The sequence below is a fragment of the Pectobacterium betavasculorum genome (assembly GCF_000749845.1).
GTDB classification, from domain to species: domain Bacteria; phylum Pseudomonadota; class Gammaproteobacteria; order Enterobacterales; family Enterobacteriaceae; genus Pectobacterium; species Pectobacterium betavasculorum.
The window spans coordinates 288,358-346,028 of the sequence record NZ_JQHM01000003.1; the positions used below are offsets into that span (position 1 = coordinate 288,358).

Annotated in this window: 53 protein-coding genes, 1 pseudogene and 3 CRISPR repeat arrays (1 of these 57 running past the window's edge); of the genes and pseudogenes, 28 read left to right on the plus strand and 26 right to left on the minus strand. The window is 50.3% G+C overall.

Going from position 1 to position 57,671, the window contains the following annotated elements; translation table 11 throughout:
* Window positions 1–352 precede the first annotated feature (352 nt).
* Both KP22_RS11335 and KP22_RS11340 read left to right on the plus strand, forming a co-directional pair.
* Complete coding sequence (locus tag KP22_RS11335) at window positions 353–1,618, plus strand: MFS transporter (protein ID WP_039324323.1); 1,266 nt, start codon at window positions 353–355, stop codon at window positions 1,616–1,618.
* Window position 1,619: 1 nt separating this feature from the next.
* Entirely contained in the window at window positions 1,620–3,053 is a 1,434-nt protein-coding gene (locus KP22_RS11340) for a glycoside hydrolase family 32 protein (protein ID WP_156103751.1), read from the plus strand.
* A 143-nt stretch (window positions 3,054–3,196) separates the two neighbouring features.
* Here KP22_RS11340 and KP22_RS11345 read toward each other — a convergent pair whose 3' ends face one another.
* Window positions 3,197–4,192 (minus strand): LacI family DNA-binding transcriptional regulator, encoded by a 996-nt coding sequence (locus KP22_RS11345; RefSeq protein ID WP_039324325.1) that lies wholly within the window; start codon window positions 4,190–4,192, stop codon window positions 3,197–3,199.
* 143 nt (window positions 4,193–4,335) lie between these two features.
* On the minus strand, window positions 4,336–4,899 hold the full coding sequence (gene ssb1, locus KP22_RS11350) for a single-stranded DNA-binding protein SSB1 (protein WP_039305950.1): 564 nt from the start codon (window positions 4,897–4,899) through the stop codon (window positions 4,336–4,338).
* Window positions 4,900–5,218: 319 nt separating this feature from the next.
* Here ssb1 and uvrA point away from each other — a divergent pair, with 319 nt between their 5' ends.
* The 4 genes from uvrA (at window position 5,219) to KP22_RS11370 (ending at window position 9,904) form a co-directional block, all read left to right on the plus strand.
* Complete coding sequence (gene uvrA, locus KP22_RS11355; protein WP_039324328.1) at window positions 5,219–8,053, plus strand: excinuclease ABC subunit UvrA; 2,835 nt, start codon at window positions 5,219–5,221, stop codon at window positions 8,051–8,053.
* A 17-nt stretch (window positions 8,054–8,070) separates the two neighbouring features.
* The gene (locus KP22_RS11360) at window positions 8,071–8,490 is read left to right on the plus strand and encodes a secondary thiamine-phosphate synthase enzyme YjbQ (protein WP_039305957.1); all 420 of its coding nucleotides are present in this window, start codon (window positions 8,071–8,073) and stop codon (window positions 8,488–8,490) included.
* Between the two features lie 98 nt (window positions 8,491–8,588).
* Window positions 8,589–8,976: direct repeats of the CRISPR family, unit length 28 nt; unit sequence TTTCTAAGCTGCCTATGCGGCAGTGAAC.
* A gap of 287 nt (window positions 8,977–9,263) precedes the next feature.
* Window positions 9,264–9,491 carry a type II toxin-antitoxin system VapB family antitoxin gene (gene vapB / locus KP22_RS11365; protein WP_011095187.1) on the plus strand — a complete coding sequence of 76 codons (228 nt, stop codon included), beginning with the start codon at window positions 9,264–9,266 and terminating at the stop codon, window positions 9,489–9,491.
* An 11-nt stretch (window positions 9,492–9,502) separates the two neighbouring features.
* Window positions 9,503–9,904, plus strand: a complete 402-nt coding sequence (locus tag KP22_RS11370; protein WP_425311584.1) for a type II toxin-antitoxin system VapC family toxin — start codon at window positions 9,503–9,505, stop codon at window positions 9,902–9,904.
* Between the two features lie 321 nt (window positions 9,905–10,225).
* Here KP22_RS11370 and cas6f read toward each other — a convergent pair whose 3' ends face one another.
* The 6 genes from cas6f to cas1f form a co-directional block, all read right to left on the minus strand.
* Window positions 10,226–10,780, minus strand: coding sequence for a type I-F CRISPR-associated endoribonuclease Cas6/Csy4 (gene cas6f / locus KP22_RS11375; protein WP_039324333.1), 555 nt, complete (start codon window positions 10,778–10,780; stop codon window positions 10,226–10,228).
* A gap of 9 nt (window positions 10,781–10,789) precedes the next feature.
* A complete protein-coding gene (gene csy3, locus KP22_RS11380; protein WP_039305966.1) occupies window positions 10,790–11,803 on the minus strand; it encodes a type I-F CRISPR-associated protein Csy3 in 1,014 nt (337 codons plus the stop codon).
* A gap of 13 nt (window positions 11,804–11,816) precedes the next feature.
* Window positions 11,817–12,749, minus strand: a complete 933-nt coding sequence (csy2, locus tag KP22_RS11385; protein WP_039324335.1) for a type I-F CRISPR-associated protein Csy2 — start codon at window positions 12,747–12,749, stop codon at window positions 11,817–11,819.
* Window positions 12,746–14,080, minus strand: coding sequence for a type I-F CRISPR-associated protein Csy1 (gene csy1, locus KP22_RS11390; protein ID WP_039324337.1), 1,335 nt, complete (start codon window positions 14,078–14,080; stop codon window positions 12,746–12,748). Before csy1 ends, csy2 begins: the two co-directional genes overlap by 4 nt.
* Before the next feature lie 412 nt (window positions 14,081–14,492).
* On the minus strand, window positions 14,493–17,795 hold the full coding sequence (gene cas3f, locus KP22_RS11395) for a type I-F CRISPR-associated helicase Cas3f (RefSeq protein ID WP_039324340.1): 3,303 nt from the start codon (window positions 17,793–17,795) through the stop codon (window positions 14,493–14,495).
* Complete coding sequence (gene cas1f, locus KP22_RS11400) at window positions 17,792–18,772, minus strand: type I-F CRISPR-associated endonuclease Cas1f (RefSeq protein WP_039305976.1); 981 nt, start codon at window positions 18,770–18,772, stop codon at window positions 17,792–17,794. The genes cas3f and cas1f overlap by 4 nt, the downstream gene beginning before the upstream one ends.
* Window positions 18,773–19,067: 295 nt before the next feature.
* Window positions 19,068–20,415: direct repeats of the CRISPR family, unit length 28 nt; unit sequence GTTCACTGCCGCACAGGCAGCTTAGAAA.
* A 311-nt stretch (window positions 20,416–20,726) separates the two neighbouring features.
* On the opposite strand from cas1f, the gene KP22_RS21710 reads away from it, so the two are divergent.
* The 3 genes from KP22_RS21710 to KP22_RS23040 all read left to right on the plus strand — a co-directional run bounded on the left by KP22_RS21710 (window position 20,727) and on the right by KP22_RS23040 (window position 22,417).
* A complete protein-coding gene (locus tag KP22_RS21710) occupies window positions 20,727–21,584 on the plus strand; it encodes a hypothetical protein (RefSeq protein WP_081926238.1) in 858 nt (285 codons plus the stop codon).
* Window positions 21,577–21,981 (plus strand): DUF1240 domain-containing protein, encoded by a 405-nt coding sequence (locus KP22_RS21715; protein WP_072012574.1) that lies wholly within the window; start codon window positions 21,577–21,579, stop codon window positions 21,979–21,981. The genes KP22_RS21710 and KP22_RS21715 overlap by 8 nt, the downstream gene beginning before the upstream one ends.
* Window positions 21,982–22,171: 190 nt before the next feature.
* Complete coding sequence (locus KP22_RS23040) at window positions 22,172–22,417, plus strand: DUF1240 domain-containing protein (RefSeq protein ID WP_425311582.1); 246 nt, start codon at window positions 22,172–22,174, stop codon at window positions 22,415–22,417.
* A gap of 48 nt (window positions 22,418–22,465) precedes the next feature.
* Here KP22_RS23040 and KP22_RS11410 read toward each other — a convergent pair whose 3' ends face one another.
* Window positions 22,466–22,840 (minus strand): Hcp family type VI secretion system effector, encoded by a 375-nt coding sequence (locus tag KP22_RS11410; RefSeq protein ID WP_231566913.1) that lies wholly within the window; start codon window positions 22,838–22,840, stop codon window positions 22,466–22,468.
* Window positions 22,841–22,962: 122 nt separating this feature from the next.
* Window positions 22,963–23,070 (minus strand): annotated as a pseudogene (locus tag KP22_RS22400) (type VI secretion system tube protein Hcp); the annotation flags it as partial.
* Between the two features lie 336 nt (window positions 23,071–23,406).
* Between KP22_RS22400 and KP22_RS11415 the strand changes: the two are divergent.
* Window positions 23,407–25,047, plus strand: a complete 1,641-nt coding sequence (locus KP22_RS11415) for an ABC1 kinase family protein (RefSeq protein WP_039324343.1) — start codon at window positions 23,407–23,409, stop codon at window positions 25,045–25,047.
* 20 nt (window positions 25,048–25,067) lie between these two features.
* Here KP22_RS11415 and KP22_RS11420 read toward each other — a convergent pair whose 3' ends face one another.
* The 7 genes from KP22_RS11420 to dnaB all read right to left on the minus strand — a co-directional run bounded on the left by KP22_RS11420 (window position 25,068) and on the right by dnaB (window position 32,463).
* Window positions 25,068–25,568 carry a M48 family metallopeptidase gene (locus tag KP22_RS11420; protein ID WP_039306455.1) on the minus strand — a complete coding sequence of 167 codons (501 nt, stop codon included), beginning with the start codon at window positions 25,566–25,568 and terminating at the stop codon, window positions 25,068–25,070.
* Between the two features lie 184 nt (window positions 25,569–25,752).
* Window positions 25,753–26,946 (minus strand): amino acid aminotransferase, encoded by a 1,194-nt coding sequence (locus tag KP22_RS11425; protein WP_039324345.1) that lies wholly within the window; start codon window positions 26,944–26,946, stop codon window positions 25,753–25,755.
* 64 nt (window positions 26,947–27,010) lie between these two features.
* Complete coding sequence (locus tag KP22_RS11430; RefSeq protein WP_039306462.1) at window positions 27,011–27,625, minus strand: YitT family protein; 615 nt, start codon at window positions 27,623–27,625, stop codon at window positions 27,011–27,013.
* Window positions 27,626–27,876: 251 nt separating this feature from the next.
* The gene (locus KP22_RS11435; RefSeq protein ID WP_039306464.1) at window positions 27,877–28,356 is read right to left on the minus strand and encodes an Lrp/AsnC family transcriptional regulator; all 480 of its coding nucleotides are present in this window, start codon (window positions 28,354–28,356) and stop codon (window positions 27,877–27,879) included.
* 102 nt (window positions 28,357–28,458) lie between these two features.
* A CRISPR array of direct repeats spans window positions 28,459–29,086; the repeat unit is 28 nt; unit sequence TTTCTAAGCTGCCTATGCGGCAGTGAAC.
* Window positions 29,087–29,271: 185 nt separating this feature from the next.
* On the minus strand, window positions 29,272–29,940 hold the full coding sequence (locus tag KP22_RS11440) for a hypothetical protein (RefSeq protein WP_039324347.1): 669 nt from the start codon (window positions 29,938–29,940) through the stop codon (window positions 29,272–29,274).
* Window positions 29,933–31,015, minus strand: coding sequence for an alanine racemase (alr, locus tag KP22_RS11445; protein ID WP_039306469.1), 1,083 nt, complete (start codon window positions 31,013–31,015; stop codon window positions 29,933–29,935). The genes KP22_RS11440 and alr overlap by 8 nt, the downstream gene beginning before the upstream one ends.
* 41 nt (window positions 31,016–31,056) lie before the next feature.
* Entirely contained in the window at window positions 31,057–32,463 is a 1,407-nt protein-coding gene (gene dnaB / locus KP22_RS11450; RefSeq protein ID WP_039306476.1) for a replicative DNA helicase, read from the minus strand.
* A gap of 127 nt (window positions 32,464–32,590) precedes the next feature.
* On the opposite strand from dnaB, the gene KP22_RS11455 reads away from it, so the two are divergent.
* The 3 genes from KP22_RS11455 (at window position 32,591) to KP22_RS22405 (ending at window position 35,661) form a co-directional block, all read left to right on the plus strand.
* A complete protein-coding gene (locus tag KP22_RS11455; protein WP_039324350.1) occupies window positions 32,591–33,577 on the plus strand; it encodes a quinone oxidoreductase in 987 nt (328 codons plus the stop codon).
* 319 nt (window positions 33,578–33,896) lie between these two features.
* A complete protein-coding gene (locus KP22_RS11460; RefSeq protein WP_039324353.1) occupies window positions 33,897–35,285 on the plus strand; it encodes a cytochrome P450 in 1,389 nt (462 codons plus the stop codon).
* A 130-nt stretch (window positions 35,286–35,415) separates the two neighbouring features.
* The gene (locus KP22_RS22405; protein WP_156103756.1) at window positions 35,416–35,661 is read left to right on the plus strand and encodes a hypothetical protein; all 246 of its coding nucleotides are present in this window, start codon (window positions 35,416–35,418) and stop codon (window positions 35,659–35,661) included.
* An 86-nt stretch (window positions 35,662–35,747) separates the two neighbouring features.
* On the opposite strand, the gene pspG is transcribed toward KP22_RS22405, so the two are convergent.
* Window positions 35,748–36,020, minus strand: coding sequence for an envelope stress response protein PspG (gene pspG, locus KP22_RS11465; protein ID WP_039306488.1), 273 nt, complete (start codon window positions 36,018–36,020; stop codon window positions 35,748–35,750).
* A gap of 166 nt (window positions 36,021–36,186) precedes the next feature.
* Window positions 36,187–37,209, minus strand: a complete 1,023-nt coding sequence (gene dusA, locus KP22_RS11470) for a tRNA dihydrouridine(20/20a) synthase DusA (RefSeq protein ID WP_039324355.1) — start codon at window positions 37,207–37,209, stop codon at window positions 36,187–36,189.
* 257 nt (window positions 37,210–37,466) lie between these two features.
* On the opposite strand from dusA, the gene KP22_RS22755 reads away from it, so the two are divergent.
* The 4 genes from KP22_RS22755 (at window position 37,467) to KP22_RS11485 (ending at window position 40,238) form a co-directional block, all read left to right on the plus strand.
* Window positions 37,467–39,362 carry an S-type pyocin domain-containing protein gene (locus KP22_RS22755; protein WP_244880028.1) on the plus strand — a complete coding sequence of 632 codons (1,896 nt, stop codon included), beginning with the start codon at window positions 37,467–37,469 and terminating at the stop codon, window positions 39,360–39,362.
* On the plus strand, window positions 39,355–39,612 hold the full coding sequence (locus KP22_RS11480) for a hypothetical protein (RefSeq protein ID WP_039324358.1): 258 nt from the start codon (window positions 39,355–39,357) through the stop codon (window positions 39,610–39,612). The genes KP22_RS22755 and KP22_RS11480 overlap by 8 nt, the downstream gene beginning before the upstream one ends.
* 255 nt (window positions 39,613–39,867) lie before the next feature.
* Window positions 39,868–39,975 (plus strand): hypothetical protein, encoded by a 108-nt coding sequence (locus tag KP22_RS22945; RefSeq protein WP_342342026.1) that lies wholly within the window; start codon window positions 39,868–39,870, stop codon window positions 39,973–39,975.
* Complete coding sequence (locus tag KP22_RS11485) at window positions 39,975–40,238, plus strand: bacteriocin immunity protein (RefSeq protein WP_039324359.1); 264 nt, start codon at window positions 39,975–39,977, stop codon at window positions 40,236–40,238. The genes KP22_RS22945 and KP22_RS11485 overlap by 1 nt, the downstream gene beginning before the upstream one ends.
* Window positions 40,239–40,802: 564 nt before the next feature.
* On the opposite strand, the gene KP22_RS11490 is transcribed toward KP22_RS11485, so the two are convergent.
* Together KP22_RS11490 and KP22_RS11495 are read right to left on the minus strand one after the other, a co-directional pair.
* Complete coding sequence (locus KP22_RS11490) at window positions 40,803–41,459, minus strand: DsbA family protein (RefSeq protein WP_039324362.1); 657 nt, start codon at window positions 41,457–41,459, stop codon at window positions 40,803–40,805.
* Window positions 41,447–42,328, minus strand: coding sequence for an MBL fold metallo-hydrolase (locus tag KP22_RS11495; RefSeq protein ID WP_039324364.1), 882 nt, complete (start codon window positions 42,326–42,328; stop codon window positions 41,447–41,449). The genes KP22_RS11490 and KP22_RS11495 overlap by 13 nt, the downstream gene beginning before the upstream one ends.
* A gap of 107 nt (window positions 42,329–42,435) precedes the next feature.
* Here KP22_RS11495 and KP22_RS11500 point away from each other — a divergent pair, with 107 nt between their 5' ends.
* Complete coding sequence (locus KP22_RS11500) at window positions 42,436–43,344, plus strand: LysR family transcriptional regulator (RefSeq protein WP_039324366.1); 909 nt, start codon at window positions 42,436–42,438, stop codon at window positions 43,342–43,344.
* 32 nt (window positions 43,345–43,376) lie between these two features.
* On the opposite strand, the gene KP22_RS11505 is transcribed toward KP22_RS11500, so the two are convergent.
* Window positions 43,377–44,300 (minus strand): LysR family transcriptional regulator, encoded by a 924-nt coding sequence (locus KP22_RS11505; RefSeq protein ID WP_156107277.1) that lies wholly within the window; start codon window positions 44,298–44,300, stop codon window positions 43,377–43,379.
* A gap of 120 nt (window positions 44,301–44,420) precedes the next feature.
* On the opposite strand from KP22_RS11505, the gene lysA reads away from it, so the two are divergent.
* On the plus strand, window positions 44,421–45,683 hold the full coding sequence (lysA, locus tag KP22_RS11510) for a diaminopimelate decarboxylase (protein ID WP_039324371.1): 1,263 nt from the start codon (window positions 44,421–44,423) through the stop codon (window positions 45,681–45,683).
* A 70-nt stretch (window positions 45,684–45,753) separates the two neighbouring features.
* On the opposite strand, the gene KP22_RS11515 is transcribed toward lysA, so the two are convergent.
* Both KP22_RS11515 and KP22_RS11520 read right to left on the minus strand, forming a co-directional pair.
* Window positions 45,754–46,800 carry a LacI family DNA-binding transcriptional regulator gene (locus tag KP22_RS11515; RefSeq protein ID WP_039324373.1) on the minus strand — a complete coding sequence of 349 codons (1,047 nt, stop codon included), beginning with the start codon at window positions 46,798–46,800 and terminating at the stop codon, window positions 45,754–45,756.
* Window positions 46,801–46,933: 133 nt separating this feature from the next.
* A complete protein-coding gene (locus tag KP22_RS11520; RefSeq protein WP_039306514.1) occupies window positions 46,934–47,278 on the minus strand; it encodes a PTS lactose/cellobiose transporter subunit IIA in 345 nt (114 codons plus the stop codon).
* Window positions 47,279–47,564: 286 nt separating this feature from the next.
* On the opposite strand from KP22_RS11520, the gene KP22_RS11525 reads away from it, so the two are divergent.
* From KP22_RS11525 to KP22_RS11555, 8 genes are all read left to right on the plus strand, one after another.
* Window positions 47,565–48,902, plus strand: a complete 1,338-nt coding sequence (locus KP22_RS11525) for a PTS sugar transporter subunit IIC (protein WP_039306516.1) — start codon at window positions 47,565–47,567, stop codon at window positions 48,900–48,902.
* Between the two features lie 24 nt (window positions 48,903–48,926).
* Window positions 48,927–50,363 (plus strand): glycoside hydrolase family 1 protein, encoded by a 1,437-nt coding sequence (locus tag KP22_RS11530; RefSeq protein ID WP_039324375.1) that lies wholly within the window; start codon window positions 48,927–48,929, stop codon window positions 50,361–50,363.
* Window positions 50,364–50,392: 29 nt separating this feature from the next.
* Entirely contained in the window at window positions 50,393–50,710 is a 318-nt protein-coding gene (locus KP22_RS11535) for a PTS sugar transporter subunit IIB (RefSeq protein WP_039306520.1), read from the plus strand.
* Between the two features lie 135 nt (window positions 50,711–50,845).
* Entirely contained in the window at window positions 50,846–51,613 is a 768-nt protein-coding gene (locus tag KP22_RS11540) for an FCD domain-containing protein (protein WP_039296655.1), read from the plus strand.
* A 2-nt stretch (window positions 51,614–51,615) separates the two neighbouring features.
* Complete coding sequence (locus KP22_RS22760) at window positions 51,616–51,759, plus strand: hypothetical protein (protein ID WP_231566885.1); 144 nt, start codon at window positions 51,616–51,618, stop codon at window positions 51,757–51,759.
* A 392-nt stretch (window positions 51,760–52,151) separates the two neighbouring features.
* Window positions 52,152–54,353: a bifunctional acyl-ACP--phospholipid O-acyltransferase/long-chain-fatty-acid--ACP ligase gene (gene aas, locus KP22_RS11545; RefSeq protein ID WP_039324377.1), complete on the plus strand. Its 2,202-nt coding sequence runs from the start codon at window positions 52,152–52,154 to the stop codon at window positions 54,351–54,353.
* Window positions 54,350–55,573 carry a lysophospholipid transporter LplT gene (gene lplT / locus KP22_RS11550; RefSeq protein ID WP_039324380.1) on the plus strand — a complete coding sequence of 408 codons (1,224 nt, stop codon included), beginning with the start codon at window positions 54,350–54,352 and terminating at the stop codon, window positions 55,571–55,573. The genes aas and lplT overlap by 4 nt, the downstream gene beginning before the upstream one ends.
* A gap of 11 nt (window positions 55,574–55,584) precedes the next feature.
* Window positions 55,585–56,040 carry a GNAT family N-acetyltransferase gene (locus tag KP22_RS11555; RefSeq protein ID WP_039293499.1) on the plus strand — a complete coding sequence of 152 codons (456 nt, stop codon included), beginning with the start codon at window positions 55,585–55,587 and terminating at the stop codon, window positions 56,038–56,040.
* A gap of 89 nt (window positions 56,041–56,129) precedes the next feature.
* Here the strand turns inward: KP22_RS11555 and KP22_RS11560 are convergent, their stop codons facing one another.
* Window positions 56,130–56,258, minus strand: a complete 129-nt coding sequence (locus tag KP22_RS11560) for an entericidin A/B family lipoprotein (protein ID WP_081923409.1) — start codon at window positions 56,256–56,258, stop codon at window positions 56,130–56,132.
* 361 nt (window positions 56,259–56,619) lie between these two features.
* On the opposite strand from KP22_RS11560, the gene KP22_RS11565 reads away from it, so the two are divergent.
* A complete protein-coding gene (locus KP22_RS11565; RefSeq protein ID WP_011095138.1) occupies window positions 56,620–57,006 on the plus strand; it encodes a hypothetical protein in 387 nt (128 codons plus the stop codon).
* Between the two features lie 433 nt (window positions 57,007–57,439).
* On the opposite strand, the gene KP22_RS11570 is transcribed toward KP22_RS11565, so the two are convergent.
* Window positions 57,440–57,671, minus strand: the final stretch of a protein-coding gene (locus KP22_RS11570; protein WP_039324382.1) for an MFS transporter. Its footprint extends 977 nt past the window's final position; the window shows 232 of its 1,209 coding nt (coding positions 978–1,209); its start codon lies off the right edge, out of view — the gene reads right to left on this strand; it ends in the stop codon at window positions 57,440–57,442.

A 57,671-nucleotide genomic window follows, 5' to 3' on the forward strand; every position in this document is an offset into this window, starting at 1 on the left:
ACTCTCATATTGTCGCGGATATTTTGTTGTTACGGATTGGTGCTAAACATCAGGCTGATATTTATCGTAATAAGATAGCAATGAAATAGATGGATATACCCCGCCACTTATTGAGAGAGTGGCAGACCAATTTTTTCACTCTTCTGGACTGCGGCTGGTGTTAGTAAAGAAGACGCTGTGTTTTTGTTCCGGTACCTAGCGTTGACGTGAGTAAAAATTGCCAATTAGGTCACAAAATTTTTAAGTTAACGTTAACATTTGTGATTATCATCTCATGTTGACACAAGAATGATTTAAATGATGAATTGTTAACGTTAACAATGGCGGTGAACTTCTTGCGGAATAGACCAACATGAATAAATACGCGCATACACCAGCACAATCTGCCAGGCAAAATTACTTAAAATTAAGTGGGTTACTATTTGCCTTCTTTTGGACATGGTCTTCAGCTTTTTCACTGATCTCGCTGTGGCTTAACCAGAAGGTTGGCCTGAGAGGAGCCGATACGGGGATCATTTTTTCAATCATCAGCCTTACCGCGTTTTTCGCTCAGCCAATTTATGGCTTTATTCAGGATAAACTGGGGCTGCGCAAAAACCTGTTATGGTGCATTGGCGTATTGCTGCTGTTGAGCGGACCCTGGTTTATTTTTGTCGGAACACCGCTTTTACGCTGGAATATGTATCTCGGTGCATTCAGCGTCGGCGTTTATGTTGGTGCCACGTTTTTCGCTGGGATCGGGGTTCTGGAATCTTATACCGAACGTGTCAGCCGCATTACGGGATTTGAGTACGGAAAAGCCCGTATGTGGGGATCGCTTGGTTGGGCAGGGGCAACGTTCTTCGCAGGAATGTTATTTAACATCGATCCTAACCTGAATTTCTGGATGGCCTGTGTCTCAGCCAGTGTGTTCTTGGTGTTGCTATGGCGTCTTAATGATATTAAGCCGCATGCGATGGGAGAGCTGGAATACGGTAAGAGTAATGCGCTAACCGTAGCGGATGCTATTGGATTGCTGCGCTTGCCACGCTTCTGGTCTCTGGTGGTGTTTGTTTGCGGTGTGAGCGTCTATAACGTTTACGATCAACAGTTCCCCGTCTATTTTGCCTCGTTGTTTAGCGACCCTGCGCACGGCAACGAAATGTTCGGATTCCTCAATTCGTTTCAGGTGTTTTTGGAGGCCGGTGGCATGTTTTTAGCGCCGTTTCTGGTTAACCGTATCGGTGCCAAACGCGGCTTGTTATTAAGCGGCCTTATCATGACGTTTAGGATATTCGGATCGGGGATGGCGGAAGGGACACTCGCCATCTCGTTGTTAAAATTACTCCATGCCGTCGAACTGCCGATCCTGCTCATCGCCATGTTCAAATACATTACCTCGCAGTTCGACAAACGTCTGTCGGCCACGCTCTATCTGGTCGGATTCCAGTTTGTTACCTCATTTTGTGCCGCTATTCTTTCCCCTATTGTGGGATATGGCTATGACGCACTGGGCTTTGCTGACACCTACATGATACTGGCGGTTGCCGTATTCATTCTGACACTGGTGTCTGGTGTGTTACTCAGCGCAGAGAATGATGAACCCGTTTCCGAAAACATGAATACAGCACCACGGTGAAATGATGAAATCACGTTTGATAAAGGCAGAATCTGCACGGGACGCGTTGTTAGCGCAACGCGGCAATACGTTTTACCCACATTACCATTTAGCGCCGCCAGCGGGATGGATGAACGACCCCAATGGCCTGATCTATTTCAATGGCGTCTACCACGCTTTCTATCAACATCATCCCATGAGTGAACATTGGGGACCGATGCATTGGGGGCATGCGACAAGCCCGGATATGGTGCGCTGGCAGCATGAGCCTATCGCATTGGCGCCAGGGGAGGAATATGACCGCGATGGCTGCTTCTCTGGCAGTGCGGTAGAGGATGATGGCGTGCTATCGCTGATTTACACCGGACATGTCTGGTTATCAGGAGAAGGGGACGATAGTGCCATCCGTGAAGTGCAGTGTCTGGCAATCAGTCATGATGGTATTCATTTTGAAAAACGGGGCGTCATCCTGACACCGCCAGAAGGCATTATGCATTTTCGCGATCCGAAGGTCTGGAGTGAGGACGGCTGTTGGTGGATGGTGGTCGGTGCACGGGACAAAAACGATACAGGGCAGGTATTACTGTACCGCGGCTCGTCGTTATCAGAATGGTGTTTTGAACGGGTACTGGCTCATGCCGATGCACAGGAAGGGTATATGTGGGAGTGCCCGGACTTTTTTCCATTAGGTGAACACCACTACCTCATGTTTTCTCCCCAGGGGATGAAAGCAGAAGGCTATGCCTATCGTAATCGCTTTCAAAGCGGCGTCTTGCAGGGGAACTGGCAGCCGGAAACTGTGTTTAAACGGACGGGCGCTTTCGAAGAGCTGGATCATGGGCACGATTTTTATGCGCCACAGTCATTTTTAGCGGCGGACGGCAGACGCGTCATTTTAGGGTGGATGGACATGTGGGAATCGTCGATGCCGTCCAAACAGGAAGGGTGGGCCGGAGCGTTTACCCTGCCGCGTGAACTCGTTGAATGTCATGGAAAGTTATATCAGCGGCCGGTTCGTGAACTGGAAAGCCTGCGCCAGCAACAGCAGATTATTGAGCCAGTGAACGTTAAAGATGCCTATCTCATTTCGCCTCGTGCAGACGCGATTGAACTGGAAATCCGTTGGGATATGGCACGCAGTCAGGCAGAGCAGTATGGCGTCAGGTTGGGAGAGGGGCTGCAACTGTATGTGGATAATCAGGCTAAGCGGCTGGTGTTATGGCGTCGCTATCTACATGAAGGAATAGACGGCTATCGGAGTATCGCGTTACCGCAGTGTGAACAGGTAAAAATTCGGATGTTTATCGATCGTTCTTCGGTTGAGGTCTTTGTGAACGATGGCGAAGCCTGTATGACGAGTCGAATTTATCCCCAGCCGGAGCAGCGTGCGTTGACGCTTTATTCCAGTCAGGGAGAGGCGGTTATGCTTGGCGGTTCGCTTTGGCGTCTTGAATAATCTCCTGTTTCAATCGCAATTGAGTATTCATTGCGATTGAGCATTTATCACGTATTGAAAAGGTCAGTGCATTTACACGCGAAGACTTAGCGGTGTCCCCTGAGTCTTCGTCAAACGTAAAAGTGAATCTCGCAGCACTCGTATTATGTCGATGAGCGGATCAATAGGGGACAAGGGAGCTGCTGACAACCGCCGTTTTCGCGGTTTTCAATAATGTGGAGCGTTGCCTGACGACCAATCTCATCGTGAGGTAATTGTATGGTCGAAAGGGGAGGGAGGAATAAATTTCCCATTCCTACCTGATTATCAAACCCTAATACGGCAACCTGTTCAGGAATAGCAATGCCGCGTGCAAGCAAGACCTGATAAGCAATAAAGGCGATCCGATCGTTACCGCAGATAAGTACATCAAAATCAGGATGATTATCTTGTAGTTTGGTTGCCAGTAATTCTGCCAAATCGGTGTAGTGCTCATCACCCAGCATCATATGGTGCTGCGAGGCATCTGATAATGAACGTCCCGCCGTTTGCCAGGCCTGCTCAAACCCGTTGCGGCGGTCGCGGCTTGCCACTTCTGCGTCAGGGAGCCAAAAGCAGAGCGGTTTTTGGTAACCACGGTCAATCAGATAGCGTGTTGCCTGATACTGTGCGTCAAAATTGTTGGGAATGTACGCGGGAAGCGACTTATCGTCTGACTGGCAGTTCGCTAAAATAACATTTTCCCCTTTAAGCGCATCTGGCAGCGTGATGTGGCGGAGCCCCATAGTGGTATAGATAATTCCGTCTGGTCGCTGTGCTAACAACTGCCGTACCGCGCGCGCGCTGTCTTGTTCTGAAAAGATATTAATAAGAAAACTATTCCAACCTTTTTCCCGCGCAGTTTGTTCTATTGCCAATAAAATTTCGACGGAGAAGGGCGTCGTCGCGGTATCTCTTGCCAGAATCGCAATGGTTGATGCGTTGTTACGCTGGGTACGTATTTTTCGTGCGGAATGGTCGGGGATGTAGTTAAGCGTCTGCACCGCCTGCATGACACGCTTTCTGGTTTCAGGGCGAACGGTATCGGGATGGTTGATGACGCGTGATACCGTCATCATTGATACACCCGCTAACTGCGCAACATCCTTCAGGGAAACCATACTTTTTCCATTATCATGAAGATGATGACCCTTTATCGTAAAAGGGTGATGAATCGGTGCTTCAATCGCTTATGGTTACCACAAAAGCATGTGGTAACCATTGGTTTGTGGTGAAATTCTTTACACTTTACAACGAGTAACTGTTAGAACGGAATATCGTCGTCGAAATCCATTGGCGGTTCGTTGCTTTGTGCCGGGGCATTATTTTGTGAGGAAGGCGAGTTCTGTGCTGGGCGCTGCTGAGCTTGCGCCCCGCCGCTGAACTGGTTGCCACCCTGCGGTTGCTGAGGTTGACCCCAGCCGCCTTGTTGCTGGCCGCCACCTGCATTGCCACCGCCTGCTGGTGCGCCGCCGCCTTGGCGTCCACCTAGCATCTGCATGGTGCCGCCGACGTTAACGACCACTTCGGTGGTGTAACGCTCTACGCCAGACTGATCGGTCCATTTACGGGTTTGCAGTGCGCCTTCGATGTAGACCTGAGAGCCTTTACGCAGGTATTCGCCCGCGACTTCTGCCAGCTTACCGAACAGAACCACACGGTGCCATTCGGTCTTCTCTTTCTGCTCACCGGTTTGCTTGTCACGCCAGCTTTCAGACGTAGCCAGCGTGATGTTGGCAACTGCACCACCATTCGGCATATAGCGGACTTCCGGGTCTTGACCCAGATTTCCGACAAGAATCACTTTATTAACGCCTCTGCTGGCCATGCTCGTGTCTCCTGATGAATCAATTTATGTAAGTCTAAACGATCAATTTTATCATGATACACATTTGTAGCATACCTGCGAAATGGCTTCAGAAATGAAAGTCAGATTTGCAGTGTTTGCAAAGTAAACGGGTTTAATACTGGATATCCATTCAGTTTTTTTTATGGCAAGCTATCCCTGCTTGCCACCCTACGGGTCGTCGCAAGCGACGTTAAAAAACGCGTCCGGCGTTTTTTTTGTGTCATAATTGTTTGTTTCGTACCGGTTCTCTCCGTTCAGGAGACGATGACAAACCGTTTTTATTCCGGGAAGTGTGTGAATGGATAAGATCGAAGTTCGTGGTGCTCGTACCCATAATCTCAAGAATATCAATCTGGTAATCCCCCGCGACAAGCTGATCGTCATCACTGGTCTGTCTGGTTCGGGTAAGTCATCGTTGGCGTTTGACACGTTGTATGCCGAAGGGCAGCGACGCTATGTGGAATCACTTTCCGCCTACGCCCGTCAGTTCTTGTCTCTGATGGAAAAACCGGATGTCGATCATATAGAAGGGCTGTCGCCCGCGATCTCTATCGAGCAGAAATCCACTTCACACAACCCACGCTCTACGGTTGGGACGATTACCGAAATTCATGACTACCTGCGTCTGCTGTTTGCTCGTGTGGGTGAGCCGCGCTGCCCAGAGCATGATGTGCCGCTGGATGCGCAGACGGTCAGCCAGATGGTGGACAACGTGCTGGCGCAGCCGGAAGGTAAACGCCTGATGCTGCTGGCACCGATTGTAAAAGATCGCAAAGGCGAGCACAGCAAAACGCTGGAAAACCTGGCGTCACAGGGCTATATCCGTGCCCGTATCGACGGCGAAGTGTGCGATCTGTCCGATCCGCCGAAGTTGGAATTACAGAAAAAACACACCATTGAAGTTGTCGTCGATCGCTTTAAAGTGCGAGAAGACTTGGCGCAGCGACTGGCGGAATCGTTTGAAACCGCGTTGGATCTGTCCGGTGGCAGCGTGGTGGTCGCCGATATGGACGATCCAACGCAGCCTGAGCTGTTGTTCTCGGCGAACTTTGCCTGCCCGGTGTGTGGCTACAGCATGCACGAACTGGAACCACGTATGTTCTCGTTCAACAACCCAGCGGGGGCGTGCCCAAGCTGTGATGGTCTGGGTGTGCAACAGTTCTTTGATCCGTCCCGCGTGGTGCAAAATGCCGAGCTGTCGCTGGCGGGCGGCGCGATTCGCGGCTGGGATCGCCGCAATTTCTACTATTTCCAGATGCTGCGCTCACTGGCGGAGCACTACAAATTTGACGTCGATGCGCCGTTTGAGGGACTGAGCGCCGCGGTACAGAAAGTGATTCTGTACGGCTCCGGTAAAGAGAACGTCGAATTCAAATACATCAACGATCGCGGCGATACCTCCGTGCGCCGTCATCCGTTCGAAGGCGTGCTGCACAACATGGAGCGTCGCTATAAAGAGACGGAATCCACGGCGGTGCGCGAAGAATTGGCAAAATTCATCAGCAACCGTTCCTGTGCCAGCTGCGGCGGGACGCGTCTGCGTGAAGAAGCGCGTAACGTGTTCGTTGAGCAGACGACGCTGCCGCAGATTTCCGATATGAGCATCGGCCATGCGATGACGTTTTTCAAGAACATGAAGCTCAGCGGGCAGCGCGCTCAAATCGCCGAGAAAGTGCTGAAAGAGATTGGCGATCGGCTGAAGTTTCTGGTGAATGTTGGGCTGAACTATTTGTCGCTCTCCCGTTCGGCGGAAACGCTGTCCGGCGGTGAGGCGCAGCGTATTCGGCTGGCAAGCCAGATCGGCGCTGGGCTGGTTGGCGTCATGTACGTACTGGATGAGCCGTCTATCGGCCTGCACCAGCGCGACAATGAGCGCCTGTTGGAAACGTTGGTTCATCTGCGCGATCTGGGCAATACCGTTATTGTGGTGGAACACGATGAAGACGCGATTCGTGCTGCCGATCATGTGATTGATATCGGCCCCGGCGCAGGTGTACACGGTGGACAGATTGTCGCCGAAGGCACGATGGACGAGATTATGGCGGTGCCAGGCTCGCTGACGGGGCAGTTCCTTAGCGGCAAACGCAAGATTGAAATACCGAAGCAGCGCGTACCTGCGGATCCAACCAAAGTGCTGAAACTGATTGGCGCTAAGGGCAACAACCTGAAAGATGTCACGCTGACGCTGCCGGTTGGCCTGTTTACCTGCATCACCGGCGTGTCGGGGTCGGGTAAATCTACACTCATCAACGATACCTTGTTCCCACTGGCGCAGCGCCAGTTGAACGGCGCAACGCTGGCAGAACCTGCCGCTTACCGTGAAATTCAGGGACTGGAGCATTTCGACAAAGTGATCGATATCGATCAAAGCCCGATCGGTCGTACGCCGCGCTCTAACCCTGCAACCTACACTGGCATTTTCACGCCGATTCGTGAGCTGTTTGCTGGTGTACCTGAATCTCGTACCCGTGGTTATAATCCTGGCCGTTTCAGTTTTAACGTACGCGGTGGGCGCTGCGAAGCCTGCCAGGGTGACGGCGTGATCAAGGTAGAAATGCACTTCCTGCCGGATGTCTATGTGCCGTGTGACCAGTGCAAAGGCAAGCGCTATAACCGCGAAACGCTGGAAATTAAATACAAAGGCAAAGGCATCCATGAAGTGCTGGATATGACCATCGAAGAAGCGCGTGAGTTCTTTGATGCGATTCCGGCGCTGGCGCGAAAACTGCAAACGCTGATCGATGTCGGCCTGTCCTATATTCGCCTTGGGCAGTCGGCAACCACGCTGTCCGGCGGGGAAGCGCAGCGTGTGAAACTGGCGCGTGAACTGTCAAAACGTGGAACCGGGCAGACGCTGTATATTCTCGACGAACCCACGACCGGTTTGCACTTTGCCGATATTGAGCAGCTTCTTACCGTTCTGCATCAGCTGCGCGATCAGGGTAATACCATCGTGGTGATTGAACACAATCTGGATGTAATTAAAACGGCGGACTGGATTGTCGATTTAGGGCCGGAAGGCGGCAGCGGCGGCGGCGAAATTCTGGTTTCCGGCACGCCGGAAACCGTGGCGGACTGCGAGCAGTCCCACACTGCGCGTTTCCTGCGACCTATTCTGGCACGTGAAGTCTGATAGCGAGAGGCCAAATCATGTGGACGCAATATGAAATCCGCCTGAAGCCGAAAGCCAGAGGCTTTCATCTGGTGACCGACGAGATACTGGCGCAGGTTGTTGCACTGCGCCAGATAAAAGTCGGGCTGATGCATGTGTTCATCAAACATACCTCGGCGGCGCTAACGATTAACGAGAATGCCGACCCCACGGTGCGGCAGGATTTCGAGAGCTTTTTTAATCGTTTAGTACCTGAAGATGAACCGTACTACCGCCATACTTATGAAGGCAGTGACGACATGCCCGCCCACCTGAAAGGCAGCCTGCTAGGAAACAGCCTGACAATTCCCATTACCAACGGACGCCTGAACATCGGCACTTGGCAGGGTATTTACCTGTGCGAACACCGCAACCACGGCGGCAGCCGCTCGCTGATTGTTACGCTGAATGGGGAATAGCCCTCAAGAATGCGTCGCGCCAGCGACGCATTCCGATAGAACCAAGCTGCCTGCACGGCAGTGAACATTTTCGCAATCACTCCACTAATCGGTTTGTTTTTCTAAGCTGCCTATGCGGCAGTGAACAAAGGCGCAGGTGTCGCTGGCGCGGATCGCATTTTCTAAGCTGCCTATGCGGCAGTGAACGAGAAGTATGGGCGCACTCGCGGCGGCACTAATTTCTAAGCTGCCTATGCGGCAGTGAACAATTAACGCTTGAGAAGAAGTTCCCCGAAGAATTTCTAAGCTGCCTATGCGGCAGTGAACAATAGCGTGTAGTTTGTAATAATCCGCCGCCGTTTCTAAGCTGCCTATGCGGCAGTGAACAATATTTGCGTTAGAACTAAAATGTGGTTACCTTTCTAAGCTGCCTATGCGGCAGTGAACAAAAAGCCCTTTCTAGCGACCGACCATATAGATTTCTAAGCTGCCTATGCGGCAGTGAACCGTTCCTATTTTACGGTAGTTACCTAATTTTAAAAGAAAATAAACCATTTTCTCCGAAAAACCCTTTTTATCGTAGCGCTTAATCGATATTAAAAATCAATGAGTTACAAGTGTTCATGGAAAAAGGGTGCCAATCCTGTGGCAACGATTTTATCTATTATCGGTAGACCTATGTTAAGTGCATACATATGCTGCGGATATACAAGAGAACGATTCAAATCTATACTTAGCCTATGTTTTAGTCAGGCTAGCGGCTGGCTGAATTCTGTATTAAGAGGAGGTGCATTATGCGTATTGTTTCGGTATTTAAAAACGGTAATAACCGTGCTATTCGCTTACCGCGTGATATGGATTTTGAAGGCGTCAATGAACTGGAGATCGTGCGTGAGGGGGATACCATCATGTTGCGTCCAGTCAAACCCAATTGGCATTCGTTTCTGCAAGAAGAGCGCGCTGACGCTGACTTTATGACAGAACGTCAGGATGTAGTCGAAGAGGGGAGATTCGAACTGTGAGCCGTTTGTTCATGCTTGATACTAATATCTGTTCTTTCATAATGCGTGAACACCCGGCTGCGGTGATTGAAAAATTGCAGCAATGCACACTGCGACGCGATCGAATCGTGGTATCTGCCATCACTTATGCTGAAATGCGTTTTGGGGCGGTTGGCAAAAAAGCTTCGCCGCGCCATATGCTGCTGGTTGATGCTTTCTGCCGCCGACTTGATGCGATATTACCTTGGGATAGCGCAGCGGTAGACGCCACCACAAAAATCAAAATCGCGTTAGCTGCCGCTGGCACGCCTATTGGCCCAAATGATACGGCCATCGCTGGTCATGCTATCAGCGTTAAGGCCGTATTGGTCACCAATAATCTGAGAGAGTTTGAGCGAGTACCGGAACTGGCGCTGGAAGATTGGGTTAAATAATCTGTCAGACAGAGCTAGTGATATCTGGCGAAGTGAAAGCCCTGTACTTGTTAAACTGCCTGTGCGGCAGTGAACTGGAACACCGGCGCACGTATCAATGAGGCGCTTTTCTAAGCTGCCTACACGGCAGTGAACTTGATTGGACTAGTTCTGCTGGGCATGATGCTTTTCTAAGCTACCTACACGGCAGTGAACGGTTAGGTTTTCACACTAACAACCAGATTATTAAAGAGAATATGGTTTTTCTCAAAACCCCTTTTTTATTAAAGCGACCAACTGCAATTAACAATCAATAATTTGCAGTTGGCCGTTAAAAAAGGGTTAGAACCACGGAACGGTGGCTTCTGCGCTTAGGCCGTAGGAGGAAAAGCGTCCTGCGATAGGAGCATCCTGTAACGGGCCATGCTCCACAAACACAAAAAACATCTGCCCGTTGGACAAGCTCTTGATTTGCACAAACGGCAGTGCGCTGCGTTTCTCTATTGCGTCGGGAATTCGTGCCGCAGCTTCTGCTTCCGTCAGCCAGCCTTTGCTAACGGAGCGTCGGCGCAGCCGTTCGGCGCTGCTCTTGAGCTGAACGCGGCGTACAGTGCGAAATTTCACGTCGTTAGGTACGGCTTTACACTCAGAAACCTGTGTGTAATCCCGCAATCCTTTCAGCCAGGATGTTTTTCCTAACACAGAGAGCGCGTTTTCCGTACCGTGTAGCCGTAAGCATTCCCCCAGCGTTTTACCCACTTCTGGAAAGCTGATCCCAATCTTGCCATCGGCCAATTGCCCCAGCGCCCGGTGCAGTTTGGCAAACAGCGCGTTCAATAGCTGAGACGCGGTGAATTCGGGATCAGGTTGGACGCGAATATCAATGTAGTGATCCATACCGCCACCTTATTCGCCTTTTTCACCAAACACACCGCCGCGAATCAGCGTGGCGATCACATAGTGCTGTTGCTCCGGCACGGGGACATCGCCTTTAATCACCCAGTTATCCAGCAGCGTGTAGAAATCCATTTTCTCTTTGGGCTGGCGATAGGCTTTACCGCGACTGGTTACGGAGCCGTAAGGTTCGACGGCAATCGGACCCGCTTCATCCGCTGCCGGATACCAGTTGTCGATGGTGCGCAATGCGTTGCCAATTTTCTGTGAGTGAATGGCCGCGACATTATTCACTTGATAGAGGATCTTGCTCTTGCCGTTACGCGCTTTTTCGTCGAGCACCAGTTCCTGAGAAGGGAAGACTTCCTGGCCGTTCCCTAGCTGCACATAGGCTTCGACGGTAAAAAGCGCCGAGGCGTCGCCCGCCAGCCCCTGCTCAATCGCCTGTGCTAATGCTGCAAGATCGCCAGCCGGCTGGCTGAACTGGCGCAGCGAATAGTCTTCACCGTTGAATTCCCAACTTTTTTCACCTTTCTTGGTGACGACGACGCGGATCGCCTCTGCGCCGACACGGTTGCGCCACAGAAAACGACCGTTCGCGATGTTCTCTGCATAGCGTGCCGCTAATGTACTGAAACCTTGTTCCTGAGCGTATCCGGTGATGATTTGCCCCAACGCGGTTTGGTAATCCTGATCGTTACAGACCGATGGCTGCGCCAGATTACCCAATACCCGCAGAGTGAACACGACTTTCAGGGTATCGGCCCCGAAGGGAAGAGCGGCGACGTCCACTTTTTGCAGGTTGGCTTTCTGAATTTCTGCATCCAGTTTGGCCGGGTCGCTAGTAAGGGCATTTTTCAGGCGGTTAGAGATCGTCCCGCGTACTGATTTCTCCTGGATGGCAATAGCCGTCCAGTTATCCTGCTGCGCCCAGTTGCCTGCATACATCAATGCATCCGAGTTAGCTAATTTACGTTCAAAAGCCAGTACTGATGCGGTCTTTAATGTCGTTGCTGCTTTTGCCATGATGTCGTCCTTTTTAGTCATCGAATTCGTAAGAAGTATCTTCTGCTGCTGAGTCGGTATCCGCTAATTGGCGGCAGTGATAATCGCCGTTCTGATAGTCATATTCCCAGAGTATCTGGCGGATATCGCTGATGCGGTGCGCACCTTGCCATTCCCCGATGCCGTAGGCGGCTTCGGCAAAACAGAACGGCGTGTGCGGATCGCGGGTTTTATCAACCTCACCGGGTGCATAAAGCGGTGAAATGGCACGGTAGCCAATCATCAATGGCGTCAGAAAACCGCCGTCGCCGGGCTTGGGAAGGTATTTCCACTGTATGGTGTTATCGTCAGGATCGCGTTCTGACTGCATCTTTAGCGCGGCAAAATCCAGCCAGGCATCGATCATTTCTGCTTGCGGGTTGGCTTGCTGTAACGTCTGAAAATGGCGATGCAGTAGTGAGGTGCGATCTCGCAGCACAAAGCCCGGTAATAGGCGGCGCATGACTCCACGGGTTTCCGCTTCGTCCACTGGTAACGACTGGACGGTGACCCGCTCGATATCAATCACGATTCCTCCTGCCAGACGTTGGCATTGCGCCTGCTGTTTCAAATGTTCACATAGCGCTGTCGTGTCCGCTGGGATCTGTCCGTCGCAGCGTATTAACAATGAGACGGTCATATGCATACGGCCTTCTTCATTAAAAGCGGCAGTTTTGGCTTCTTTGGTGAGCGGATTTCGGGTCAGGGCAAAGCTCCGTTCCCAACTGGAGCCATAAGCGTGTAGCTGATGCTGATGGCTTACCACGCCGCAGCCTTCCAGTGTGAGCCCGTGGCTGGCCTGTAACTTACGCGATAGCGCATGGGTAAAACCGAGAAAGTGCGTAATCGCGGGGAAGCCGTAGGTCAGTCCGGCAATGGCGTTGGCGTTTTCGACCTGGATACTGCGGAGAATAATCAACGTACTCATGCCAGCTCCTCTTTCAGTGCGCTTTCCATTTCTCGCATACGACGTTTGAACAGGGCTGCGGTAGACCATTCCCGACGTTCGACCTCGCCGAAAATCAGGTTTTCATGTTTGAGGCGACGGTTCAGCCAGCGGCCAAAATCGTAGGCTACTGCCTGTTGCCAGTCTCCCGCTTCGCGTTCACGGCGGAAAACCGTATCCGTTTCTGCACGATAAGGGTCGAGCCATAGCTGCTGGGCGCGTTTCAGTTCAGATTCTGCGCTCCAACCGACGGGCAGATTCTGCACGCTGGCGACATAGAAGAAGAGCTGATCGATCAACTGGTCGAGGTAACGCAGGCGCTGTTGACGAATATCGCGATTGTTTTCCACGTTTTTGACGCTGAGCAAAAAGCGCTGCATCTGCGCTAACGTCGCGCGGGTGTGGTAGTCCACCTCGCCGCGTGGCCGGAAAATGGATTCATGCTGCTGCGGCGGTTTTTCAATACTATTCCACTGTGGTGGCGCGCTGCTGAGCAAATAAGAACGACCGCTGCGGCTGCTGTTTAGTGCAGAAATATTTTGCGGCTTAGTGCCACCCATATTCTGTACTGCCAGATTGGGATAGCTGATAGAGAGTTGGTCGTGCCACTGGTTTGTTCTTTGCGCCTGACGAATCGCTTTTGCCTCGTCACCAAAACGCACAGCACTGATCCGCTGGTGGAGCGCGTGTGCCAGTGAAGAGGAGTAAAGCGGGCTGAGCAGATGGTATTCGCCGTTTGCCAGTGGGAAATAGATCTGCTTGGTTAGCTTATGTGAGCTGGGCTGGCGATTGGTGAACACCTGTTGAAATCCTGCTAGCCACTGTGCAAGCTGCTCCGGATTTTCAGCCAGCGCTTCCAGTGCGCAGTTATCACCACGCTGTAAGGCGGCGACCAGCGAATCACCGTCGTGTTCAGTCTGTAGCAGCTTGGCAACGTCTAATGCAGCTGCGTTGCCGACGGCATCGATGGCGGGTTGTGCCAGCGTCGCGGTGGAGAGTGTTTTGGCATCCGCTACCGTTTCGGCGTTAAAGACGCTGCTGCCTTTGGCATCACTGTGGGTGAACTTCACCGCGTGTGTGACCAGGCTGATTTGCCCGGCGCGGTTGGCGGCATCGGTTAACCAGTTGCACACCTCGTGCTTCTGCTCGATCTCCTGCCGCGCCTGTGCCAGTTCTCGTTCCGCTACAGCCAGCGCTTCACCGCTGAGTACCGCACGTTTCTTCTCCGCTTCTTTATCGAACACATCCAGCTTGGCCTGCTTTCGATTGTTGATGTAGGAGAGTATGAACGCTTTCAATTTCTCACCACTCATAGTTAATCCTTTATTTTTAGATTCTTACATGAAGTTTCTTCTAGTTTCGATTGATTGTTATAGAGAAAATTGAGAATTGCTGTCCCTTTGCTGAACTGTCCGCTTGGTTATTTATATGCATAATCATTGGTTTCGTGACAATGGTAACAACCAATATAAAGGCAATAACTGAAACACATAACCAGATGATTTTTAATCGTTTCATGATGGAACAGCCTACAAAGAAACTCACACAATGTGGCAATAGTAATTGATGAATGATTAATGATCAACTCCTAGATATATTCCCTATAAAATTAAAAAATTGGTTTTTATGTAGCTTGCTATGTAGAATTAAGCTACTGCCGTACTGGCAGCTTAGAAATAGATATGTTCGCTATACATATAAACTGCCGTACAGGCAGCGGCGCACTCAACTGAGTGCGCCAAACACTCCCAGCAGCGGGTGCCAGAGCCAATCTTTTTCCTCGTCTTCCCGCAGGCGAATTTCGCCGAACCGGGCGCTCACCCAGCTCAGTTCCCACTGCTTTTCTTCTGCCAGCCGTTGGTACAAGGCGTGGTAATCCGGTTCGATCCATGCACTGACGCCTTCTGCCATGTTCAGCGTAACGGGGCGAGCAATATCGCTTTGCTTCCAGCCGCTCGGGCCATCGTCCTGCACCATGAAAACCGGTTCTTCATCGTCATCGGCGATCCACAGGGTGTACGCTGCATCTTTCGCCGATTGACGAAATGGCGTACGCCGCTGTAGTTCGCCATTCCAATGCGGGTGCGCGCGCCACCAAAAGGCAGCGGGAGGGCGTTTCAGATCATCGAGTTTTTTATTTTTGAGCCCAAGCAGCGTTTTCCCCAACACGGCATGCTCTAACGCTACCAGCGAAAGCGGTTTGATAAACGATGCTGGCTGCACGATACGCGGCGCGGCATTGAGGTGGCGGTACTCTTTTTCCTGCAATAGCTGATGGAGATCGTGCGTATCCAGACTGTCATCCTGCGACTCAAAGCCAGGTTTGCAGTACGCGATGTCTTTCCCTCTGAGCGCTCGAATGTTGTGGCTAAGCAGATAGATATTGGGGGTTTTAGGCACATATTGCTTGTCCTGTCGGTGACGCAATATTCGTCCGGCAAGCTGAATAAGCGAACGCATTGAGCTAGGCTCGACAATCGCCCAATCGTAATCATGATCGCGACCCACTTCAGCGACTGAGGTTGCCAGAACAACAAAGACGTGATGCTGTTGCGGCGAGTTTTCTATCGCCTGACGAATTTCCTCTACCTGCCACAAGGCATTGATGTCGTTGCGCATCAGCGCGGCATCAAGCCGCTGCTCAATATAAGAACGCATCGCTAGTGGGTGTTGGCTGTGATAAATGCAGTAATGAATGCAGATATTCGGCGGTGAAGGGATGGCAAGTACCTGTCGAGCGACGGCAACCAGCGGATCGATGTTTGCCATTCTGACCAGCCCCAGTGAGACGGTTTTCCCGTTTTCATGCTGTTGGTGATGCTGAGAATGCAAATCGGACATCCGTGGGTGGATCGCCTGTGCGACGGCCAGATAAATATCGTCCGCATTTTTACTGGGGCTGCTGACGGGCACAATGGAAGCCAGTCGGAGCGGGAGTTCCTCTTTGGTGAGATTCTTCAGCCGCTGCTGAACGAACGCATCGTGTCTGACCATGAAGTCTTTCACGTCACCATATTGTTCGTGCTGACAGTCAAATTCATCAAACCAGCCACAGCAGACGTTTAGTGGCGTATTTGGCGTACCGTAAGCCTGTTGCCAGGCGGCGCGGCCATCAAGATAGGCATCGAACAACGCACGAATTAATACAGGCGGAAGTGTGGCTGACGACAGCAGCACGCGTGAGCCAAGCATTCCCGCCCAGTTAACCAGTCTACAAAGTGCAGGAAGATCCTCCAGACCAAAATCATCCGGTTCGTCCAGCACCAGATCGGCGGTTAATAGTCGTAGCATTGGGGCAATCTGGTGGCCGCCGCGTAGCCCTTCCGTTGCCGGCATCAGGTGATCGATGGTGGTGATCAGCACGGGCGCACTCAGTAATTGATGTAGCGTTGGGCTGCGTTCCAGCCATGCTTTTAGCCGACCATCATCCAGCGAGCCATCGTAGCGAACATATTGATGTTCAGAGAACAGCGGATTGGCGGATTCACTGCCAGTCTGTGGCGTATTTTGCTGGCGTTGTTGAGTCTCCTTCCGCATTTCATGGAGATCTTGCACTGCCTGCGAACCAATCAGCACCGCTAAGTCGTCTTCGTCTAGCTTCAAACGCTGCCGTAGTGCATCGCCGGTTTGCAGCGTCAGCGTGCGTAACCCCAGCGCGACGGAGAAGCGGCAGCCGATGGTTTCATCCGACAGACCATACATAATTCGGGCGTTAGCGAAGGTTTTTCCTCTGCCAGTCGATGCCATGTTGATGCCGAAGAAGCCGTGCTGCTTACTGGCATCACGAATGGAACAGGCAAGGTCGAACGCGCGATCTTGCCAGCGAAAACGCGGGTGCGTACTACGTTGACGGAACCCTTTGTGGCGAGTGATGGCGGGGAGCGTGTCACGCAGGTGCGGCAGGCTTCGCCCCAGCAGTAAGGCATTTTGCCCAACGCCGACGCAGTGTTCATCCAGCCTCTGTTTATATTCCCCAGTCTTACGATCGGTATTAGCCCACACCGGATAAGTCATGTCCTGCCAGCCAATCGTTGCCGCGCCTGCTGAATAATGATGGTCAGCCAGCATGAGTGCGAGACGAGCCAGATGCACGGTCAGCCGTTGATCTAACTGAGCGAAATGCATAAATGAGGGTAATTTCAGTGCGCGACCCGCAAATTTTCGTGCCTTCTCACGCCAGACCGTACTGCGCAGTGGTGTCCCGTTAGGAAACTGCCAGTTTTGCTCTCGCTCTGACGGTGAGCAATCGGTCTTATAATGGTTGAGAGCATTCCACTGCGGAGAAAGATGGTCGGTTAACCATGTCTCAGCGAAACTTAACTGTGGTTCACTACTATTTGGTGCAAGCTCTGTCGATTTGTTAAACACGGGCAGCCGATGGTGCGAAACAATCAGCCAGGCGATAACCTGCGCCAGCGGTGGCAAGGTACGAAATGGACTATCGCTGAACGTCGGTTTATCCCGTTGCAGGCCAGCCAGTAGTTCTGTTTCTGCTTCAGAGGTAATCATGCTGAGTGTGGTTAGCCAGGCTTTATCGTCCTGCTCACCAACAAAGGCCTGAAAAAGTCGCAGCGATACCCATTCATGTCGATAGGGTTGGCTGCGTGGGCCTGTACCGCTCAGGCCTGCCTGAAATAGCATATTGGCTTTGCCAACATCGTGAAATAGCCCGGCAATGGCGGCCAGCAGGCTAAATACTTCGGCGCTGTGCCACGGATTTTCATCTTTTGTGCGCAGAACATCTCGGCTGGTGGTATTGGTAGGAACACTTCCCTGCGCATTAAAACGTCGCAGATTGCCGACGACCCACAGTAGCTCGGTGTGGTTTGTGCTACGAACCCAGTGGCAGGCAACTGCCGTATTGCGACGCGCCGTTTTGCGCAGCAGCTTGCGTAGTGTGTTCAGCCCTTCCTGCGTGATGGCGGTTTGCCAACTGCGCTCGCCTTTGCGTTCAGCAAACTGATCTAGTATCCGGCGGGTTTCGACCAGCGCACGCTTATTGCATTCTGAAATCAGCAGAATGTTCATCGCGCTACCTGACTCAGTTTGCTGGCAACATCCTGCAAGCTGCCGATCATCACATCCAACGCTTCGGATTGTTGAAATGCAGTCAGGCAGCGCTGACGAAATTCTTGCTCATCTTCGCCCTCCATCGCGGCAATAAAAGCCTGCGGCAGAACGAGCGCATCTTTAATTAAATCGGCAACGTCAAATACCAACCCGCCACGGCGAGTTTTACCGTGTAACACCGCTAACCCGTGCGGCAGGCCCAGTACCCACGTTGAGACGGCAGCCAGCCCATAAGCCAGATAGTTACCGTGATCGAGAAAGCGGTTCGCCAGATCGGTACCGCCGCCGCGTTTGGCGCGGGTAAAGTCGCCATAACTCACGGCATTAGCGGCCAGTTTGTACAGGGCTTTAGTCATCATCGCTTCCTGTATCAGCACGTCATTGCTGGTGCGGCAATCGGTTAACCCTTTTTCATAACGATCCAGAAGCGCCTGAAGATGGTCAGACTTAAAGGTAAAGCGCGCTTCACGGGACAGACGAGAACCCAGCCAGTGCTGACGAATTTGCGCTATTCGCACCTGTTGGAAGGCGATGGCGGCGGCCAGCCTTTTCTCATCATCGAACCAAAAGCTGACCCAGTCCTGCAAATACTCGGTTGGTCGATACTCGCTCTGTGGTGATAGCCAGGACACCGCGACTTCAGCCTCGTTGGCGGCAAACAGCGGTGTACCTCCGCCGCCACAAAAACCGATCATCACGCCCGCTCTGGCAAATTCCCGCATCGCCGCCTGCGTGACGGAGGTGCCGGTCCCCAGCATCACCACGCTGGTATTGGCGATGGGAATATTCCAGTACAGAGACTGGTTTCCTTCCTCCGTGACATATTCGACACGGCCACCGTTAACGAGAATGCGGCAATGCTGGAGGTAATAAACATTGGCGCGTTTGGAATGCAGAATAGTTTTTAAGTCCGAAGGCCTAAAGGCGTTATCCATAATGTATTTTCTGCCGTAATAGATAGTAGCCATGACGCCAGCTTAATAAATCGCAGGCTAACTATTTGATAAGGAAAAATATAACTTTCAGAAAACTGATGAAAATCAGACTATCACAGTTGCATGTGAAAGATGATGACCGCAAAAAATATTACCCAAACGCAGACCCTTTTTATTTGGCCTATTTCACAGGATTAAAAATCAATGAGTTACAGATAGGATTAAAAAAAGGGTTTTTACGAAGAAAATGGCAATTGCTGCTAATAAAACAAACCGTTAGAGTGATTGGGCTACAGTTCACTGCCGCACAGGCAGCTTAGAAATGTGCGGCAGTGAACAACATTACGAATCCAATGTTCACTGCCGCACAGGCAGCTTAGAAATGAAGCGAATATTAGAAAGCCGAAGCGTAAAAGTTCACTGCCGCACAGGCAGCTTAGAAAATTGCCAGAAAGAAGCCGTTAGGAGACATGATGTTCACTGCCGCACAGGCAGCTTAGAAAGTAAACGAATTGTCCGAATTCTTCAGCAATATGTTCACTGCCGCACAGGCAGCTTAGAAAAATAAGCGGTGAAAAGCGCGGTTATCACACCGGTTCACTGCCGCACAGGCAGCTTAGAAATCCCCGATGTGTTTTGCAAAATGCTTTCCATTGTTCACTGCCGCACAGGCAGCTTAGAAATTCTGACTCGCCCGGGTCGTTCAATGATTCATGTTCACTGCCGCACAGGCAGCTTAGAAATGGTAACGACGGCACATAAAAAGTGTTGACCTGTTCACTGCCGCACAGGCAGCTTAGAAATTATTCAGTGACGCGGAATCTTTTACATATCAGTTCACTGCCGCACAGGCAGCTTAGAAAACTTCAATAACGCCAGCGCGTAGATCATAAGCGTTCACTGCCGCACAGGCAGCTTAGAAAAACCTGGAAGTAGGTATGACGGTGAGTTTAAAGTTCACTGCCGCACAGGCAGCTTAGAAAGTATTAAGGCAAGCGAAAATAAGGATCGCAAAGTTCACTGCCGCACAGGCAGCTTAGAAAACAAGCACAAAACAGCAACAGAGTAAATATTTGTTCACTGCCGCACAGGCAGCTTAGAAATGAGATTGATAGAATCGAAAAATCTAGATTAGGTTCACTGCCGCACAGGCAGCTTAGAAACCGATTCCGCTATGTCTTTATCCGCTGTTTATGTTCACTGCCGCACAGGCAGCTTAGAAAGTTGAAGCCGACGAGTTTGAAAAGAAGGATGAGTTCACTGCCGCACAGGCAGCTTAGAAACGGTGGCGATACTGGCAATCAGGTAGACATGGGTTCACTGCCGCACAGGCAGCTTAGAAATAGCCCCAAGCTAATGGGGCACGTGGTGGAATGTTCACTGCCGCACAGGCAGCTTAGAAAATGACTCATACATTTCTTTCTGTTGTTTTGAGGTTCACTGCCGCACAGGCAGCTTAGAAATTTAAATACCCCATCATTAAAATAACCAGTACGTTCACTGCCGCACAGGCAGCTTAGAAAAGACGAGCTGACGTTTGTGTATGCCGCTACGGGTTCACTGCCGCACAGGCAGCTTAGAAAGTGTCAAATCTGGCTCACGAAAAATACGCAACGTTCACTGCCGCACAGGCAGCTTAGAAATTCTGCGGCGTGATGTTTGATAAATAATTCAGATTCACTGCCGTACAGGCAGCCTATTCACGGTACTCAGCGCTGCTGTCTGGTTATTATCGAGGCTGCACTGCGCCATCGCTCAATGCCTGTAGCTCTTAAATAACGTATTGTTGATGCCCTATTTTCGTAATGTTTTCAAGTAATGGGTTTCTTTTGGTGGGAATGGAAAATTGCAGATTGAATGTTATTAACATTTAAAAACCATCATTTTTCCGTTAAAGTGCACTTACAGGGAAATAGTTCGTTGACTTAAGTAAAATTCAAGGGAATGAGTGGCTATGAAATACGATCCGGTTTTAAAAACACTTGTTGATGATGACTATCGGTTAGAAGATCATCTTGATTTTAAAAGGCAGCATGCTGATATTAACTATCAGAAATTACATGCTCAACTCAATGAAATAAATAACGATAACATTCATGCCATATTAACTGCGCAGGAAGCGACGTATTTCTTACAAACGTTATGCACACCTAATCCTAATCAATCGTGGAAAACAGCCATGTTTGGCTGTACCGATCCTGTCTCATCGTTTGCTGGGAATATTGCAGAAGCGGTGTCTGTTAGCAGAATCGTGATGGAAATTAAAGGGTTTGGGGTAACGGCAACGGAATATGTCGGGAAAAATGGCAGTAAATACATAAAATTATCTGGATATCCGGGGGTAAGAAAGTATTTAGATGCCACCCGATATTTAGTCAGTAACCAAAAAATACTAGATATAGGGATAGGTACAAAAGGGATTGAAAGTGGTATTGCGACTGGGGCAAGGTTCTGTATTATATTTTCAGGTGCTTATCGAGCCATTGAGTTGATGGTGAAAGATGAATACGCACTGACCGATTTCTTTGTTAATTTAACGATGGATGCGGCAAAACTAGCAGTATCGGTTGGAATCGGTTGGGTAGCAAAAGTAGCTGCAACCTCAGCAATGGTAACTGGAACCAGCGTCATTGTTATTGCTGGGGGTATATTTGTCATAGGTGTTTTAGTCAGTTTGTCATTATACTGGTTAGACAATAAATATAAAATAAGTGAGACGATAATAAGAAATATTAAGTCACATAAAAAACAATATACACCGTACCATCCCGACCAATTTTTTAATGCTTGGGGGAGAATTAGCCGTGGCTAAAGTAAATAGACCATTAATTGGGGCGTTTTCTGTTTTTCTTTTATGTCTTTCCTGCTGGGGAACTTGGTTTTCTTTAAGTGCATACTTATCATTTTTTAAATTAAATGATGTAATAGTTTTTTCATGGAGAGTGGGGTTTGCTATATTTGGAGTACCTTTTCCATTCTATTTTTCATATGTTTGTTTTTTCTCTGCTATAAAAAATAAACACATAAAGATAAATAATAAATTAGGCGAGTGGTTGATTAAAATCCTTATATTTGGTGCTGTAGTTAGTTTTTTTTCATCATCGTATATATCATACAACCTTAATTCTCATGGTTATAAAGTCTGTCCGAAAATATCCTGGATGGATCCCAGTAAATATGTAAAGGATATTGCTCTTTGTAAAGAATAAATATAGTTATAATTATTTTATTATTTAGGGCTATTCGTGGTTAAAGTAAATAGGCCATTATCTGGCGCATTTACAGTTTTTGTTTTTCTATTGACCAGTTTTAGTGGTTGGTTTTCTTTTAATTCATATTTGGATGTTTTACAGTTAAATGATACGATAGTCTTTTCATGGAGAGTTGGGTTAATGGTATTTGGTTCTCCTTTGCTATTCTATTTTTCATATTTTTTATTCTTCAATAAATAATGAAGTGGCGAAAATAAATAATAAATTTGGAGGGCTATTTATAGTAATGATAGTTGGTGCTATAATTATTTTGTTCTCATCTTTCTACATATCTTATAATTTTAGAACTTATGGTTATGAATTATGTCCTAAAGTATCTTGGATGGCTCCCAATAAACATGTGAAAAATATAACTTTTTGTGATGAGTGGTAATAACAAGCACAACTGATAAGATGTGCTTGTTATCAAAGTTCATAAATATTAGAGACTCATTTCCTCCCAGATACTGTAACCCGACGTTCCTGCGATCTTATGGTTCCATGCGATAGTTTTATATTTCAGCTGGACTTTTTCATACGGCATGATGTCGTTGTTATCAATGACGTGTGGATAGACACAAGTGACGTCCACAATACTCGCATCTGTTAAAGTTACTTCATAATAAAGCTCTAACTGCCCAGCGGAATTGACGCGATAAAAATAAAATGTCACATCTACCTTTTCATTATAAGATATTGCCATTCCTAATAATGGGGATGATTTATCGATTGGCTTAATAAAATTAATCGGGTGATGTGCGACATTTTGGTCACGACTGGTGCTATGGTTTAAGCCTAACACTTGTATACCCGTCATACTTCAAGTTGCATGTGCGTTGGCTACGTTCAGTCACCCGAATCACTTACCTGAGTAAGCTCATCGGGATTCCTTCTCTTGCCGCCTTCCTGGAACTCGAATTATTTAGGGTATATTTAGTTTTCATGATCGGCTTGATAACGATTGCCAATTGAGTCGAGCGTTGAGCAACCAGATGATATTAAACCCTGTTTCTGACCATTAATGCTGGCGTAAATCAAATTAGCCATATCAAATCCTTATGAGGAAATTTATCAATAGACTGAGTGATAATATATCGATTATCAGCGCGGAAATAATATGGGGGCGTAACATCAAAGTAAAGCGATCTCTTGTGACATATCTCGAAAAAGTTATGGATTCACTCACTATATCAAGAGGGTGTCTTGACTACGGTATCATGTTGGCCGCTAGGTTTACTGCGCACAGGCAGTTCAGTTACTGGCTTTGAATAACACCCTTGTTCGACTGAACCTCTTGTTAATCAATTTCTTCTGTTTCTTATTCCTAAAATAAAAATTTCCACCATACTTTCAGAAGGTGGAGGAAAAAGGAAAGAGAAACGCATGCTAAAACTTATTTTTGTCACGGCCAGAGATAGAAAACGTCTTACTGAAATATCTTCTGTTTTGGTTCGCCATGGTTTGCAGGATATTATCCGTTTTCTTGGCCTGTCTGAACCCGTGGGTAAATCTTCATCACCATCATTTCGTACCGATATTTCCTTGCCTGAGCGCTTATGTGCCGCACTTGAAGAATTGGGGCCTACGTTTATTAAATTAGGCCAGATATTAGCCTCACGCAGTGATTTGCTTGGACCTGAATGGACGACTGCACTCAGTAGGTTACATAGTAGTGCGACCCCACTTCCCTGGAATGTCGTTGAGCCTATTATGCTGCATTCCTTGGGAACCGAACTTGAGAATGTTTTTTCCTGGTGGGACACAACACCACTTGCGGCCGCTTCGATAGGACAAGTTCATCGCGCTCGGCTCAAAAATGGTAAAGAGGTCGTGGTTAAAGTACAGCGCCCTGGTTTAGACAAAAAGTTACGAGCCGATCTTCGTTTATTACGTTTCCTGGCGGAATCGATTGAACAACAGAACCCTCGGCTCGCGCGTTTTCGTCCGGTGCAGCTTGTGTTATTTCTTGATACGGCTCTCACCCAAGAACTTGATTTTTGTTATGAAGCTGCGAACGCTGAAACCGCCATGGCACAGTTTAATGATGATGCTGACGTTATTATCCCCATGATTTATAAAGACTGGAGTTCTTCAACATTACTGGTTCAGGATTTTCTGGAGGGCGTATCTCCAACGCGAGTAAGCTCTGCTAAGCCAAATGAGTACGATGGTCCTCACGTGGCACAGGTTGGGGCAAAAGCATTTATGAAAATGGTATTTGAGTACCGTTTTTACCATGCGGATCCGCATCCAGGGAATGTTATGGTTTTGTCGGGGAATAAAGTCGGCTTCATTGATTTTGGCATGGTGGGGCATCTCAGCGAGTCTCGCTGTAATGAACTGCTATCATTCCTCTATGCCATTAGTGAAAGCGAGAGCAGTGGTATTGTTGATGCACTGATTGGTTGGAGCCATGCTGATGAATTGGATGTGGCGGAATTAGAACTTGCGGCGGCCTTTTTCCTCGATCGCCAAGGATGTGTCCCATTGCAGTTGGGGAAAGCACTGGCTGACATATTCACAACCGCACGCGAATTTCAGTTAACCTTACCTCCAGACCTTGTATTGTTATTTAAAGCGTTGATAACGGCAGAGGGAGTATTACAGCGGCTGGATCCTAAGTTTGACATTGTAAAAACGTTGCGCCCAATGCTGCGTAAGCACCTGTTTAGCAGGGGAAGGGCATTTTTCAGTCAACGTAGTTTGATCAAACTGGGTCATCAGTTTGGTCATTCAGCGACAGCGCTACCACAAACGCTACGTTTAGTCCTAAAACGTTTGCAGCATGGTCGGGTAAAAGCTGATATCTCGCTTACGAATTTGGATAAACTTGGGGTGGCCCTGGAAAGGGCTGCGATTACGTTGGCGGTTGCTATCATTACTGCTGTTTTAGCGTTAGTTCTGGGAGCGTGGATGATACTGACCGATCTTCGTCTAGCCGGAATTCCTCTTTTGCCAATCATCAGCAGCAGTGGGGTATTCGTTGGTATAGCTTGGTTAATATGGCGCTTGCGGGGAAGATGAGCTGCGGTAATTCGCGCTGTTTACTCACAAACATTCTGCTCTCGCCAGTTTAGCCAAATTCGCATATCAAATTCTAACTGGTGATAATCCGGATCCATATGGCAGCAGAGTTGATAGAAGGCTTTGTTGTGGTCTTTTTCTTTGAGGTGGGCGAGTTCGTGTACCACGATCATACGCAGGAAATCCTCTGGCCCTTCACGAAATAGCGTCGCGATTCTGATTTCGTTGTTGGACTTTAATTTTCCGCCCTGTACGCGCGCTACAAACGTATTGGTTCCCAGCGTCCCTTTTATCGGGTTCTGTTTATTGTCGTAAAGCACCTTTGATATTGCTGGCGCATTCTTCAGATATCGCTGCTTGAGTTCAGCGACAAATTGATAGAGCGACTTGTCACTCTGGATCTGATGGCGGTCAGGATATCTTTTTTCCAGCCAGAGGCCGAGTTTACCTTGATCGAGGAGCGTCTGCGCCTGTGCAACAATCGTTGGGGGGTAACCGTTCAGGTAGCGTAACTGGGTCATAGTGTTTTTATTCGTTGGAACAATTCAGGTTGAGTACGGGTGATAGGGCGGTACTGTCCTGTTAGTTCGGATGTGAAGAGCCGACCGTGCTGCTTTGCTGGTTAGCCGTAAATATAAGCCACCGATTCAACCGAGTTTATACACTATCACGTCGATTAGATCAGTGGCTTTGTCATTTTACGGTTTACTGAATGGCGGCGAAAGCGGCAGCGACGCGCTGGACGTTGCTATGGTTCAGCCCCGCCATACACATACGACCGCTGGCGATCAGGTACACGCCAAATTCTTCACGCAGGCGGTCAACTTGTTCCGGGCTAAAACCAGTGTAGCTGAACATACCGCGCTGGGTGAGCAGGTAGTCGACGTTGCAGTTCGGCAGTGCGTTTTTCAATGCAGAAACCAGCTCCTGACGCATGCTTAGAATACGCGTGCGCATCTCTTCGACTTCCGCTTTCCAGTCGGCGTTCAACTGCACGTCGTTCAGGACGTTAGAAACCACTTGTGCGCCGAAATTTGGCGGAGAAGAGTAGTTGCGGCGTACGGTCGCTTTTAACTGACCCAAAACGCGCAGTGCGCTATCGGCATCGTCACACACGACAGAAAGGCCACCGACGCGCTCGCTATACAGTGAAAAAATCTTGGAGAACGAGTTGGCGATCAGTGCCGGAACGCCCGCGCTGGCAACGGCGCGAATTGCATACGCATCCTGCTCGATGCCGAGGCCAAAGCCCTGATAGGCGATGTCCATAAACGGAATCAGCTCACGCTGGATGATAACCTCTATGACGCGATCCCATTGTTCGGTGGTGAGATCGGAACCGGTCGGGTTATGGCAGCACGGATGCAGCAGCACAATGCTGCGTGCTGGCAGCGTTTGCAGAATGGAGAGCATGGCGTCAAATTTCACGCCCAGACTTTCGCCATCGAAATACGGGTAGGTGTGAACCTTAAAGCCCGCGCCCTCGAAGATAGCAATATGGTTTTCCCATGTTGGATCGCTGACCCATACTTCTGACCCAGGGAAGTAGCGTTTCAGGAAATCAGCACCGACTTTCAGCGCACCGGAACCGCCCAACGTCTGGATGGTAGCAATGCGACCCGCTTTCAGCGCCGCGTGGCTTTCACCAAACAACAAATGTTGGATAGCCGTGCGGTAAGGCTGTAATCCTTCCATCGGCAGATAGGAGCTTGCGCTCTGAGCAGGCTGCCGCAGGCTGCTTTCCGCTGCGCTGACGGATCGCAGTTGCGGGATGATATTCTGCTCGTTGTAGTACAGCCCGATACTCAAATTGATCTTATCTGCTCTTGGATCCTGTTTGAATTTTTCCATCAGAGACAGGATAGGATCTCCGGCATAGGTATCAACGTTTTGAAACACAGTGTAGCTCTCCTGAGTGTGTCATTTTTATGGGTACCGCAACCCCGACGATGATGGGGGACAATCAGGCCGCATAACGGCCAGGGCGATGATTCATCGCGATAATCAGGTTCAGAATGGTTGCCCCCAGAATCGAAGCAATCAACATCGGTATGCTTACCACGAACAGGGAAGTCAGCACAATCACAACGTCGACGCCCATCTGGAGTTTCCCCGCCCGCAGTCCATATTTGTCCTGAAGATAAAGCGCCAGAATGTTAACGCCGCCGAGGCTGGCCTTATGGCGGAACAGCACAACGAAGCCTATTCCGGTGATGATATTACCGAACAGCGTGGCGTAAAACGGGTTGAGCTGATCGAAATGAACGAACAGCGGATGTAGATCGGAAAACAGAGAAACCAGCCCGACAGCGCTGAACGTTTTCACTGTGAATTCCCACCCCATGCGGCGTACGGCCAGATAATAGAAGGGCAGATTCAGCAGGAAAAACGCGACGCCAAAGGAAACGTTTGTCAGATAATGGACAAGAAAAGCGATGCCAGCGGTGCCACCGGTGAGTGCACCAGCCTGACGCAGAAGGATGATGCCAAATGACACCATCAGTGTGCCGATCAGTATTGCCAGAACATCTTCCAGCAACGTATGTGATATTTTTTGTGTGGGAATAACGTTATCCATGGTGAGCACTCAATAGACTGTCGTAAAAACATGTGCTTACCCAAGCAAGAATCACACCAGATGATACCGCTTAGCGGCTGGTTTACGCGAAAGACCTACGGTAATAAGAGCAACGTATTGAATTATATCGATGAAAGTGACGCATGATTCGTGCGCTTTTCATAATTAACCTGGCTAAATCGTGCGATAAGTTGTGATTTTTTGCGTGAATTGCTCGCTTGTCTGCACCAAATAGACGCGATTGCCCCAATTCAGGGCAATGCAGGCGGTTCTGGCGTGATCAAACCGTTCTCTTTGAGGCGGTTTAATACCACCGAGGTTTTCAGATGTGCGACGCTCTTGTTCTGCGACAGAATTTGACTAATCAGCGTGCTGAGTCCGGGCAGATCCGCGACGGCGACTTTTAACAGATAATCGGCATCGCCCGTGGTTTTATAGGCGTCAATAATCGCATCCACTTCCCCCAGCATTTGGTGAAAGCGTTCAACATATTCGCTGGTGTGGTTGATTAACCGCACTTCAATTAAGCCCAGACATTCCAATCCAACGGCATTCGGCGACAGGCGGGCATGGTAGCCAAGAATGAGCTGTGCCTGTTCCAGCGCGATGCGTCGGCGTGAGCACTGCGAGGCGGAAAGCCCGACCAGTTCGCTCAATTCCTGATTAGTCAGGCGGCCGTTGGTCTGTAGCAGCGTCAGGATTTTCAGATCGAAATCATCAATATTGTACATCGCGTTCCCAAAACCATGTCAGATAGTCAGTCAAACAGACTACCAGCTTTTTAAGCCGCGTTGCCTATGAGTTTTTTATCGCTGATTTCCGAAACGTTTTGTTTTTTAAGCTGCCTGTGCGGCAGTGAACATCTGATGCGTGTTCAGAACGATAAATTGTGATTTCTAAGCTGCCTATGCGGCAGTGAACAAGTTTGTGCAAACGCGTTCGCGATGAAAAAGTTTCTAAGCTGCCTATGCGGCAGTGAACAGTCCGATTTGTTCCGTTACGGTGTCATTTGCTTTCTAAGCTGCCTATGCGGCAGTGAACTCGTTTGCCCGGATTACCGGTCACCACTTTAATTTCTAAGCTGCCTATGCGGCAGTGAACTCTGGACTCATCTACCTTTCCCCTTTGTTTCTTTTCTAAGCTGCCTATGCGGCAGTGAACCAGTACGACCTGATGCGCCACTGCGTAATTCTTTTCTAAGCTGCCTATGCGGCAGTGAACCATGGTGCTGGGCCAGCGGTCTTATTGAGATTTTTCTAAGCTGCCTATGCGGCAGTGAACGTGTGTTTTTAACCCTTCGAAGCCGTCATGATTTTCTAAGCTGCCTATGCGGCAGTGAACGGCGTGAGAGTGCGCCTGTCCGGCTTCAACGGTTTCTAAGCTGCCTATGCGGCAGTGAACGCGATCTGATCCATCTCACCTTAAGCGCTGAATTTCTAAGCTGCCTATGCGGCAGTGAACCGTAAGAATTTTATGCTAATAACCAGATTATTAAAGAGAATACCCTGTTTTCTCGGAAAAACCCTTTTTTATCATTGCGGCTGCTGAGGGATAAAAATCAGTAAGTTACGACCAGCCGTTAAAAAAGGGTCTTGGATAAGCGCGTTGTAGATTTTATTCTTTGTCTCGGCCTGTTCCAATCTGCATCACTCCACAATGATCCGCTCGTCATTGTCTCCCAGACAGATACTTAACTGCTGTCCGCTGGGGCTAAAGGCGCAGTAGGGTAGAGGTTCGCGTAGATAGAGGTACAGTGGAAGTGCCAGGTAAAGCGCGATCAGCACGAATGCGGTGATTGTTTTTGTGGAGATCGTTTTTGTGGCAACTGTTTTGGTCTGCGTTGAGTGGGGATCTATCGGGTTGTGCTGAGCGTGCCGATACTTCACGACGCCGATAGTGGTCATCGCTACGCCGACCAGCATGGAAACATACAGTTCACCAGGTGTCGGAGAAAGTATCAGTTGCTCATTTTCATAGGCCTGCCAGTATTGAATGCGCCACAGGGCGCTGATACCGATTTGCACCAGCCCTGCGAGTATCCAGGCAATGCGCCATCCCGAGAGCTTAAAGAGCGCCAGAAAGCAGAATCCCGATGCCGCGCAGGACCAGTAGATCAGATCGAATATCGCACCGAACATGCCGCCAAATAGCGTGCCGCCGACATCCGTCGGTTTCAGAGTATAGAAGTTAATGAGGGCAAACAGCGTCAGGATAGCGGATACGGCAAGCCAGCTTGCCGTATAGTAGATAGCCAGCCTGAACGTTGGCAAGCCACTGGCTTGCCGATAAAAACCCATCAGTCCGTTTTTACTCACCGTCGACGTATTCCAACGCAGTGCGCTGTGTTAAGCGGGTGATCAGCTCGTAGGCGCTGGCCCCCGTGTGTGCCGCAATCCGTTCAACCGGTAGCGTTGGCCCCCAAAGGATGACTTCATCGCCGACCTTATCCTGCGCATCCGGCCCTAAATCAACTGTAATCATATCCATCGATACGCGGCCGGAAAGTGGTACTTCTCGACCGTTGATGAGCACAGGCGTACCTGCGGGGGCGCAACGCGGGTAGCCATCGCCGTAGCCGACAGCGACCACGCCCAGACGGGTGTCGCGCGGGCTGCTCCAGGTGCCGCCGTAGCCGACGGCTTCACCTGTTTTGTGTCCGCGAACGGCGATCAGGTGAGACGTAAAGGTCATGGCTGGCTGGAAGCCGAAATGCGCGGCGTCTTCGTTATCCAGCGGCGACACGCCATAGAGGATAATGCCGGGGCGGACGCGATCGCGGTGCGCTTGCGGCCACAGTAGAATACCGCCGGAAGCCGCGATGGACTGTGCGCCGGGTTTACCTTGGGTAAAGGCATCGAAGCAGGCCAACTGACGTTCGGTGGTTCCGGCCTCGGGTTCATCGGCGCGGCAAAAGTGACTCATGATATTGACGGGCTGCACCACATTGCGACATTCGGTCAGGCGTTGCCAAAACGCGTCGGCATGTTCCGGCAGAACGCCAAGACGGTGCATGCCAGTATCGAGCTTCATCCACACGCGTATCGGCTGCGGCAGCGTGGCTTGCTCCAGCGCGGCAAGCTGTTCTGGGCTGTGAACGGCGGTTTCTAGCTGGTGTTCTACCAAAAGCGGAAGATCGTCGGCGGAGAAAAAGCCTTCCAGTAGGACGATGGGCTTAGTGATGCCTGCGGCACGCAGCGCCAGCGCTTCGGAGAGTCGTGCAACGCCGTAACAGTCAGCGTCGCAGAAGGTATGAGCGGATTCGATCATGCCGTGGCCGTAGGCGTTGGCTTTCACGACGGCAACGACCTGGCTGCCAGGCGCTAACTGGCGGATTCGTTGCAGGTTGTGGCGTAACGCACGCCGGCTAATGACGGCAGTTGCCGTTTTCATTATTGTTCCTTAGTGCAGTGTTGTCATTGCTGAGCGCTGCGTTATTCATCGTCATATTGTGGGCCGGCATAGTTATCAAAGCGCGACCACTGCCCGTTAAAGGTTAAACGAACGGAACCAATCGGGCCGTTACGCTGTTTCCCCAGAATGATTTCAGCGATGCCTTTCAGGTCGCTGTTCTCGTGATAAACCTCATCACGGTAGATAAACATAATCAGGTCGGCATCCTGCTCGATGGAGCCGGATTCACGCAGGTCCGAGTTGACCGGACGCTTATCGGCGCGCTGTTCCAGACTACGGTTAAGCTGCGACAGGGCGACGACAGGAACCTGCAATTCTTTTGCCAGCGCTTTGAGTGAGCGAGATATTTCTGCGATTTCCAGCGTACGGTTATCCGACAGCGACGGCACGCGCATCAATTGCAGGTAGTCGATCATGATCAGGCTCAGGCCATCATGTTCACGGAACACGCGGCGGGCGCGGGAACGAACGTCGGTTGGCGTCAGGCCGGAGGAGTCATCGATGTACATGTTGCGCTTTTCAAGCAGGATTCCCATGGTACTGGAAATACGCGCCCAATCTTCATCGTCCAACTGACCCGTACGGATGCGGGTCTGATCCACGCGAGACAGAGACGCGAGCATACGCATCATGATCTGTTCTCCGGGCATCTCCAGACTAAATATCAACACGGGCTTTTCTTGGGTCATGGCCGCATGTTCACACAGGTTCATCGCAAAGGTGGTTTTCCCCATTGATGGACGCGCTGCCACGATGATTAAGTCAGATTTCTGCAAACCAGCGGTTTTTTTGTTGAGATCCTGATAGCCCGTATCCACACCCGTAACCCCATCGTGTGGCTTCTGGTAAAGCTGCTCGATACGGGAGACGGTATCTTCCAGAATGCGGTCGATACTCTTTGGACCTTCATCTTTGCTGGCGCGGTTTTCAGCGATCTGGAATACGCGGGATTCCGCCAGATCGAGTAGATCCTCGCTGCTGCGGCCTTGCGGATCGTAGCCCGCATCGGCGATCTCATTGGCGACGGAGATCATTTCACGTACCACGGCACGTTCGCGCACGATGTCAGCGTAGGCACCAATGTTGGCTGCGCTCGGCGTGTTTTTTGCCAGTTCAGCCAGATAAGCGAAGCCACCTGCGGATTCCAATGAGCCTTGCAGTTCGAGCGATTCAGATAACGTAATCAGGTCGATCGGCTTGCTCATTTCCAGCAAACGATGCATTTCGGTGAAGATCAGGCGGTGGGCACGGTTATAGAAGTCGTTAGCGACAACACGCTCAGCGACATTATCCCAGCGTTCATTGTCGAGCATCAGGCCACCCAATACCGATTGCTCCGCTTCCAGCGAATGTGGCGGAAGTTTCAGACCTTCCATCTGGCGGTCACGAGGCTCATTCGATTTATTGGTGGGTCTTTTCTCTGCCATGAAACGGATTCTTTACCAGTTGATTTGCCATTGGATAAGGGGGCATTGTATATGCCGCACGTCCGAAATAACACAATCCATATCCATAATAGAGCAATGATGAACCTGTCACGATTAAGGAGATAACATGGCAAAACGCGTTCAGTTCCGAGCCTATGGTGGCCCAGAGGTTCTGCAATATGTGGATTTCACTGCTGCCGAACCCGCAGCGGGAGAGGTTCAGGTAGAGAATCACGCCATCGGCATTAATTTTATCGATACCTATATTCGCAGCGGCTTGTATCCCGTACCCGATTTGCCTTCCGGATTGGGAACCGAAGCGGCGGGCGTTGTAACGAAAGTCGGCGCGGGTGTGAGCGTGCTGAAAGTCGGCGATCGCGTCGTGTATGCGCAGTCAGGGCTGGGGGCGTATAGCGAGGTGCATAACGTGGTGGCGGAGAAAGTTGCGCTGCTGCCGGACGCCATCAGCTTTGAGCAGGCTGCGGCCTCTTTCCTGAAAGGGCTGACCGTTTACTATCTGCTGCGCCAGACATATGAAATCAAGCCAAATGAAGCCTTCCTGTTCCATGCCGCAGCGGGCGGCGTTGGGCTGATCGCCTGCCAGTGGGCGAAGGCGCTGGGCGCGAAGCTGATCGGGACGGTGGGTTCTGACGAGAAGGCGGAGCGGGCAACACAGGCGGGTGCCTGGGCGACCATTAATTACCGTACCGAGAATATTGCACAGCGCGTCGCGGAACTGACCGACGGGCAGAAGGTGAACGTTGTGTATGACTCGGTTGGGAAAGATACCTGGGAAGCCTCGCTCGATAGCCTGCGCCGCCGTGGACTGATGGTTAGCTTCGGTAATGCGTCCGGGCCAGTTACTGGTGTCAATCTGGGGATTTTGAACCAGAAAGGCTCGCTGTACGTCACGCGTCCGTCGCTGTTTGGCTACGTGACGAATCGCGCCGAGCTGGAACAAGCCAGCAATGAACTCTTTTCACTGATCGCCAGCGGGGCGATTACGGTAGACGTTCCGCAGAATCAAAAATTCGCGCTGGCGGATGCACAAGCTGCCCATCGGGCGCTGGAGAGCCGCAGCACGCAGGGTTCATGCCTGTTGATTCCGGGCTAATGGTTTAGGAAGGTTATCGTGCGTGTCGCGGTAACCTTGCCTTTCCTCGTTCGGCTGGGTTACGGTTTATTTGCCGTGCCCTTCCGTGGAATAAATGCCACAGTCCGTAGTATTACTTCTTAACAAAAAAACCAAATCAACATGTTTGTTTTTTAAACACCTCTCTGTAGGATTTGACGAAAAAATAGGCTCAGACATTCATCCATATTCTCTGTTTTGCTCGTTGTCTGCATTTCTATACCTCTTCGCTATCTCGATTGTTGTTTTCACAGGTGATGTATTCATCTGCTTTTGAACATACATAAAGAAGGATGCGAATATGAGATCCATCAAACGTCTGCCAATGCCCACAACCCGAGGTATTCTCGGGCATGTTGATTACTTAAAACGAAGTGACATCCACTTACAGATGCTGCGGTGGAAAGCTCAATATGGCTGTTTTTTCCGATTAAGGCTGGGGCTTAGTTCAGCGGTAGTGATTGCCGACACGGAATGGATCCGCACCATAATGAAATCCCGCCCTGGCGAGTTTCGGCGCATCAGCAGCATTGAATCCGTGTTTCAGGAAGCGGGGCTGAACGGGGTTTTCTCATCGGAAGGGAAGCGCTGGGAGCATCAGCGCAGGCTGACAGAGCCGATGTTTCAGCCTGCCCATCTAAAGTATTTTTACTCCAGCCTCAGGAAGATCACGTCTCGATTATCTGAGCGTTTTACGATGCTGGCCGAAGCCGGAGAAGCGATTGCTCTGGTGGATGAATTTAAGCGCTATACGGTTGATATCACGTCATTACTGGCTTTTGGCGAAGACGTTAATACCCTCGAACAAGGTGATAACCCGCTATCGCAAAGTTTACGTCACTTATTTCCCGTCATTAATGAGCGCTGCGAGTCCCCAATACCCGTATGGCGCTACATTCGTAGGGCACGAGATAAGCAGTTTGATGCAAGCCTGAGCCTGATTCGCGAGTATGTGGATGGATGCATTTATCGCCAGCGGCAACGCATCCAACTGAACCCGCAGTTACTGGAAGCGCCTGAAAATATGCTACAGGTGATGCTCGCTGAGCAGCAAAAAGACGGGACGCTGGAAGACGACGATATTGTGGCGAATGCGATTACGCTCCTTATTGCAGGGGAAGACACGACGGCGAATACGCTTACCTGGATGAGTTTTTTACTTTGCTCTGCCCCTTCGGTAGAAGAGTGCGTTTTTCAGGAGTGTAAAGAGGCAACCGAGGGAGGCGGGGCGATCCTTCCGTGGCCGCTGCCGCGACTGCCCTGGCTCACCGCCGTGATGTATGAATCGATGCGGCTTAAGCCCGTCGCGCCGTTGCTGTACCTTGAGCCAACGAAGGACACCGTCATTGATGATTTCCTGATCAAAAAGGGCACGCCTCTACTGCTAATGCTGAATGCGAGCGGATTCAATGACGAGCTATTTCAGCAGCCCTATGATTTCATGCCTGAGCGGTGGCTTGAGCGTGGAAAGGCGGCTTTTTCCGATCTCCAGCCTTTTGGCGGCGGGCCGCGTATGTGCCCCGGACGGTCGCTGGCATTAATGGAGATCAAACTGGGGTTTCATGCACTATGTAGCGGGTTTCACGTAGAGGCACAGCAGGCTGCGTCGGCCGTCACCGAGCGCTTTGCTTTTACGGTGACGCCATCAGGTTTTCGCGTGAAGCTACATAAACGCGAGCTGCAACAGTAGTGAGGCTGGTGTGTGGGGGAGTTTGCTGAGAGACAGAACCTGACAATAATACCGACTCGTGCAGAGTCGGTATTATTGCCTGAAAGGCCTTGGCCGTTCTAATTTCATCAGACTGTATGTAGGGTACAGCGTGGTGATCGTCACGAAAGTGCCGCTGTGCGGCTATTATTTCCCTGACGATGATGAAATCGTGTGGCGTGTTTGCCACATGTTTTATTTACCTGGTTTAGTTTGCTCGCCGTTAACCGACAACGGCGAATCAAACTGTGGTGTCATCCTAGCAGCCACATCAGGGAAAAAATATCTGCTGGCGCACACTTTTGTACTAAAACAGACTGTATTAAAACAAAGTAGAGCTAATACAAAGTATTACTAAAACAAAGCCGTACTGAAACAAGATCGTGTTAAATACGGTATTGCCCGTCATTTTCGCGCGTAATTCAGATTTTCTCTTTTCTGGTATTACCACTCATTCCCATTGCGCTGGCGATAGGTGTATTTCCGATAGGTATGACGGTGCGAGTCGTAGACAGGTCGCCCGCTAAACTTGCGCCACAGCCACACGGCCGCGACAGCCAGAATCAGCCACGGCAACACTTTTATCGCCATGGTAAACAGCCCACCAATCAACATAAAAAGGGATGCCACAAACAGTGCCGCAATCACGCCCAGCAGTGACACGCCCGTCAACATCAGCATGATAAAAAAGCCAATAACGAAGAAAATTTCCAACATGGTGCGCTCCTGTAGCGGTTAAACCGCAGAAAAATGAGTCTGCGTGCTACATAAGCTATAACAAGAATCGTGCCAAGATGCGTCGCTGATAAGTGATTGATTTATCAGCGACGCCAGGAAGAGAAAGAAAAAAGTGTTGATGAAAAACACTAACTATTAGTGTTTTTTAAACCAGATTAACCAACGCCAGCGCGCGTTCTACCACGGCAGAATCGGCTCCAGGTTTGTGGGCATTTTCGCTCAGGTAGCGTCGCCACTGACGCGCACCGGGGATGCCCTGAAACATGCCAAGCATATGGCGCGTGATGTGGCCTAAAGAGGCATCGCCAGAGAGTTCGCGCTCGATATAGGGATACATGGCTCGTACTACACCAGCCAGATCTTGCGTGGCGGCATCGATACCAAACAGTTCGCGGTCAACCTGTGCCAGAATTCCAGGGTTTTGGTAGGCTTCACGCCCCATCATCACGCCGTCAAGATGCTGCAAATGCGTTTTGGCTTCTTCCAGCGTTTTGACACCGCCGTTGATGGCGATAGTCAGTGCTGGGAAATCACGTTTGAGCTGGTAAACGCGCGGATAATCCAACGGTGGAATTTCCCGATTCTCTTTCGGGCTAAGACCCGATAGCCAGGCTTTACGCGCGTGGACGATAAAGGTATCGCACTCGCCGCGTTCGGCTACGGTTTGAATAAATTCGCACAGGAATTCATAGCTGTCTTGATCGTCAATCCCTATGCGGGTTTTCACCGTAATCGGGATTGAGGTGCTGTCTTTCATCGCTTTGATACAGTTTGCTACCAGCGCCGCTTCACCCATCAGGCAGGCACCGAAACGACCATTCTGTACACGGTCAGATGGGCAACCGACATTCAGGTTAACTTCATCATAGCCGCGCTGTTCTGCCAGTTTGGCACACTGTGCCAGCGCTTGCGGATCGCTACCGCCGAGTTGTAGCGCCAGCGGATGTTCTTCTTCGCTGTAGGCCAGATAGTCACCTTTGCCGTGAAGAATCGCGCCGGTCGTCACCATTTCGGTATACAACAGCGTCTGACCAGTCAACTGGCGAAGGAAGTAACGACAATGACGATCGGTCCAGTCGAGCATCGGCGCGATGGAAAAGCGGTTAAGGCGAGAGGCGCGGGAGTTGGCAGATACCGTGTTGTTTTTATCTGATTTTACGTCGGTCATGGTTTGTCAGTCATCGTTTCGTGTGTGTCTGGCGGTGTTGTCTGAGGCTAGATTTGCTGGCGTCTGACTATAGCACAAGGGACGCATCGTGGCTGAGTGTTATCTCACCCTGCCTCAGTGAACATATGTTTTTAGTTCGGGGATTGAGTGCGTTTTTGTGGCGTGTTTTTAATTAGCTTTAAAATTTATTCATTACCAACATTGATACTTTTTATATTCGCTTTGTTTTGAGTGAATGATGAAAGGAGATATTGATAATGAAATATAGTTTATGTGCTCCTAATGACGGAGACACGATGACAGTCAGTGGTGGTGGCGGATTTAGTGGTGATGTTGATCGCGGTTCCGCGTGGAGTGGTGGTGGAAATGGTGGCGATAGAAGGAGTTCAGATAATGGCGGAAATAAAAATAACAACCCAGTTCGCTTGTTTACAGGGGGACCTATTATTGTTGTAAAAGATGGGCTGCGTTATTATGGTATTATTATTGATGATGATTCTAATCTGGGTCCTTTTATTGAGTGGCGATATGATGGCAATGCTGATGATAGCTCGACTAAATTAAATGTTTCTTCCATAAACAATATTCCTGGTTTTGGTTTTGCTCATGAGTTTGCAAAGATACAAGAAGTATTATCAAGGGGAGAGGGGGAGGTAGTTGCTCCTGGTTTGATTTTTATAAAAGGACAATACAAACCTAGAGGAGAAAGCACTGAGGATTATATGCTCTCAAGAGCAGACTTTTATCATGGTACTCTACCAATGAGCCTAATTCATCAAGTTTTTATTTCGGGAAATAAAGCAATATCTGCTCGCCTTCTTACGAATGAAAAGCCAGGATACACTGGGTCTATAATAAATACTGGAAAATACCTAGCTCTTAAAAGAGCAAATGATTACTTCCACGCGAAAGAATATTTGGCTAGAGAAAAATTTCCTTCTGTATTTACACTACGAGGAATCGCGTCCTCAACCCCATCTTCCGCGAGTAGTATGCAATTTGCTATTGCAGGCGGAGGCGGGGCGGCTATATCTGATTCAGGGCAAATTCGGTTAACACAATTACTCTCTGAATTTTGGTCGACGGCATCACGAATTGCCACAGCATCAACAGCAGGGCCAATTGCTGCGGTATTGTCGTTGTTAACCTATTCATCAAAAGTGGGTGTTGGTAGCGATAAGGTTCCTGGAAGGAATGATGAAATGATGTTTTCCATTCCCGTAAAAAATCTGCCTGGTGTTACTCTCCCAGATAATATGGCGGATTTAGCCAGTAACAAAGGCAGTGTGAACCTTCCGGTTCGCGCTGCTTTTGTTGAAAAAGATGGGAAAATGTCACTGAATTTGTTCAAGACTGGAAATACTCATGTGTCCGCCAGTGTGAAAGTGGTTAAAGGCGAGTTTGACAAGGATACGAGCACGTTCCGTACAGAGATTTTTGGTGTTCCTGACCATATTATTCTGGAAAGCCCTGCGAAAGCGCCGACGGCGACTGTTGGTAATACGGCACGCCCGCAGCCTGATTATAAAATTCCGACACACACGGGTGTTGAGGTTAAACCTGTAGATACATTGACGGTAACCACCACGCCTGTTGCAGAACCGGTGGAATTTTACGATTATATTATATGGACGCCAACAGCGGATGGTACAGGGGTTGAACCGGTTTATGTGGTGTTTAACAGTAATCCGTATGGTGGGACGGAAAAAGGAAAATACAGCAAACGTTATTATAATCCAGAAAAGGCAGGCGGTTCGATCTTGGAGCTGGATTGGAAAAACGTTAAGGTTGACCGTGCAGGTGTGGACAATGTTAAATTACACACAGGGCGTTTCAAAGCGTCGGTTGAAAACAAAGTGATGATTGAACGTTTGGAAAACATCCTGAATGGACAAATCACAATTACGGATACTGACAAGCGATTCTATACGCATGAACTAAGAGAGTTGGAGCGTTATAGGAATTTAGGCATCAAAGACGGTGAAGTGCCTAGTAGCATTCAAGAAGAAAGCTCTGTTTGGAACGACACACACACAGCGACTCTTGAAGACTACAAAATTAATGAGAAAGAGCAACCGTTGTACACTGATGCTGCTTTGCAGGCAGCCTACGAACAGGAACTCAAAGACGCATTAGGAGGGAAACATGGCTAATATGAAAGAAGTTATCCAGAATGAAACATTGGAAGATGTGCTTACCGTTTTTGCATTAACATCAGATTATAAACAATTGGATAGACTTTATACTTATACTAATTTCGACGTTATATCCAGTGGCGAGCTTTTTGCTAAATACAATGAGCTTTTCCACAAGGGCATCCTTGAAGATAAGAATGGCACGGTTGTAAAAGGGACTAATTGGGTGGCTCCAAAGTTTGTAACTGATAAGAAATACGGTTTTTAACCTAAAGTTAATTACTTGTATTCTTAATTAATACGCGCTAAATTCGCGGAGGATACCGGAGTATGCCTTAAAAAGCTGCTCCGGTTTTTTATACCATAAAATCAGCAGCGGCCACCTTTGGGGCTTGCCGATTGAGGTGGCTAAATATCCTGATTTAGTTCAATAGATTATCGCACCAAATCGTGCCCGTATGGTGGCAGAGAAAGCACCGAAGGCGATTAAGATTGACAGTGCAGGTAAGCAACGTCTTTTGAGATCCACCATGTTAAAGAGATCTCAATAGGTGGTGAGGTATATAATTTAGATACTTTACAAGTAGTAACGCCAAAGCATCATGTAGGAATTCATAAAGGAGAGAAATAATGGAAATTAAAAATTCAATTGCGAAATACACAGAAGCTGATTTTTTGTCATTCATCAAAGAAATTGTTTTGGAAAATGTTGCTGAAATAGATGAACGTTTGGATGTATTGCTTGATAATTTTGAAAAAATCATAGAGCATCCCGAAGGAACTGATCTTATTTATTATGCATCATCTGATGGTGAACGTACCCCAGAGGCAATAACTACACGAGTAAAGGAATGGCGCGATAAAAACGGCAAGTCTGGATTTAAAATAGGTTAGTAATTGATTTTATTCATGTAAAACACCCGCTTATTCTCTTAATATACAGGCCTCCTCTTAAATGGCGGGATTTTACTTTTAGATAATAATAAATCCACGTTTTCCGTACTATTCTGGAAAGTCCTGCCAGCGCGCCGACGGCTAATGTTGATAATACGGGGAGCCCGCAGCCTGATTATAAAATTCCGGCACACACGGTATTTGAGGTTAAATCTGAAGATCCATTGACGGTGCCCAGCATGTCTGTTGCAGAACTTGTGGAATGTCACGATTACCAGTGGTCAACAGCACTTTCCATTTGAAAACGTTATCTTTATCTATTAACCAGACAGATTAAATTCATTATAATCAATCAGTAAATGGGTTTTTACCGGGTTTCAATCGTGTCCTCAATGCAGCTCGACTTCCCAACCCTTATAAGGTGGTTCAACGGTGAAACTGGGGTCGCAGTGCAGTAGTGTCGTAAGTAGTCTGGGGCTCGTTTTTCGACATATTTAGCGTTCGAACCAAAAGTAAAGGGAGCAGGCTATTTCGCGTGCTCTCTTTGGAGGGGGATGACAGCGCTTAAACGGCTGTGTGGTTGACCATCTGTGTCAGCACCTTGCGCCACGCTTCTACCTGACCGAGGTAGTTTGCCGCTGGGATTTGCTGGAAATTCCCGTTGGCGTCTTCCAGCGCAAACGTGGGGAAGCCTTGTCCGCGCACTTTCGCCAGTAATTCCCGGCTGGCATTGATATGCCTGGACAGCGCTTCTACCTGAATAAAGGCGAACTCTGTGCAGAAGGCGTCGCCATCCAGACCGATCTCTTCCGCACACTGGCGCAGCACGGCGGCATCGACGATTTTGAGCCCGGAAACGTAGTGTGCCCGCTCTATCTGGTGCAGCATCTCCATGCCTTTGTCATCCATCGCTTCCGCAGCGAGTACGGCAGCCGTCGGCGGCGCGGAATCCAGTACGACGCTGGTGTCGCGCAGCAACCCTTCGTAATAATCTTCCCCGAAAGTTTGCCCGGTCAATTGCGCAATACGGCGATCGTGCGGGATCACGTAATCGTGCCATTCTGGGGTGATGGTTCGACTATTGCTGCCCGTCATCATACCACCGCCGTGGAGGATGAGTTCCAACCCGTCGATTTCCTGCGCGGCTAGCGCGAGTGGGGCGGCGGCGTAGCACCAGCCGCACAAAGGATCGTAAATGTAATGCAGTCTTACTGTGGCCACGTCATTTCACCTTTCAGTACCTTGGCACTCAGTTCAAGGCCAGATTCTTCTTTTAGTGTCGGGTAGTGTTGCTTCATTGCGTCGATCAGCTCGGCAGAATCTTTGCTTTTCGCCAGCTCTTTTTCCACCGTATCCAGATATTGCAGCGTGAACGTCACGTTCTTCAAGGTGTAATCCGTTGGCGCGATGAAATGGCCTGGTACGACGGTAGTCGGTTTCAGTGCTTCAATAGATTTCAGCGTTTCACGCCAGTGAACGCGAGATTCCGGCGTTTGGGTATCGGCAAGCCAGACGTGGATGTTGGCAGACACGGGAATACCGCCGACAACGGCTTTCAGCGACGGGATCCAGACGAATGTCCGATCCGGCGTTGGCCCTTTCAACCCTTTCACTTCCAGTTTTTTGCCGTCAACGGTAAAGCTATCGCCTGCCAGTCGTTGAGGAACGACGATCTCTTTCGGCGCGTTTTCTTTCAGAACGGGGCTCCAGTGCGCCACTTTTCCGTCTTTGCTGGCATTGATAGCGTCGATGGTTGCTTGGGTCGCAACAATTTTAGCGTCTGGGAACGCAGCTTTAATCACGTCCAGACCGAAGTAGTAGTCAGGGTCGGAGTGGCTGATATAGACGGTGGTCAGTTTTTTGCCAGTGGCTTTGATGCGATCAACCAGCGTTTGGGCATCGTTACGCTGGAACTGGGCATCGATCAGGGCGACTTCTTTATCGCCGCTGATAATTTCAGAGGAAACGGGGAATACACTGGCTTCACCTGGATTAAACACATCGATTTTTAACTCAGCGGCGTTAGCAGCAGACGCCAGGCACAGCGATGCAGCGAGTAAAGATACGGTAAAAGCGATAGATGTAGACATAGTGATACTCCACAGGTATGACAGAAAGTGGGTTCATGTTATGTTGCATTAATCGCGCGAAAAACCGCAAAATCGGCAATTGTTTGTTGCATGAAACGGACTAATTTATGGATCGCATTACGGCTGCTGAAGTGTTTGTGACGATTATAGACCGCGGTAGCATGATTGCGGCGGCAGAGACGTTGGGCATGTCCCGGGCGATGGTAACGCGCTATCTGGCAGAGATGGAAACGTGGGCAGGGGCTCGGCTATTGCACCGCACCACGCGCAAGCTGAGTTTGACGGATGCGGGTGAAAAAACGCTGGCGCGCTGCCGGGACATGCTGGCGCTAACGGCAGATATGCGCGTCGAGGCCGATACCGACGATGCAGCGTTAAGCGGTTTGCTGCGTCTTAGCTGTTCGCAGTCGCTGGCGCAGGGGGTGGTTGGCATGGCAATAACGGCTTTCCTGCGGCGGCATCCTCAGGTCGCTATCGATCTGCAAATGAATAACCGCTCGGTGAATCTGGTCGAAGAACGTATCGATCTGGCGCTGCGCATTACCAATGAACTGGATCCCAATCTGATTGCTCGACCGCTGGCAAACTGTGAGTCAGTACTGTGTGCTTCCCCCTCTTATCTGAATGAGCACGGTATTCCACGACAGCTTACCGATCTCTCTATTCATAACTGCCTGACCTACACCTATTTTGGCAAAAGCCTGTGGCATTTTTCCCGCGGTGATGAAAAATTTACCATACCTGTCAGCGGAAACCTCAGCGGGAACGAGTCGCTGGTGCTGTTGGCGGGGGCGTTGGAAGGGGCGGGAATTGCGTTGCAACCGCGCTATTCTGTGATGCCTTATCTCGCGACTGGACAACTGGTGGCGCTGTTACCGGAATATCGTCCGCAGGCGATGGGGATTTATGGTATTTACACCTCGCGCCGCCAGATGCCTGCCGCGCTGCGTACCCTGTTGGATTTTCTGGTTGACTGGTTTGCTCACGATCCGCGCTGGCGGGGGCTGACGCAGTAATCGGTGAAGTAAGCCGAATCAAGCTCGAAGCATCACTGCTGCAAAACCTGTTCTAAACGTGAAGGCACGCCTGCGGCGTATTGCTTTAGTTGCTCAATGACGGTATCGACCAGCGACGATGCAGGGCGGTGCAGTGGACGAATCAGGCTGACGGTAAAAGGCACATCAATACTAAAAGGCCGTACGACCACGCCAGACACCGCGTAATCCAGCGCCGTTAGTGGGTTGACGATCGAAAGCCCGATGCCCGCCCGCACCATTGCACATACCGACGCCGCGCTGTGAGTTTCCAGCACCATTCGGCGCGACACGCCCTGTTCCTGAAATAGCGTATCCAGCAATTGGCGATAGCTGTCGGCGCTCGACAGGCTGATAAAGGGCTGATTGGCAAAATCCTGCGGCGTAAGCACCGATTTTTGCGCCAGCGGATGCCCGGCTGGCAGCACGCAGACTTCATTTAACAACATCAATGTTTGTCGTTCTGTACCGGCTGGCGTAAGAGTATTTTCCGTTAAGCCCAGATCGTGACGCTGCGCGGACAGCCACTCTTCCAGCAGCGGTGACTCCTGCGGAATAATGTGCAGATTAAGCTGGGGGTAGCGTGCCAGCAGCGGCTTGCAGGCATCAGGCAGCAACGACTGTGAGAACACGGGCAGGCAGGCAATGGAAAGCTGAGCCTGCTGAAAACGGCGAATATCGCTGGCGGCGTTGATGATGCGATCTAGCCCATAGTAAGAGCGCTGCACTTCTTCAAACAGCTGTAATCCCTGCGCCGTCGGGTAAAGCCTGCCGCGCAGCCGCTCGAATAGCGTCATCTGAATCAGTTTCTCAAAGCGTGCCAGTTCGCGACTGACGGTCGGCTGCGACGTGTTCAGCAAGGCAGCGGCTTCCGTCAAATTACCCGTGGTCATGACCGCATGAAAAATCTCGATGTGCCGTAAAGATATTGTCATTATGTTTCCCCCTATCCATATCATAGATGAATAGAGTCTGCTAAAAACGATATTTGTTTACCTTTAAGGTTATTTTTATAGTGATGCTCAATCACGCTTAACCCTGTAAATCGGTAATTATTTATGCCTCACGATTTGAATGACACCACTCACGCCCTCAACGCGCAAAGCCTGCGTGAACTGCCTGCCCGTTTTGGCTGCCCAGTTTGGGCCTATGACGCGCAGACTATCGTTAATCGCATCACCCAATTGCGCCAGTTCGATACGATTCGCTTCGCACAGAAGGCGTGTTCCAACACGCACATTTTGCGCTTAATGCGTGAGCAAGGCGTGAAAGTCGATTCGGTATCGCTGGGGGAAATTGAGCGGGCGCTGATCGCAGGGTTTGTACCGGGCACTGACGCTCATGAGATCGTCTTTACTGCCGATCTGCTGGATCGCCCGACGCTGCAACGCGTTTCCGAATTGAACATTCCGGTGAACGCCGGTTCGGTCGATATGCTGGAACAGCTTGGGCAGCAGTCGCCGGGGCATCCGGTGTGGCTGCGCGTGAATCCGGGTTTTGGTCATGGCCATAGCCAGAAAACCAACACCGGTGGCGAGAACAGCAAGCACGGCATCTGGTACGGCGATTTGCCGCTGGCGCTGGCGCACATTCAGCGCTATCAACTGAAGCTGGTGGGAATCCACATGCATATTGGTTCCGGTGTCGATTACGGCCACCTGGAACAGGTGTGCGAGGCGATGGTGCAGCAGGTTGTTGAGCTGGGTCAGGATATCGAGGCGATTTCAGCGGGCGGCGGGCTGTCGATTCCGTATCGCCACGGCGAAGAGGCGATTGATACTGAACACTATTATGGGCTGTGGAACGCGGCGCGTGAGGAAATTGCCGCGCATCTCGGCCATCCAGTTACGCTCGAAATCGAACCCGGACGTTTCCTGGTAGCCGAATCCGGCGTGCTGGTGGCGGAAGTTCGAGCGATAAAATCCATGGGCAGCCGCCACTTTGTGCTGGTTGACGCTGGGTTTAACGATCTGATGCGTCCGGCGATGTACGGCAGCTATCATCATGTCTCGCTGTTGTCGGGCGATGGCCGTGATATCAGCCAGTCCACGTTGCGCGACAGCGTGATTGCAGGGCCGCTGTGTGAATCCGGCGATGTGTTTACCCAGCAGGCGGGCGGCGGTGTGGAAACTTTCCCGTTGCCGGATGCACAGGTTGGTGACTATCTGGTTTTCCATGACACCGGTGCGTACGGCGCATCCATGTCGTCTAACTACAACAGCCGTCCGCTGTTGCCGGAAGTGCTGTTTGAAAACGGCGAACCGCGCCTGATCCGCCGTCGTCAGACGCTGGAAGAGTTGCTGGCGCTGGAAGCGCTTTAATCGACATGGTTCGACTGTGTCGGGGGAAAGGCGTCCTGCTTTTCCCCCGAACAATGTTGATTGAGTATGGCTAAAGAGGCGAACCCTTGCACGGGACGTAATTTTGCTGTGCGTAATACGGCCCTTTCTGTACCGATTCGCGCAGCTTAAGTTCGCCGGTAAAAGGTTGCAGCGGTTTGACGTCCTTGCCTGCGATCAGATCCAGTACTTGCGTAATCGCGGTAGCGGCCATTTCTTCAATCGGCATGTAGACGGTGGAAAGTGAAGGGTGCAGGTAGGTCGCGCAGGGTTCATCGTCAAAGCCGAAGACGGAGACATCCTGCGGCAATCTTTTCCCTGCTTCGTATAGCGCTTTCATCGCGCCAATCGCCATGTCATCGTTGCTGACAAACAGCGCGCTAAAACTGATGCCGCTATTCAGCAACTGGCGTGCCGCCTGATAGCCGCTGGCGACCATACTGGTGCCATATGCCACCCGGCGCGGTTCAACCTCGATCTGATGGGCGATTAAGGCTTGCTGATAGCCTGCGAGTCGTGCTCGTGCCGTCGGCGTTTGCATTGGAGCGGTGATGCAGGCGATCTCACGGTGACCCTGTTCGATCAGGTAATTCACCACGTCAAATGCGGCCTGCTGTTGGCGGAAGAAAATACAGCGTTCCCGTGCCTGTGGCAGATCGCGATTCATCACGATCATCGGAATGGATAGCGTGTCGAGCAGCGTCATGAGGTCCGATTCGGACATATAGCGGGTATAGAGGATAATGGCGTCGCATTGTCTGTCAGACAGAAGTTGTACCGCCCGATGCTCATCTTCCGGTGTATCATGCCCATCAGTCACGATGAGGTGTTTACCGTTGCTTTCTGCGATATCCGTAGCACGGCGCAGCAGGCGGCCAAAGTAGGGGCCGTCAAAATTGGAAATAACGAGACCAATGCTGTTTGAGGTACGACGAGCCAGCGAACGCGCCAGAAAGTTAGGACGGTAGCCTAGCTCCTCCATAGCTTGAAATACTGCATCGCGTGTTGCCTGTTTGACCTGACCCGTGCCGTTTAGCACTCTGGAGACGGTCGCTTTAGACACCCCTGCACGTCTTGCCACCTCAAGCATGGTTTTCATCGCTGCACCTTAATTGAGTATGATGACGGGCTGAAAGCGCCTATCCATCCTTGTTACGAACATCATACGACATGATACCACAGGCATATTGTCGGATTTAACGCCCGATGTTCGTTTCTCAACCTGATTTTTGTCAGTTTTGTGATGTCGCTATTTCTTGCCGTAATAAGACAATCTCTTCCGCCAAATCCCGGCATAGCATAGCGGTCATCAGATGATCCTGAGCATGTACCATGATCAGGTTGACGGGCACCTTTCCTTCTCCTTCATCCAAACCGATCAGCCGTGTTTGAACGCGGTGGGCGGCACGCGCCGCCTCTTGTGACGCAGCGAGCAGCTCATCAGCCTGTTGCCACTCCCGTTGGCGCGCGGCCTGAATGGCCATCATGGCGTTTGAGCGTGCTTCACCCGCGTTGATCAGCAACTCCATAACGGTTTGTTCCATATCGAATTCAGGGAGGTTCTCTGTGTCTTTCATTGTCGGTTTCCTTATCACGGTCAGGAAAGCAGCCCATGTTGGTTGAGAATTTATGTGGCTGAGAATGTATATCGCTAAGAATATATGGCATGCCAAAAATCACATTTTCATCATATTGGAATTCCAATATTGTCTTGTGAGAAATATGTCACAGAAAAATAATTCATTATGGTTGATTTTTGGTATGCCAAACGCGAAAGCGCGGTACCTGCATTTACCCTGCGCGTAACGGCCATCCCGCGTATAACACGCGATATAACAATATGATGATCAAAGAGGTGGTGTTATGTCATTTAAGGACCAACTGATTGATTCATTGGGATCCTTCGCCAATAAATTTAATAGCCTGCGTTACATCATGGCGATTAAGGCATCCTTTATTACGCTGATGCCCGTCATTATCGTCGGCGCGTTTTCCGTTCTGATCTCCAACATGGTGATGGATCCGAAAAATGGTCTGGCCAGTTTTTCCATGTTTTCGTTCCTGGCGGAGCTAAAGCCAATCATGAGCGGCATTAACTACGCCACGCTCAGCTTTCTGACTATCGGTGCCGTCTTTCTGATTGGTATCGAACTTGGGAAAATTAACGGTTCACGTGGGCTGTTTCCCGGCCTGCTGGCGGTGATCTGCTTTATTGCCGTTACGCCAACCACCATCGAAATGGCCGTGAACGGGCAGATGATGGTGGTCAAAGACGTGCTGGCGAAACAGTTTTCCGATACCAAAAGCCTATTTCTGGGGATGTTCATCGCCATCCTGTCAGTAGAAATGTATACCCGGCTAGAAAGCGTCGATCGGCTGCGGATTAAAATGCCGGACAGCGTGCCGCCTAATGTTGCAGCCTCTTTTTCTGCGCTGTTTCCTTCCATCATCACGGTGGTTGCTATCGCCACCTTTGGGTTTGTGTTTCACCGCGTGACGGGTATGTACCTGTATGACGCCGTTTATCAGGTGGTGCAACAGCCGCTGGAGTCCGTCGTACAAAGCCTGCCTGGCTTACTGGTGCTGATGTTCGTCGCACAGCTGTTCTGGGTGATCGGGATTCACGGCAACCAGATGATTAAACCGATTCGTGAACCGCTGCTGCTGGGGGCGATTGCCGTCAACATGACGGCGTTCGAGCAGGGACTGGAAGTGCCGAATATTATCACCATGCCGTTCTGGGATGTGTACATGAGCATCGGTGGTTCCGGTTTGACGATTGGCCTGCTGATGGCGGTGATGATTGCGTCTAAACGCAAAGAGATGAAAGAAATTGCCAAAATCTCTTTCGGCCCCAGCGTGTTCAATATTAATGAGCCGGTGATTTTTGGTATGCCGATTATGCTTAATCCGATTCTGGCTATTCCCTTCATTATCACACCGTTAGTGACCGGCACGATTGGTTATTTCGCCACCAGTATGGGGTTTGCCGGTAAAGCCGTGGTGATGGTGCCGTGGACGACGCCGCCAATCATTAACGCCTGGCTGTCGACGGCGGGCTCAATGGGAGCGGTCGCGACGCAGATTGTGTGCATCATCGTTGCGATGCTGATCTACCTGCCGTTTGTCAAAGTCGCGTCTCGCCGCGCCGAGTTAGCGCAGTTGGAAGCGGAAAAGCAGGCCGCAGCGGAAAAAGCCTGAAACGGGCAAAAAGAGAGGTAACGCATGAGTAAGGTTTCACTGACTATTCCCCCTGATTTTATTCTGGGCGCGGCGGCATCGGCATGGCAAACAGAAGGGTGGAGCGGCAAGAAGGCAGGGCAGGATTCCTATCTGGATCTCTGGTACAAGCAGGATCGTCAGGTGTGGCATAACGGGTATGGTCCGGCGAAAGCGACGGACTTCTTTAACCGCTATCGGGAAGATGTGGTATTGATGAAACTGGCGGGGCTGACGCACTATCGTACGTCGATCAATTGGTCACGTTTTATGCTGGATTATGAGAAAGGCATCGTCGATGAGGAGTATGCGGCCTACATCGATAATCTGCTGGATGAAATGCATCGGCAGGGGATCGAACCGATGATCTGCCTTGAACATTACGAACTGCCCGCCTGCCTGCTGGAGAAGTATCAAGGCTGGTCATCAAAGCAGGTGGTGGAATGGTTTGTGCTGTACGCCGATGCCGTTTTCGCCCGTTATGCCGGAAAGGTGAAGCGCTGGTTTACCTTCAATGAGCCGATTGTGGTGCAGACGCGCGTTTATCTTGATGCGCTACGCTACCCTTATGAGCAGAACACGCACACGTGGATGCAGTGGAATCACCATAAGAATCTGGCGACGGCAAAAGTCGTACAGCGGTTTCGGCAGAAGGGTTATGACCGAGACGGCGGCTCGATCGGCGTGATCCTCAACCCTGAAGTCACGTATCCGCGATCCCGTGCGGCGCATGATGTGAAAGCGGCACACCTTTACGATCTGTTCTATAACCGCGTTTTCCTCGATCCGGCGCTGAAAGGGGAATATCCGGCGGAGCTGGTAGCGCTACTGGCGCAGCATCAGGTGAAGTGGGATTACACGGAAGAAGAGCTGGCGATCATCCGCGATAACACGGTTGATGAGGTGGGGATTAACCTGTATTACCCGCACCGGGTAAAAGCGCCTGGCCGTGAATGGAACAAGGAGACGCCTTTCCATCCTGCTTATTACTACGAGCATTTTGAGCTGCCGGGACGCCGTATGAACATCTCGCGCGGCTGGGAGATCAATCCCAAAATCATTTACGACATGGCGAAGCGTATAGAGCACGAATACGACAATGCGCCGTGGTTTGTGGCGGAAAACGGCATCGGTATCGAGAATGAGGCACGCTTTAAAGACGAGGCGGGCGTGATTCAGGATGATTACCGCATTGCGTTTATTGCGGAGCATCTTTACTGGACGCTGAAGGCGAAGGAAGAGGGGGCAAACTGCCGAGGCTATATGCTGTGGGCGTTTACCGACAATGTCTCGCCGATGAATGCGTTTAAAAACCGCTACGGATTGATCGAAATTGATCTGGAACAGGATCGACAACGGCGGCCGAAAAAATCCGCTGCCTGGTTTCGTCAGCTACACGACACGCGTCGGCTTGAATTGACGCTGGATGATGAAGAGAAATAGGCGCAGATAACCAAAATGAGGAACGGAATATGAAAAGAATCGTACTGGCTTGCTCGGCTGGCATGTCGACCTCACTGGTGGTCACCAAGATGGAGAAGGAAGCGGAAGCGCGGGGAATGACGTTTAAGATCTACGCAATCCCGGAACAAAATCTGCGGGATGAATTACAGGAGTTCGGCAGCGACATTATTGCGGTTCTACTGGGGCCGCAGGTGCGCTTCAAACTTAACGAAAATAAAAAGCTAACGGATAGCTATCAGATACCTATCGCGGTGATCGACTCTGTCGCTTACGGCACATTAAATGGTGCAAAAGTACTGGATCAGGCGCTGAGTTTGGTAGACTAACGCACCGCCGCGACGTCAGTGCGTGGCTGGGGTGAGTAAGAGAAGCCAACGTACATGCAGCTTGAAGTATGACGGGCAAAATCAGAGCGGGCCTGACGCCCGTGCTCAGGGTGACAGTGTATGTAGGGTGAAAGCGTGGCGAAGGATGTGGTTCTGCAAGAGAAGAAGCAATATCAGGAAATCGGCTGTGATTTGCGCCAGAAGATTCAGTCAGGGGATTACCCTGTCGGATCGCGCCTTCCTCCTGAACGAAATATTGCGGAAACCTATGGCGTTAGCCGGACGATAGTGCGTGAAGCGCTATTGATGCTTGAGCTGGAAGGTACGGTTGATATTCGTCAGGGCTCCGGGGTTTATGTTCTGCGTATTCCCGATGAAGACGATGCGGCAGACAGCGCCAAAAATCATATCGGCGCATTTGAAATGCTACAAGCGCGCCAACTGTTGGAAAGCAATATCGCCGCATTTGCGGCACGCATGGCAACGCGGGCGGATATCGAAAACCTGCGTAAAATACTGGAGCAAGAGCAGGCCGCGATTGCCGTAAAAGATTACCGCGGTGATTTCGATCGCCTATTTCACCTGCAAATTGCTGGCGCGACGCAAAACCAGATGCTACTGGAAACGGTCAGCAATATTTGGGCGTGCCGTGACGATAACGCGCTCTGGCAGCAGCTTTATACTCACGTTGGCACGCAAGGGTATCGCCTGAAATGGCTGGCGGATCATCAGGCTATTCTGGCGGCACTGCGGCGTCGCGATGTGTCTGGCTCTTATCAGGCGATGTGGCAGCACCTTGAAAATGTCAAAAATACGCTGATGGAAATCTCTGACGCCGACGCGCCGGAGTTCGACGGCTACTTATTTGATTCTGTGCCGATTTTTCAAGGGAAGCTGGTGTAGTCATGGCGGACACGGCTTTGGCGAACACGGCTTTTGCGAATATTGTTTATCTGGCGGATTATCCCCAGCATCAGGAACAGGTGATCGACTGGATTATCTGGAAAAGGTTGTTCGCCTGCCGCTATCACGCTAGAAAAACGCGCTAAAGGGCTGCGGCCTTACATGATTCACCAGAATTTTACAGTTGGTTGCACTTATAGAATAAGTCTTTCGATTCATCGCTGGTGAAGATAAGTGGCGATCCTTAGAGTAACAAGTCCCAGAGGTATTGATTGGTGATACATCGATGTACTCTGTACATTGAAATCATTTGATTACACCAACCTACGCGGATGCGTAGGTTTTTTTTGCCTGAATTTCCTGCTTTTGCTATCTCCTGCGATTTTAATGCTATGCGAATGATGTGCTGACGGCCATCTTCACGTTAAGCTGCGTATCCGTAACTTGAAGTATGATATGTATATAGTATTTTGACGTATCGCTCGGTGGTTTTTGCGCTCTAGCAAGCTGCCCGTTTATCTGTCTATTGGGAGAAGGCATGATTCATACCCTGTTACGTTGGGTGTTCCAGCGTCTGTACCGCATCCGGATCGAGGGCGACAGCAGCCAGTTTCAGCAATCCAAATTGCTTATCACCCCCAATCACGTCTCTTTCCTCGATGGTGTCCTACTGGCGTTATTCTTACCGATAAAACCGGTTTTTGCCGTGTACTCCTCCATTTCCGATCGCTGGTTTATGCGGTGGCTAAAACCTTATATCGATTTTGTGCCATTGGATCCCACTAAACCTCTGGCGATCAAAGGGCTAATCAAGGTAATAGAACGCGGCCAGCCTGTCGTGGTTTTCCCCGAAGGGCGCATTAGCGTCACCGGATCGCTGATGAAGATTTACAGCGGCGCGGCGTTTGTCGCAGCGAAATCCGGGGCAACGATTATCCCCGTGCGTATTGATGGCGCTGAATTCACACCGTTCGGTCGGCTGGCGGGCGTATTTAAACGCCGCTGCCTCCCACAGATTACTATCACCTATTTGCCACCGACCACATTGCCGATGCCGGAAGCCAGCAGCGCCAGAGCACGTCGCGCACTGGCCGGTGAACGCTTGCACCAAATTATGATGAAAGCGCGGATGGAAACGCGTCCGCAGCATACGTTGTATCAGGCATTTCTGGCGGCGAGATCCCGTTATGGACGGCATTCTGCCAGCATTGCGGATATCTCATTTAACGAAGACAGCTATCAGGGCTTATTGAAAAAATCGCTGGGTGTGTCGCGCATCTTGCAGCGCTTCACTCGCGCCGATGAACATGTCGGCATGCTGTTGCCCAATGCGACCATTACTGCGGCATCAATCCTGGGCGCATCGCTGCGTAACCGTATTCCCGCGATGCTGAACTACACCGCTGGCGCGAAAGGGCTACAAAGCGCAATGAAAGCGGCAGGGATCAAAACGATCGTCACCTCTCGCCAGTTTCTTGAAAAGGGTAAGCTGACGGATCTACCGAAGCAAGTCAGCGAGGCTAACTGGGTTTATCTGGAAGATTTGAAAGACACCGTGACGCTGACGGATAAGCTGTGGATCCTGTTTCATCTGCTGTTTCCTGCCCGTGCGATGTTGCCACAGAAGCCCGACGATGCGGCCATTGTGCTGTTTACCTCCGGCTCTGAGGGGAATCCGAAAGGTGTGGTGCATTCCCATGACAGTCTGCTAGCGAACGTTGAGCAGATTCGTACCGTGGCGGATTTCACCCCGCGTGACCGCTTTATGTCTGCGCTACCGCTGTTCCATGCGTTTGGCCTGACGGTTGGTCTATTAACACCGTTGATGACGGGCGCTCGCGTGTTCCTCTATCCCAGCCCACTGCATTATCGCATCGTGCCGGAACTGGTTTACGACCAGAACTGTACCGTGTTGTTTGGAACATCTACCTTTTTAGGTAACTATGCGCGTTTTGCTCACCCGTATGATTTTGCTCGTCTGCGCTATGCCGTCGCCGGGGCTGAAAAGCTGTCTGAGACGACACGTCAGGTCTGGCAGGACAAATTTGGTATCCGCATTCTGGAAGGCTATGGTGTGACCGAGTGCGCACCGGTAGTCGCGATCAACGTGCCGATGGCGACGAAAATCCATTCCGTCGGCCTGCTATTACCAGAAATTGAATCGCGTTTGATTACGGTGCCGGGTATTACGCGCGGTGGCCGTCTGCAATTGCGTGGGCCGAATATCATGAAAGGCTATCTGCGGGTGGAAAACCCCGGCGTGCTGGAGACGCCAGCGGCAGAAAACGCCGAAGGTGAATTGCAGCAGGGCTGGTATGACACTGGCGATATTGTCGAACTGGACGAAAGAGGGTTCTGCACCATCATTGGCCGCGTGAAGCGCTTTGCCAAGCTCGCAGGAGAGATGGTTTCGCTCGAGAGTGTGGAACAGCTTGCAGTTAAAGTATCGCCGGAGGCACAACATGCAGCCAGTGCGAAGAGCGACAGCAGTAAAGGTGAAGCGCTGGTGCTGTTTACAACGGACAGTCAGATAACCCGTGACGTGCTGCTTGCACAAGCCCGCAGCAGCGGGGTGCCAGAATTGGCGGTGCCACGTGATATTCGCTACGTGAAAGCATTACCGTTACTCGGCAGCGGTAAGCCTGACTTTGTCACGCTACGTCAAATGGCTGAAGAGCGAAGTGACGAATCATCGCTCGTCGAACAATCCGTTACTAACGCGTCGGAGCCTAGTGCATGAGTCAACAGACTGAACCCGCGACGCCTTTGCTGTCGCGCAGTATGAGCGCGGTGATTATCGCGCAGTTCTTCTCCGCGTTTGGTGATAACGCGCTGCTGTTTGCTACGTTAGCGCTGATCAAACAGCTGGTGTATCCCGACTGGAGCCAGCCGTTTTTGCAGATGGGGTTTGTGGCTGCATACATCGTTTTAGCACCGTTTGTCGGGCAAATAGCGGATAGCTTCGCCAAAGGGCGGGTGATGATGTTCGCCAATACCCTGAAACTGGCGGGAGCGCTGCTGATTTGCGTGGGCGGTAATCCGTTTCTGGGATACACGCTGGTGGGCATTGGTGCTGCCGCGTATTCACCCGCGAAATACGGCATTCTGGGTGAGATCACGCGTGGCGATCAGTTGGTCAAAGCCAACGGATTGATGGAGGCCTCGACCATTGCAGCGATCCTGACCGGCTCAGTGGCGGGTGGCGTGCTGGCAGACTGGAATATTTACGCGGCACTGTCGATTTGTGCGGTGGCTTATGGCGTGGCGTTGGGCGCGAATATGTTGATCCCACATCTCAACGCCGCCCGTCCAGGGCAGCCGTGGCATCCGGTACAGATGGCGAGCAGCTTCTTTTCCGCCTGTCGGGTGCTGTGGCGCGATGGTGATGCTCGGCTTTCGTTGATTGGCACCAGCATGTTCTGGGGCGCGGGCGTGACGCTGCGTTTTCTGCTGGTACTGTGGGTGCCGCATGCGCTCGGCATTATCGATAACGCGACGCCGACGCTGCTTAATGCGATGGTCGCCGTTGGGATCGTGCTGGGGGCGGGGGGCGCTGCCAGACTGGTTACGCTTGATAATGTACGACGCTGCCTGCCTGCGGGATTCTTGATCGGCGTGGTCGTGGTGATTTTCACACTTCAGCATAATCTCCTTAGCGCCTATTCCTTGCTGATTTTGCTGGGGGCGCTGGGTGGGTTTTTCATTGTTCCGCTTAATGCGCTGTTGCAGGAACGTGGGAAAGCCAGCGTCGGTGCGGGTAATGCGATTGCCGTACAGAATTTGGGTGAGAACGGCGCTATGCTGTTAATGCTGGGGCTCTATTCTCTGGTGGTGAAACTGGGCGTCTCGGTTATCGCGATCGGGATTGGTTTTGGCGTCTTGTTTGCGCTGGCGATTGCGTTGCTGTGGGCATCGCTAATCCTGACTAAGCGCCGTGCGCGTTCCGCCGGTGCAAAATAGGAAGGGTGAAAATGAGTCTGATATGGCATGACTGGGATGTGGCAGACCTTAACGTGTATTCACTGCATGACATATTGGCGCTGCGCAGCCAGGTATTTGTGGTTGAGCAAACCTGCCCCTATCTGGATATTGATGGTCGCGATCTGGTGGACGGCAATCGTCACATTGCGGCATATCGCGACGGCAAGCTGGCCGCGTATGCCCGGCTACTCGCCCCCCATCCGAACAACGATGTGGTGACGATTGGACGCGTGATTGTGGCGCCTCACGCTCGTGGGCAACATCTAGGGCATCAGTTGATGGAGCACGCGTTGATTGCCTGTGCACGCCACTGGCCGCAAAAGCATCTTTTCCTGTCTGCGCAGGCTCATCTGCAAGCATTTTACGGCGCGTTTGGCTTTGTGGCGACCGGCGAGGCATATGACGAAGACGGTATCCCGCATATTGATATGCTGTCGGCGTTCTGAAGAGCATCGAGTGTGGCGTCGGAAGGAATAGATACTGTGTAAAAAAACCGGCTAAGATATTCGCCGGTTTTTTGTTATCTGACGCTGAGTTAGCTAGCGGCGTGGGAAATTTTATTACCCAGTTTCTGCACATCTTCGCCAAAGCCGCGCGTGGTGTTACAGCCGCTTAATGCTGCCGTGACCAGTAGCGCGACTACGATTGTTGTTATACGTTTCATCATCGTTACCCGCAGGTGGTTGATAAACAGGTGTGATAAGTTTCTACTTTGTCATAACCGCAGGTAAAAATTCAATCCTCGTATAGCCTGAACCAGCTGATATCGTTTGAAATTATGTTGCTACCTATGTGTATGTGCTCTGATCTGACTCTGTTAATGCACAGAGCTAAACCTGATTTGAACGGCAGCTATTGCCAGGAGCGGACGTTGCTAGCATCTGAATGTACTAATTCTGCGGGGGCTGGTCATCTTCTATAATCGATGATTCGTATTGACAGATATAAGCAGGTAAAATATGGTTAACGCTTTGTAAAAAATGATATCTAAAATTAGCAACCCTTTTAAGATTATGAGAATTTTAATGAAAAAAATTTTACTGTGCGGGCTTGTACTGGCTACTTCCTCATGTGCTGACTTTCCGAAAAATATTGGCGATCAGATGAAAGCAGTGAATGAGGCACTCACGCCTAAAACGTCGAACGCTGTGCAGACGACGTCTACAAGAAAAGTCGGCACTATCACTAATGACCAATGCAAAAACAGCGTTGGGCAAACGCGATCTTACTTCGAACAATTAGTTGGATTTAAGCTTAATGAAAGTAATTCATCCGGCTACACGTCCTTCTCTGAGACTTACAATCTTAAAATATCCGATCGTAAAGATCGCTTCGGTGGTAACTTAGCAATTTGCATCATCTCTATCGATCCACAGTCTAATAAAGTCACGACATTCTCGATGCCGACATAATATCAATGCAGACATCTAACCGGGGTATATTATTTTCCCCGGATATTTTTTCAATCTCTTACATAAAATTAAAATAACTATTCAACGGCATTGACCCTTATTTCATCGGGCATAGCTATCGCGTTGTTGTTTTCTGTACATCCGCAAATAGATAGCATATTACGGAAATTCCCTAAACGTTGTATTTAAGCTGTGCAGGTGGGAGACATTTTAACAAACGCCAATCTATATCAGCAGCCCTGATATTCTTACATTCATTGTCCGCTTAGTGTCAGGTGCAGATGTAGTAGTCATTTATAATGTGTTCATTAACAGGATAGGTGTGTGGCAGGCCAGCCACACTCTTGAAAAGTAATACTTCCTTCTGGGACCTCATTTCCCTCCCCGCGCCAGTTGCTGAGCCTATGTACTTCGCGCAAGAGCGGACGTTATGCTAATCAATGATGGGGTGGTCAGGCTGGAGAGTACGTTTAGCCAGTTTCTTTTGAAGTATTATGACCATTACGGGAAATCCAGATGCGGCTAATGCACTTATAACCAACAGCCTGTTTAGATTTTGCGTTGTTATTCCCTGATCAGGTAGTAATAAGGAAGACAAAAAGAATGCGAGAGTTGTTATCAGGAACATCATTGCTGTCTGTAGTGAAGAAAAACTGGCTCGTTGT

Coding starts and splice junctions, on each gene's coding strand:
- KP22_RS11560 (WP_081923409.1), bottom strand. CDS start 56,258: ATGAAACGTATAACAACAATCGTAGTCGCGCTACTGGTCACGGCAGCA.
- csy2 (WP_039324335.1), bottom strand. CDS start 12,749: ATGAGTACGTTGATTATTCTCCGCAGTATCCAGGTCGAAAACGCCAAC.
- KP22_RS11460 (WP_039324353.1), top strand. CDS start 33,897: ATGAGATCCATCAAACGTCTGCCAATGCCCACAACCCGAGGTATTCTC.
- uvrA (WP_039324328.1), top strand. CDS start 5,219: ATGGATAAGATCGAAGTTCGTGGTGCTCGTACCCATAATCTCAAGAAT.
- csy1 (WP_039324337.1), bottom strand. CDS start 14,080: ATGAGTGGTGAGAAATTGAAAGCGTTCATACTCTCCTACATCAACAAT.
- KP22_RS11345 (WP_039324325.1), bottom strand. CDS start 4,192: ATGGTTTCCCTGAAGGATGTTGCGCAGTTAGCGGGTGTATCAATGATG.
- pspG (WP_039306488.1), bottom strand. CDS start 36,020: ATGTTGGAAATTTTCTTCGTTATTGGCTTTTTTATCATGCTGATGTTG.
- aas (WP_039324377.1), top strand. CDS start 52,152: ATGATTCATACCCTGTTACGTTGGGTGTTCCAGCGTCTGTACCGCATC.
- KP22_RS11370 (WP_425311584.1), top strand. CDS start 9,503: ATGCTTGATACTAATATCTGTTCTTTCATAATGCGTGAACACCCGGCT.
- KP22_RS11360 (WP_039305957.1), top strand. CDS start 8,071: ATGTGGACGCAATATGAAATCCGCCTGAAGCCGAAAGCCAGAGGCTTT.
- KP22_RS11525 (WP_039306516.1), top strand. CDS start 47,565: ATGTCATTTAAGGACCAACTGATTGATTCATTGGGATCCTTCGCCAAT.
- KP22_RS11430 (WP_039306462.1), bottom strand. CDS start 27,625: ATGGATAACGTTATTCCCACACAAAAAATATCACATACGTTGCTGGAA.
- KP22_RS11435 (WP_039306464.1), bottom strand. CDS start 28,356: ATGTACAATATTGATGATTTCGATCTGAAAATCCTGACGCTGCTACAG.
- vapB (WP_011095187.1), top strand. CDS start 9,264: ATGCGTATTGTTTCGGTATTTAAAAACGGTAATAACCGTGCTATTCGC.
- KP22_RS11485 (WP_039324359.1), top strand. CDS start 39,975: ATGGAAATTAAAAATTCAATTGCGAAATACACAGAAGCTGATTTTTTG.
- KP22_RS11500 (WP_039324366.1), top strand. CDS start 42,436: ATGGATCGCATTACGGCTGCTGAAGTGTTTGTGACGATTATAGACCGC.
- KP22_RS11340 (WP_156103751.1), top strand. CDS start 1,620: ATGATGAAATCACGTTTGATAAAGGCAGAATCTGCACGGGACGCGTTG.
- dusA (WP_039324355.1), bottom strand. CDS start 37,209: ATGACCGACGTAAAATCAGATAAAAACAACACGGTATCTGCCAACTCC.
- KP22_RS11420 (WP_039306455.1), bottom strand. CDS start 25,568: ATGACCCAGTTACGCTACCTGAACGGTTACCCCCCAACGATTGTTGCA.
- cas1f (WP_039305976.1), bottom strand. CDS start 18,772: ATGGATAACGCCTTTAGGCCTTCGGACTTAAAAACTATTCTGCATTCC.
- KP22_RS11335 (WP_039324323.1), top strand. CDS start 353: ATGAATAAATACGCGCATACACCAGCACAATCTGCCAGGCAAAATTAC.
- cas3f (WP_039324340.1), bottom strand. CDS start 17,795: ATGAACATTCTGCTGATTTCAGAATGCAATAAGCGTGCGCTGGTCGAA.
- KP22_RS11455 (WP_039324350.1), top strand. CDS start 32,591: ATGGCAAAACGCGTTCAGTTCCGAGCCTATGGTGGCCCAGAGGTTCTG.
- KP22_RS11520 (WP_039306514.1), bottom strand. CDS start 47,278: ATGAAAGACACAGAGAACCTCCCTGAATTCGATATGGAACAAACCGTT.
- KP22_RS11480 (WP_039324358.1), top strand. CDS start 39,355: ATGGCTAATATGAAAGAAGTTATCCAGAATGAAACATTGGAAGATGTG.
- csy3 (WP_039305966.1), bottom strand. CDS start 11,803: ATGGCAAAAGCAGCAACGACATTAAAGACCGCATCAGTACTGGCTTTT.
- KP22_RS21710 (WP_081926238.1), top strand. CDS start 20,727: ATGAAATACGATCCGGTTTTAAAAACACTTGTTGATGATGACTATCGG.
- cas6f (WP_039324333.1), bottom strand. CDS start 10,780: ATGGATCACTACATTGATATTCGCGTCCAACCTGATCCCGAATTCACC.
- KP22_RS11495 (WP_039324364.1), bottom strand. CDS start 42,328: ATGTCTACATCTATCGCTTTTACCGTATCTTTACTCGCTGCATCGCTG.
- alr (WP_039306469.1), bottom strand. CDS start 31,015: ATGAAAACGGCAACTGCCGTCATTAGCCGGCGTGCGTTACGCCACAAC.
- KP22_RS11555 (WP_039293499.1), top strand. CDS start 55,585: ATGAGTCTGATATGGCATGACTGGGATGTGGCAGACCTTAACGTGTAT.
- KP22_RS11530 (WP_039324375.1), top strand. CDS start 48,927: ATGAGTAAGGTTTCACTGACTATTCCCCCTGATTTTATTCTGGGCGCG.
- lplT (WP_039324380.1), top strand. CDS start 54,350: ATGAGTCAACAGACTGAACCCGCGACGCCTTTGCTGTCGCGCAGTATG.
- KP22_RS11565 (WP_011095138.1), top strand. CDS start 56,620: ATGAAAAAAATTTTACTGTGCGGGCTTGTACTGGCTACTTCCTCATGT.
- dnaB (WP_039306476.1), bottom strand. CDS start 32,463: ATGGCAGAGAAAAGACCCACCAATAAATCGAATGAGCCTCGTGACCGC.
- ssb1 (WP_039305950.1), bottom strand. CDS start 4,899: ATGGCCAGCAGAGGCGTTAATAAAGTGATTCTTGTCGGAAATCTGGGT.
- KP22_RS22755 (WP_244880028.1), top strand. CDS start 37,467: ATGAAATATAGTTTATGTGCTCCTAATGACGGAGACACGATGACAGTC.
- KP22_RS11515 (WP_039324373.1), bottom strand. CDS start 46,800: ATGAAAACCATGCTTGAGGTGGCAAGACGTGCAGGGGTGTCTAAAGCG.
- KP22_RS11410 (WP_231566913.1), bottom strand. CDS start 22,840: ATGACGGGTATACAAGTGTTAGGCTTAAACCATAGCACCAGTCGTGAC.
- KP22_RS11415 (WP_039324343.1), top strand. CDS start 23,407: ATGCTAAAACTTATTTTTGTCACGGCCAGAGATAGAAAACGTCTTACT.
- lysA (WP_039324371.1), top strand. CDS start 44,421: ATGCCTCACGATTTGAATGACACCACTCACGCCCTCAACGCGCAAAGC.
- KP22_RS11535 (WP_039306520.1), top strand. CDS start 50,393: ATGAAAAGAATCGTACTGGCTTGCTCGGCTGGCATGTCGACCTCACTG.
- KP22_RS22760 (WP_231566885.1), top strand. CDS start 51,616: ATGGCGGACACGGCTTTGGCGAACACGGCTTTTGCGAATATTGTTTAT.